General features: G+C 69.4%; 38 protein-coding genes and 2 pseudogenes. 18 read left to right on the top strand and 22 right to left on the bottom strand.

All coding sequences use genetic code 11. The features are described 5' to 3' along the window. The 5 genes from JHD82_RS18305 to JHD82_RS18285 all read right to left on the bottom strand — a co-directional run. On the bottom strand, window positions 1-600 hold a 600-nt coding region (locus JHD82_RS18305; RefSeq protein ID WP_269848150.1), incomplete at its 3' end, for a tripartite tricarboxylate transporter substrate-binding protein. Between the two features lie 103 nt (window positions 601-703). After that, complete coding sequence (locus JHD82_RS18300; protein WP_199137952.1) at window positions 704-2,068, bottom strand: MmgE/PrpD family protein; 1,365 nt, start codon at window positions 2,066-2,068, stop codon at window positions 704-706. 41 nt (window positions 2,069-2,109) lie between these two features. After that, window positions 2,110-3,324, bottom strand: coding sequence for a CaiB/BaiF CoA-transferase family protein (locus JHD82_RS18295; RefSeq protein WP_133072642.1), 1,215 nt, complete (start codon window positions 3,322-3,324; stop codon window positions 2,110-2,112). Between the two features lie 11 nt (window positions 3,325-3,335). Then, the gene (locus JHD82_RS18290) at window positions 3,336-4,502 is read right to left on the bottom strand and encodes an acyl-CoA dehydrogenase family protein (protein WP_034397680.1); all 1,167 of its coding nucleotides are present in this window, start codon (window positions 4,500-4,502) and stop codon (window positions 3,336-3,338) included. 30 nt (window positions 4,503-4,532) lie between these two features. Beyond that, window positions 4,533-5,438 (bottom strand): MaoC family dehydratase N-terminal domain-containing protein, encoded by a 906-nt coding sequence (locus JHD82_RS18285; RefSeq protein WP_012202136.1) that lies wholly within the window; start codon window positions 5,436-5,438, stop codon window positions 4,533-4,535. Window positions 5,439-5,645: 207 nt separating this feature from the next. Between JHD82_RS18285 and JHD82_RS18280 the strand changes: the two genes are divergently transcribed. The 6 genes from JHD82_RS18280 to JHD82_RS18255 all read left to right on the top strand — a co-directional run bounded on the left by JHD82_RS18280 (window position 5,646) and on the right by JHD82_RS18255 (window position 11,430). Beyond that, window positions 5,646-6,563, top strand: coding sequence for an SDR family NAD(P)-dependent oxidoreductase (locus JHD82_RS18280; RefSeq protein ID WP_017406887.1), 918 nt, complete (start codon window positions 5,646-5,648; stop codon window positions 6,561-6,563). A gap of 167 nt (window positions 6,564-6,730) precedes the next feature. Continuing rightward, the gene (locus JHD82_RS18275; protein WP_197944559.1) at window positions 6,731-7,624 is read left to right on the top strand and encodes a MaoC family dehydratase; all 894 of its coding nucleotides are present in this window, start codon (window positions 6,731-6,733) and stop codon (window positions 7,622-7,624) included. A gap of 212 nt (window positions 7,625-7,836) precedes the next feature. Continuing rightward, entirely contained in the window at window positions 7,837-8,646 is an 810-nt protein-coding gene (locus JHD82_RS18270) for an enoyl-CoA hydratase/isomerase family protein (protein WP_199137950.1), read from the top strand. Further along, entirely contained in the window at window positions 8,643-9,968 is a 1,326-nt protein-coding gene (locus tag JHD82_RS18265) for an acetyl-CoA hydrolase/transferase family protein (RefSeq protein WP_199137947.1), read from the top strand. The genes JHD82_RS18270 and JHD82_RS18265 overlap by 4 nt, the downstream gene beginning before the upstream one ends. Window positions 9,969-9,995: 27 nt before the next feature. Next, window positions 9,996-11,204 (top strand): acetyl-CoA C-acetyltransferase, encoded by a 1,209-nt coding sequence (locus JHD82_RS18260; RefSeq protein ID WP_012202131.1) that lies wholly within the window; start codon window positions 9,996-9,998, stop codon window positions 11,202-11,204. Window positions 11,205-11,214: 10 nt separating this feature from the next. Further along, window positions 11,215-11,430, top strand: coding sequence for a hypothetical protein (locus tag JHD82_RS18255; RefSeq protein ID WP_199137954.1), 216 nt, complete (start codon window positions 11,215-11,217; stop codon window positions 11,428-11,430). An 11-nt stretch (window positions 11,431-11,441) separates the two neighbouring features. Here JHD82_RS18255 and JHD82_RS18250 read toward each other — a convergent pair whose 3' ends face one another. Genes JHD82_RS18250 through JHD82_RS18240 form a run of 3 tightly spaced genes read right to left on the bottom strand, consistent with a single transcriptional unit; the run spans window position 11,442 to window position 14,736 of the window. Next, entirely contained in the window at window positions 11,442-12,449 is a 1,008-nt protein-coding gene (locus JHD82_RS18250) for a tripartite tricarboxylate transporter substrate binding protein (protein ID WP_034397674.1), read from the bottom strand. Beyond that, on the bottom strand, window positions 12,446-13,465 hold the full coding sequence (locus JHD82_RS18245) for an NADPH:quinone oxidoreductase family protein (protein ID WP_198819887.1): 1,020 nt from the start codon (window positions 13,463-13,465) through the stop codon (window positions 12,446-12,448). The genes JHD82_RS18250 and JHD82_RS18245 overlap by 4 nt, the downstream gene beginning before the upstream one ends. Window positions 13,466-13,521: 56 nt before the next feature. After that, the gene (locus JHD82_RS18240) at window positions 13,522-14,736 is read right to left on the bottom strand and encodes a CaiB/BaiF CoA-transferase family protein (RefSeq protein WP_199137945.1); all 1,215 of its coding nucleotides are present in this window, start codon (window positions 14,734-14,736) and stop codon (window positions 13,522-13,524) included. Between the two features lie 99 nt (window positions 14,737-14,835). On the opposite strand from JHD82_RS18240, the gene JHD82_RS18235 reads away from it, so the two are divergent. The 6 genes from JHD82_RS18235 to JHD82_RS18210 all read left to right on the top strand — a co-directional run bounded on the left by JHD82_RS18235 (window position 14,836) and on the right by JHD82_RS18210 (window position 21,451). Continuing rightward, window positions 14,836-15,831 carry a LysR family transcriptional regulator gene (locus JHD82_RS18235; protein WP_199137943.1) on the top strand — a complete coding sequence of 332 codons (996 nt, stop codon included), beginning with the start codon at window positions 14,836-14,838 and terminating at the stop codon, window positions 15,829-15,831. Between the two features lie 155 nt (window positions 15,832-15,986). Next, a complete protein-coding gene (locus JHD82_RS18230; RefSeq protein WP_012202126.1) occupies window positions 15,987-16,985 on the top strand; it encodes a tripartite tricarboxylate transporter substrate binding protein in 999 nt (332 codons plus the stop codon). A gap of 14 nt (window positions 16,986-16,999) precedes the next feature. Then, the gene (locus tag JHD82_RS18225) at window positions 17,000-18,511 is read left to right on the top strand and encodes a class I adenylate-forming enzyme family protein (protein WP_199137941.1); all 1,512 of its coding nucleotides are present in this window, start codon (window positions 17,000-17,002) and stop codon (window positions 18,509-18,511) included. Window positions 18,512-18,866: 355 nt separating this feature from the next. Continuing rightward, entirely contained in the window at window positions 18,867-19,838 is a 972-nt protein-coding gene (locus JHD82_RS18220; protein ID WP_199137939.1) for a tripartite tricarboxylate transporter substrate binding protein, read from the top strand. Continuing rightward, window positions 19,816-20,076 carry a hypothetical protein gene (locus tag JHD82_RS18215; RefSeq protein ID WP_013800077.1) on the top strand — a complete coding sequence of 87 codons (261 nt, stop codon included), beginning with the start codon at window positions 19,816-19,818 and terminating at the stop codon, window positions 20,074-20,076. The genes JHD82_RS18220 and JHD82_RS18215 overlap by 23 nt, the downstream gene beginning before the upstream one ends. Continuing rightward, entirely contained in the window at window positions 20,060-21,451 is a 1,392-nt protein-coding gene (locus JHD82_RS18210) for an amidase (protein WP_097204699.1), read from the top strand. Before JHD82_RS18215 ends, JHD82_RS18210 begins: the two co-directional genes overlap by 17 nt. 68 nt (window positions 21,452-21,519) lie before the next feature. Here the strand turns inward: JHD82_RS18210 and JHD82_RS18205 are convergent. From JHD82_RS18205 to fmdA, 5 genes and pseudogenes are all read right to left on the bottom strand, one after another. Continuing rightward, window positions 21,520-21,747, bottom strand: a pseudogene (locus JHD82_RS18205) (alcohol dehydrogenase); the annotation flags it as partial. A gap of 39 nt (window positions 21,748-21,786) precedes the next feature. After that, window positions 21,787-21,996: pseudogene (locus JHD82_RS18200) on the bottom strand (ABC transporter permease); the annotation flags it as partial. Between the two features lie 39 nt (window positions 21,997-22,035). Then, window positions 22,036-23,061, bottom strand: a complete 1,026-nt coding sequence (locus tag JHD82_RS18195; protein ID WP_199137937.1) for a tripartite tricarboxylate transporter substrate binding protein — start codon at window positions 23,059-23,061, stop codon at window positions 22,036-22,038. A 146-nt stretch (window positions 23,062-23,207) separates the two neighbouring features. Continuing rightward, the gene (locus JHD82_RS18190) at window positions 23,208-23,561 is read right to left on the bottom strand and encodes a zinc ribbon domain-containing protein (protein WP_012202119.1); all 354 of its coding nucleotides are present in this window, start codon (window positions 23,559-23,561) and stop codon (window positions 23,208-23,210) included. Between the two features lie 17 nt (window positions 23,562-23,578). Beyond that, the gene (gene fmdA / locus JHD82_RS18185) at window positions 23,579-24,811 is read right to left on the bottom strand and encodes a formamidase (protein ID WP_012202118.1); all 1,233 of its coding nucleotides are present in this window, start codon (window positions 24,809-24,811) and stop codon (window positions 23,579-23,581) included. A 365-nt stretch (window positions 24,812-25,176) separates the two neighbouring features. On the opposite strand from fmdA, the gene JHD82_RS18180 reads away from it, so the two are divergent. From JHD82_RS18180 to JHD82_RS18165, 4 genes are read left to right on the top strand one after another with little or no spacing between them, the layout of a single operon-like run. After that, a complete protein-coding gene (locus tag JHD82_RS18180) occupies window positions 25,177-25,581 on the top strand; it encodes a Zn-ribbon domain-containing OB-fold protein (RefSeq protein ID WP_199137935.1) in 405 nt (134 codons plus the stop codon). Next, window positions 25,578-26,789: a thiolase gene (locus JHD82_RS18175; RefSeq protein WP_013800069.1), complete on the top strand. Its 1,212-nt coding sequence runs from the start codon at window positions 25,578-25,580 to the stop codon at window positions 26,787-26,789. The genes JHD82_RS18180 and JHD82_RS18175 overlap by 4 nt, the downstream gene beginning before the upstream one ends. 25 nt (window positions 26,790-26,814) lie before the next feature. Next, the gene (locus tag JHD82_RS18170; RefSeq protein WP_199137928.1) at window positions 26,815-27,972 is read left to right on the top strand and encodes an acyl-CoA dehydrogenase family protein; all 1,158 of its coding nucleotides are present in this window, start codon (window positions 26,815-26,817) and stop codon (window positions 27,970-27,972) included. Between the two features lie 14 nt (window positions 27,973-27,986). Next, window positions 27,987-28,415: a PaaI family thioesterase gene (locus tag JHD82_RS18165; protein ID WP_017406618.1), complete on the top strand. Its 429-nt coding sequence runs from the start codon at window positions 27,987-27,989 to the stop codon at window positions 28,413-28,415. A gap of 36 nt (window positions 28,416-28,451) precedes the next feature. Here JHD82_RS18165 and JHD82_RS18160 read toward each other — a convergent pair whose 3' ends face one another. Beyond that, window positions 28,452-29,366, bottom strand: a complete 915-nt coding sequence (locus tag JHD82_RS18160) for a LysR family transcriptional regulator (RefSeq protein WP_012202113.1) — start codon at window positions 29,364-29,366, stop codon at window positions 28,452-28,454. Window positions 29,367-29,528: 162 nt separating this feature from the next. Here JHD82_RS18160 and JHD82_RS18155 point away from each other — a divergent pair, with 162 nt between their 5' ends. Then, entirely contained in the window at window positions 29,529-30,830 is a 1,302-nt protein-coding gene (locus JHD82_RS18155) for a CaiB/BaiF CoA-transferase family protein (protein ID WP_199137926.1), read from the top strand. Window positions 30,831-31,425: 595 nt separating this feature from the next. After that, window positions 31,426-33,078, top strand: coding sequence for a methyl-accepting chemotaxis protein (locus JHD82_RS18150; RefSeq protein ID WP_199137924.1), 1,653 nt, complete (start codon window positions 31,426-31,428; stop codon window positions 33,076-33,078). On the opposite strand, the gene JHD82_RS18145 is transcribed toward JHD82_RS18150, so the two are convergent. The 8 genes from JHD82_RS18145 to JHD82_RS18110 all read right to left on the bottom strand — a co-directional run. After that, on the bottom strand, window positions 33,079-34,077 hold the full coding sequence (locus tag JHD82_RS18145; protein WP_012202110.1) for a porin: 999 nt from the start codon (window positions 34,075-34,077) through the stop codon (window positions 33,079-33,081). A 319-nt stretch (window positions 34,078-34,396) separates the two neighbouring features. Next, on the bottom strand, window positions 34,397-35,821 hold the full coding sequence (locus JHD82_RS18140) for a Fe-S oxidoreductase (protein ID WP_199137922.1): 1,425 nt from the start codon (window positions 35,819-35,821) through the stop codon (window positions 34,397-34,399). Window positions 35,822-35,843: 22 nt separating this feature from the next. Continuing rightward, on the bottom strand, window positions 35,844-36,908 hold the full coding sequence (locus JHD82_RS18135; protein WP_043780244.1) for a homocysteine S-methyltransferase family protein: 1,065 nt from the start codon (window positions 36,906-36,908) through the stop codon (window positions 35,844-35,846). Window positions 36,909-37,141: 233 nt separating this feature from the next. Continuing rightward, window positions 37,142-37,825, bottom strand: a complete 684-nt coding sequence (locus tag JHD82_RS18130) for a helix-turn-helix domain-containing protein (RefSeq protein WP_012202107.1) — start codon at window positions 37,823-37,825, stop codon at window positions 37,142-37,144. A gap of 53 nt (window positions 37,826-37,878) precedes the next feature. Next, a complete protein-coding gene (locus JHD82_RS18125; protein ID WP_199137920.1) occupies window positions 37,879-38,964 on the bottom strand; it encodes a hypothetical protein in 1,086 nt (361 codons plus the stop codon). Window positions 38,965-39,025: 61 nt separating this feature from the next. After that, window positions 39,026-40,180: an FAD-binding oxidoreductase gene (locus tag JHD82_RS18120; RefSeq protein ID WP_269848149.1), complete on the bottom strand. Its 1,155-nt coding sequence runs from the start codon at window positions 40,178-40,180 to the stop codon at window positions 39,026-39,028. A 151-nt stretch (window positions 40,181-40,331) separates the two neighbouring features. Then, entirely contained in the window at window positions 40,332-41,765 is a 1,434-nt protein-coding gene (locus tag JHD82_RS18115; protein ID WP_096914380.1) for an efflux transporter outer membrane subunit, read from the bottom strand. Then, on the bottom strand, window positions 41,758-44,137 hold a 2,380-nt coding region (locus JHD82_RS18110), incomplete at its 5' end, for an efflux RND transporter permease subunit (protein ID WP_199137916.1). The genes JHD82_RS18115 and JHD82_RS18110, both read right to left, overlap by 8 nt.

Below are 44,137 nucleotides of genomic sequence, written 5' to 3'. Positions count from 1 at the left end.
GTTCATGGCCGGGCCTGCGCCCTTGTAGGGCACGGTGGTGAGCTTGACGCCCGCCTGGTGCATGAACAGCATGCCGCACAGCTGGGAGACGGCGCCGATGCCGGCATTGGCCAGCGAGACCTTCTCCTGGTTCTTCTTCACGTAGTCCAGCAGCTCGGCAAAGTTGTTGGCCGGGAAGTCCTTGCGCGACAGCAGGGTCATGGGCACGTCCAGCACCTGGCCGATGTACTCGAAGTCCTTGAGCGGGTCATAGGGCAGCTTCTTGTACAGCGCAGGCGCCGTGGCCATGCCCATGTGGTGGATGAGGATGGTGTAGCCGTCGGCCTTGGCCTTGGCCACGCGGTTGGGCGCAATGGTGCCGCCCGCACCCACGGTGTTCTCGACCAGCACGCTCTGGCCCAGCACCTGGCCCATGGGCACGGCCAGCAGGCGCGCCACCACATCGGTGGGGCCGCCAGCGCTGTAGGGCACGACGAGGACGACGGGCTTCTCAGGCCAGGCCGCAGCCAGGGCGCCGGTGGTCGTCCCGCCGGCGGCAAGGGCGCAGGCGGCGGCCGCTGCGTAAACGAGGCGGCGGCGGAAAGAAGTGGTGCGTTGCATGGTTTGTCTCCTGTGCACTTTGGTGGAAGCGGGAGGCGCTCTGTGGTGGCGCCTTTCCCATGGATTCGCCGGCCGGGGCCGGCGCGAAAACTCAGTCAAGAACTCAGTCAAGCAGGCGCTGCACGCGCGGCCAGTGCGCGATCTGCCACAGCCGCGCTAAGGCGGCCTGGGCGGGGTCGTCCTGCAGGGCACCGCCATAGGCGATCAGTCGCAGCGCCTTGGCCGTGATCTCCTCGCGCGACAGCGTATTGCCCGGATCGCCCTTGGGCTCTTCCACGCGGCCGTGCAGCGTGCGGCCATCGGTGGTGAGCACGGTGACCTTGCCTATCCAGCGCTGCGGGTAGGCGGCATCGACCTCGGGGTCCAGCACCATGCCCACCTTCTCGCGCAGGGCCACGGTGGTGGCGGCCAGGTATTCGTTGTCGAACTCGTCCAGGCCCGCATGGCCGTGGCGCGCGGCCAGCGCCAGCACCGTGCCCATGGAGAACTTGCTCTGGTGCACCGTGCCGGGATCGACCACGGGGCCCAGCACGTCGATGGCGCCCTGGTGCACGTGGCAGGTGACCTGCGCCAGGTCGGCGGGGGCCAGGCCGTGGTCCTGCATGACCTGCAGCAGCGCGTCGGCGGCCGGGTGCGTGTGGCGGCAGGAGGCATGCCATTTGAACGAGGTCTCGGCCGTGGCCCAGCGCGTGCCGATGCCGTCCGTGAGGCGCGTGGGATCGGCGTCCGTGGACATGCCTGCCGCCAGGCCCTGCGGCCCGGTGAAGATGTCCTGCGCACCGGTGAATCCGTCCCGGGCCAGGTAGGCCGACATCAGGCCCGCAGCGGCCGCATGCGCCGTGTGCAGCTGCTTGCTGTCGGCGCCCGTGCGCAGGAACTCCCACAGCCCTGCCGACTGCGTGCCGGCCGAGCCGAAGGCATGCTGCATCTGCGCGGGCGTGAGGCCCAGCAGCCGGCCCACGGCGGCCGCGGCGGCCAGGGTGCCGGCCGTGGCCGTGGTGTGGAAGATGCGGTAGTGGCTGCGGCCCAGGAACTCGCCCACGCGGATGCCGACCTCATAGCCGGCCACGCAGGCGGCCATGAGTTCGGCGCCGCTGGCGCCGATGCTCTGTGCCACGGCCAGCGCGGGCGGGAAGACCACGGCCGCGGGGTGGAAGACCGAGCCGTTGTGCACATCGTCCTGCTCGGCCACATGCGAGGCCGCGGCATTGGCCAGGGCCGCCATCATGGGCGAGGTGGTGTCGGCACTGCCCAGGATCTCGCTAGGCCCCTGCGCCGGTCCCTGGGACAGCGCAAAGCGCGTGATGCTCTGCACGGGGCGCGCGCCCTGGCCTGCGAGCACGGAGCCGAACCAGTCCACCCAGAGGTCTTCGGCGCGCTGCTGAACGGCGGCAGGAACGTCGTCCCAGCGCAGCGAGGCAGCGAATTGGGCCAGCGGATGGATGCTCACTTGGGTGTCGTTTTTCATGGGTTGGGTCTCCGGCGCATTCTTGGGCATGCGCCCTGGTTTCAGGGGGCGGTTTTTCCCGGGGTCGGGCACAGGGCACTGATGCGCTCGGCGCTCCAGCCCAGCTCGGCCAGGATGGCGGCGCTGTGCTCGCCCACGGCGGGCACGGCCTCCATGCGGTAGTCGAAGGCGCTGTTGGCACCGGGGGGCAGCAGCGCCTGCACGGGTCCGGCCGGCGTGTCCACGCTGCACCAGCGCTGGCGTGCGGCCAGCTGGGGATGGGCCCACAGGCCGGCCATGTCGTTGACGCGCGCATTGGCGATGCCCGCCGCATCCAGCCGCTGCACCACCTGTGCGGCATCGAGCGCGTTGAACACGCCCAGGATCAGCGCACGCAGCTCCTCGCGGTTGGCGTTGCGGCGCGCATTGCTGTCAAAGCGCGCATCCGTGGCCAGCTCGGGCTGCAGCAGCACCTGTTCGCAAAAGAGCTTCCACTCGCGTTCGTTTTGCAGGCCCAGCATCACCGTGCCCCCGTCACCCACGTCCTTGCCGGCCTCGAAAGGCCCGTAGGGATAGATGCTGGCGTGCGAGGCGCCGGTGCGCGGCGGCGGCGGCGCGCCGTCGAAGGCGTAGTACATGGGGTAACCCATCCACTCGCCCAGCGCCTCCAGCATGGACACGTCGATGTGGCTGCCCTCGCCCGTGCGCCCGCGCAGCAGCAGGGCCGACAGGATGTTGGTGTACGCATACATGCCGGCCGCGATGTCGGCCACCGAGATACCGGCCTTGGACGGCACCTCGGGCGTGCCCGTGACCGAGAGAAAGCCCGCCTCGCTCTGGATCAGCAGGTCGTAGGCCTTCTTGTCGCGGTAGGGGCCGTCAGCGCCGTAGCCGCTGATGTCGCAGACGATGAGGCGCGGAAAGCGCTCGCGCAGCGCCGCATAGGACAGGCCCATGCGCGCGGCCGCGCCGGGCGCCAGGTTCTGCACCAGCACGTCGGCACCCTCCAGCAGCTGCAGCAGCGCCTGCATGGCCTCGTCCTGCTTGAGGTCCAGAGCCAGGCTCTGCTTGCTGCGGTTGATCCAGGTGAAGTGCGAGGACTGGCCCTGCACGCGCTGGTCATAGCCGCGCGCAAAGTCGCCGCTGCCGGGCCGCTCGACCTTGATCACGCGCGCGCCCAGGTCGGCCAGCTGGCGCGTGCAAAACGGTGCGGCCACCGCATGTTCCAGCGAGACGACGGTGGTGCCGTCCAGGGGCCTCAGGCGTTGCTGTGTCATGCGCAGTGCCTTCAGAACGAGCGGGGGAGACCGAGGATGTGCTCGGCCACGTAGGAGTAAATGAGATTGGTCGAGATCGGCGCCACCTGGTACAGGCGCGTCTCGCGGAACTTGCGCTCCACGTCGTATTCGCAGGCAAAGCCGAAGCCGCCGTGGAACTGGATGCAGGCATTGGCCGCCTCCCAGCTGGCCTTGGCCGCCAGGTACTTGGCCATGTTGGCCTGGGCGCCCATGGCCTGGTTGGCGTCGAACATCTCGCAGGCCTTCCAGCGCATGAGGTTGGCGGCCTCGACCTCGATGAAGGCATCGGCAATGGGGAACTGCACGCCCTGGTTCTGGCCGATGGGGCGGCCGAACACGTTGCGGTCGCGCACGTAGTTGGTCACGCGGTCCAGGAACCAGTAGCCGTCGCCAATGCATTCGGCCGCAATCAGCGTGCGCTCGGCATTGAGGCCGTCGAGGATGTACTTGAAGCCCTTGCCTTCCTCGCCGATCAGGTTCTCCTCGGGGATTTCCAGGTTCTCGAAGAACAGCTCGTTGGTCTCGTGGTTGACCATGTTGGGGATGGGGCGCACGGTCAGGCCGCTCTTTTGCGCCTCGGCCAGATCCACCATGAAGATGGACATGCCCTCGCTCTTTTTCTTCACGTCGGCCAGCGGCGTGGTGCGCGCCAGCAGGATCATCCAGTCGCTGTGCTGCACGCGGCTGATCCAGACCTTCTGGCCGTTGACCACGTATCGGCCATCCTTCTTGACGGCGCTGGTCTTGATCTTGGTGGTGTCCGTGCCCGTGGTGGGCTCGGTCACGCCCATGGACTGCAGGCGCCATTCGCCCGAGGCGATGCGCGGCAGGTACTTCTCCTTTTGCGCCTGCGAGCCGTGGCGCAGCAGCGTGCCCATGTTGTACATCTGCCCGTGGCAGGCGCCCGAGTTGCCGCCGCAGCGGTTGATCTCTTCCATGATCACGCTGGCCTCGGTCAGGCCCAGGCCCGAGCCGCCGTACTCCTGCGGGATCAGCGCGGCCAGCCAGCCGGCCTTGGTCAGCGCGTCCACGAAGGTCTCGGGATAGGCGCGCTGCTCGTCGATCTTGCGGAAATACTCGTCGGGGAACTCGGCGCACAGCGCACGGATGGCGTCGCGGATTTCGGGGAAATTGTTGGAAAGCGTGTGTTCGATCATGGTGGTCTCAAGGCTCGGTGTTCAGGGGTCTCAGGCCAGGGTGGCTTTTCCGGTCATGGTCAGCCAGCCTTCGTGGTCTTGCGCCCAGAGTTCAATGGTCTTGCCGTCCGCAGAAGGCTTGCCGTGCACGCTGAAGGCATGCAGGTCGAAGGTGGGGCGCACGGCCTTGAACTCGAAGGACAGCACCTGCGCCTGGGGCAGCTCGCGGCGCAGCAGGTCCAGCAGCAGCGTGGCGATCAGCGGGCCGTGCACGATCAGGCCCGGATAGCCTTCGACACCCGTTACATAGCGGCGGTCGTAGTGGATGCGGTGGCCGTTGAAGGTCAGGGCCGAGTAGCGGAACAGCAGCACGTCGTCGGGAACGATGGTGCGCGACCAGGTTTGCTGGCCGTCCAGCGGCGGCTTCTGCGGCGTGGGCGCGGGATCGCCGGGCTGGGCAGCGGCGCGGTAGACGATGTCGTGCTCCTCGGTCAGCGCCAGGCCCTGGTCGTTGCTGTAGGCATGCTCGACCAGCACGAACAGCAGCTCGCCCGAGCGGCCGCTCTTGTGGCTGACCGAGCCGATGGTGGAGCGGCGCTGCACCTTCTGGCCCACCTGCAGCGCGTTGCCTGCCTCCCAGCGCAGGCGCCCGCCGGCCCACATGCGGCGCGGCAGCGGCACGGGCGGCAGAAAGCCGCCACGGCGCGGGTGGCCGTCGGGGCCGAGCTCGCTTTGGCGTGCATGGGGCAGGAAGTACATCCAGTGCCACAGCGGCGGCAGCGCCGTGCCGTCGGCGGGCTCAGGGTCTTCCCGGTCCAGCGTGGCCGACAGCGCGGCCACGGGCGCGGCCGTGATGCTGTCTGCCAGGGTTTCGCTGCGGCCCTGCCAGGACTGAAGGTGCGCCAGCGCGGCGGCGTCGAGGGTGTCGGTAGCTTGCTTGTCTGTCATGGCCGCCATGGTCGGTGCAAGCGCGGCGGCCCGCAATCCGCGTTTTCTTAAGCAAGCCTTTGGCCGCGCTGAAGGCTGGGCCGGCGCGGCCTGTCCGCCGCTGCTTTCATTCCCGCGAAGTCCGCCCTTGTGATTGGCGAATGGCGCGGTGCGGCGTTTGCCGGCATCCTTGGTCCCGACTTCTTTCCAACGAACACTGAACGGGGACGACAGGCCATGGCGCAGAAAATGATGCAGGACAAGGTAGTGGTGGTGACGGGTGCCGGCGGCGGCATCGGGCGCGACATGGCGCTGGCCATGGCGGCCGAGGGCGCCAAGGTGGTGGTCAACGACATCGGCACCTCCACCACGGGCGAGGGCACGGACGCCGGCCCGGCCCAGAAGGTGGTCGATGAGATCAAGGCCGCAGGCGGCCAGGCCGTGGCCAACACCGACAGCGTGGCCGAGGCCGCCAGCGCGGCCCGCATCGTGCAGTGCGCCGTGGACAGCTTCGGCCGCATCGACGGCGTGGTCAACAACGCCGGCATCCTGCGCGACCGGTTCTTCCACAAGATGAGCCTGGACGAGTGGGACGCCGTCATCAAGGTCCACCTGTACGGCAGCTACTACATGAGCCGCGCGGCCGCCAACCATTTCAAGGAGCAGGAAAGCGGCGCCTTCGTGCACATGACCTCGACCTCGGGCCTGATCGGCAACCTGGGCCAGGCCAACTACAGCGCGGCCAAGCTGGGGCTGACGGCCCTGTCCAAGTCCATTGCGCTGGACATGCAGAAGTTCAACGTGCGCTCCAACTGCATCGCGCCGTTCGCCTGGAGCCGCATGATCGGCTCCATCCCCACCGACACGCCCGAGCAGCAGGCGCGCGTGGCCAAGATCCAGCAGATGACGCCCAACAAGATCGCCCCGCTGGCCGTCTACCTGCTGTCCGACGCGGCCCGCGACGTGAACGCCCAGGTCTTCGCCGTGCGCAACAACGAGATCTTCGTCATGAGCCAGCCGCGCCCGCTGCGCTCGGTGCACCGCAGCGAGGGCTGGTCGCCCCAGTTCATTGCCGAGCACGGCATGCCTGCGCTCAAGGCGTCGTTCGTGCCGCTGGACCGGTCCGCCGACGTGTTCAGCTGGGATCCTGTTTGAACGACACCCCCTGAGGCGCTACGCGCCTTCCCCCTCTCTACTCGCTTCGCGAGGGAGGGGGACGACACCCTCGGTGCGGGGCGGCCCTTCCTCGGTGTCCCTGAGTCGGGCCGCGCCAGTTGCGAGGGTTGAAGCGCCAGCGCAATCAAACACTGAGAGGAACCGTGATGGCCATCAGCTATCAGCACCTGAAACAGCGCCCCTTCGAGCCCGTGCGCCAGCACTATGGCGAGCGCGACACCATGCTCTATGCCTTGAGCCTGGGCCTGGGCAGCGATCCGCTGTGCGCCGACGCCCTGCCCTTTTTCTACGAAGGGGCGCCGGGCGGGCTGCGCGCCCTGCCCTCGCAGGCCGTGGTGCTGGGCTACCCGGGCTTCTGGGCGCGCGAGGCCGACACGGGCATCGATTGGGTGAAGCTGCTGCATGGCGAGCAGCGCATGCGGCTGCACCGCCCGCTGCCGGCCAGCGCCGACGTGGTGGGCCACAACCGCATCACGCACCTGACGGACAAGGGTGAGGGCAAGGGCGCCATCATGGTCACCGAGCGGCGCCTGGAGACCACTGGCGGCGAGCTGCTGGCCACCGTGCAGCAGGTCAGCTTTCTGCGCGGCGATGGCGGCTACAGCCTGCTGGACGGCGGCCAGCCCAGCGACGCGCCCCTGGCGCCGCTTCGCCCCACGCCGGAGGACCGCGCGCCCGACTTCACCGACACCCAGGCCATACGCCCCGAGGCCGCGCTGCTGTACCGCCTGATGGGCGACTACAACCCGCTGCATGCCGACCCGGCCGTGGCGCGCAAGGCCGGTTTCGAGCGGCCCATCCTGCATGGCCTGGCCAGCTACGGCCTGGTGGCCCATGCCGTGCTGCGCCAATGCGGCGACCGCAATCCCGCGCGCCTGAAGGCGCTGGATGTGCGCTTCACCGCGCCCGTCTATCCCGGCGAAACCCTGGTCACCGAGATCTGGCGTACGCCCGATCAGCCCTGCCAGCTGCAGTTGCGCGCCCGCGTGCTCGAACGTGACAAGGTCGTTCTGAGCCACGGCTACGCCGAACTCGCTTGAATGGATCACCCCCTGAGTCGCTGTGCGCCTTCCCCCTCTCTCGCTTCGCGGGAGGAGGACGACACCCTCGCTGCGGGGCGGCGCGGCCGGCCCAGGCCCTTGCTCGGTGTCCCTGGCTTGGGACATGCCGATTTGGACGTCTCGTCAAAGGTGCGCATAGGAGCAAGCAAGACATTCCAGCTTTTGATCTCAAAGAATCCAACCTCGGCACCATGACTACATCACCTGAAACCTCCCCCGTATTGATCTCCGTCCAGGACGGCATAGGCACGATCACGCTGAACCGGCCCGAGGCCCGCAACGCGCTCAACCAGGCCATGCGCCCGGCCCTGGCCGCCGCCGTGGCGCAGATGCGTGACGATGCGCAGGTGCACACCGTCATCCTCACGGGCGCGGGCGGCGCCTTCTGCTCGGGCGGCGACATCAGCCAGATGATGGATGCCAGCCAGGCCGGCCTGCCCTGGCGCCAGCGCATGCGCAGCCTGCACCAGTGGTTTCCCGAGCTGGTCAACCTCGAAAAGCCCGTGATCGCCGCCGTGGACGGCCCGGCCTTCGGCGCGGGCCTGAGCCTGGCGCTGGCCGCCGACTTCGTGCTGTGCACGCGGCGCGCGAAGTTCTGTGCCGTGTTCGGCCGCATCGGCCTGGTGCCCGACCTGGGCGCCATGCACATGCTGCCGCGCATCGTGGGCCTGCAAAAGGCCAAGGAGCTGGTCTTCACCGCGCGCACCGTGCAGGCCGACGAAGCCAGGTCGCTGGGCATGGTCTACGAGATCGTGGAAGACGGCGAGGCCCTGCAGGCCGCCGCCGTGGCGCTGGCGCGGCGCTTCGGCGAGGCATCCACGGCCGCCATCGGCATGGCCAAGACGGCCATGAACCAGGCCTTCGAGCTGGACGCACGCGCCATGGCCGAGCTGGAAGCCTATGCCCAGACGATGTGCCGTGGCTCCGACTACCACCAGGAGGCGGTGCAGCGCTTCAAGGACAAGCAGCCCACGCGCTTCGACTGGGACCGCGCGCCATGAGCGTGCTGTCGCCGGACGCCCTGCAAGAAAGGCTGCAGGCCCTGATCCGCCCCGGCGACACCCTGTGGTGGGGCCAGGCCACGGCCGAGCCGCTGACGCTCACGCGCGCCGTGGTCGCGCAGCGCCATGCACTGGCCCGGCACGGTGGCCAGGGCCGGCTGCGCGTCTTCGTGGGCATGGGCGCATCGGACACGCTGCAACCGGCGCATGCCGACGCCATCGACTTCTTCGGCTACGCGGCCGGCGGTCCCCACCGCGCGCTGGCCCAGGCGGGCGTGCTGGACATCCTGCCCAGCCACTACTCCCACCTGCCCGGCCTGATCGACGAGGGCCTGCTGCCTGCCGACGTGGTGCTGCTCCAGGTCTCGCCACCCGATGCACAAGGCCGCTACAGCCTCGGCCTGGTCCATGAATACCTGCCGGCCGCCATACGCAAGGCGCGCGTGCTGATCGGCGAGGTCAACCCCGCCATTCCGTGGACGCACGGCAGCCTGCACCTGCAGGCCGGCGACTTCGCCCTGCTGGTCGATGCCGAACACCCTCCGCTGGACCAGGCGCGCAGCGCCCCCGGCCCTGCCGAGCAGACCATTGCCGGCCATGTGGCCGCCCTCATCGAAGACGGTGCCACGCTGCAGGTGGGCGTGGGCAACCTGCCCGAGGCCGTGCTCGCCGCCCTGCACGGCCACCGCGACCTGGGCCTGCACAGCGGCGCCGTGGGCGACGGCATTGCAGCCCTGGCCGAAGCCGGCGTGCTGACCCACGCGCGCAAGAGCCAGGACCGCGGCGTGGGCATCGGCGGCATCCTCATGGGCGGCGAATCGCTCAGGCGCTGGGCACACCGCAACCCCGCCCTGCAACTGCGCGAGACGCGCTACACGCACGATCCCGAGGTGCTGGCCGCCAGCCACAGGCTGGCCGCCATCAATTCGGCGGTGGAGGTGGACCTCACGGGCCAGATCAACTCCGAGGTGGCGGGCGGCGTCTACGTGGGCGCCGTGGGGGGCGCCGTGGACTTTCTGCGCGGCGCGGCACGCAGCCGCGGCGGCCTGCCCATCATCGCCCTGCCCGCCACGGCCAGGGGCGCCACGCGCATCGTCGCGCGGCTGTCCGGCCCCGTCAGCACGCCGCGCAGCGATGCCGGCCTCATCGTCACCGAACACGGCGTGGCCGACCTGCGCGGCCAGACGCTGTCGCGCCGCGTGAAACGGCTGATCGACATCGCGGCGCCGGAGCACCGCGCCGACCTGGAACAACAGGCGCATACCCTGCTGCGCCAATGCGGCGCAGCCTTTTCCCGATCCACTGATCCACTGATCCACTGATCCACTGATTCCCAAGGAGACAACACCATGCGCAGAGCCGCCATCGTCACCCCCCTTCGCACGCCCGTGGGCACCTTCGGCGGCAGCCTGCGGCCGGTATCGGTCGAGGAGCTGGCCGCCACCACGGTGCGCGCCGTGGTCGAGAAAAGCGGCATCGACCCCGCACGCATCGACGACGTGGTCTTCGCCCAGTCCTACGCCAGCAGCGAGACGCCCTGCGTGGGCCGCTGGGCCGCGCTGCAGGCCGGCCTGCCGGTGACGGTGCCGGGCATGCAGCTGGACCGGCGCTGCGGCGGCGGCCTGCAGGCCGTGGCCACGGCGGCCATGATGGTGCAAAGCGGCGCCGCCGACGTGGTGATCGCAGGCGGCGTGGAGAGCATGAGCAACATCGAGTACTACAGCACCGACATGCGCTGGGGCGCGCGCTCGGGCAATGTGCGCTTCTACGATCGGCTGGACCGCGGCCGCGAGCGCTCCCAGCCCGTGGAGCGCTTCGGAAAGATTTCGGGAATGATCGAGACCGCCGAGAACCTGGCGCGTGACTACGGCATCAGCCGCGAGGCAGCCGACGCCTATGCCGTGCGCAGCCACCAGCGCGCCGCCGCCGCCTGGGAGGCGGGCCGCTTCGCCGACGAGATCGTCCCCGTCAAGGTGCCCCAGCGCAAGGGCGACCCCGTGCTGTTCACGCGCGACGAGGGCTTTCGCGCCGACGCCACCACCGACAGCATGGGCAAGCTGCGCGTGCTCATGCCCAATGGAACGGTCACGGCCGGCAACGCCAGCCAGCAGAACGACGCCAGCGCCGCCTGCCTGATCGTGGCCGAGGACAAGCTGGCCGAACTGGGCCTCACCCCCATGGCCACCCTGGTGGGCTGGGCCGCCGCAGGCTGCGAGCCCTCGCACATGGGCATAGGCCCCGTGCCCGCCGTCAAGAAACTGCTGGCACGCCTGAACCTCACGCTGGACCAGATGGACCTGGTCGAACTCAACGAAGCCTTTGCCTGCCAGGTGCTGTCCGTGCTCAAGGGCTGGGAGTGGAACGACCAGGGCGCCATCGACCACAAGCTCAACGTCAACGGCTCTGGCATCTCCCTGGGCCACCCCATCGGCGCCACCGGCGTGCGCATCCTGGCCACCCTGCTGCACGAACTGGAGCGCCGCAAGGGCCGCTATGGGCTGGAGACCATGTGCATAGGCGGCGGCCAGGGGATTGCGGCGGTGTTCGAGCGGGTGTGAGGAACCCGTCATGTCGACACGTCCAGTGAATCTGAGCCAGCAACAACATCGAATCGTTGAAGCTCAGACCCACGCGACCAAGCTGGAAGCGCTACGGCAAGCGGCTATGCGGGGGTGGGCGGATGTCGCCTCGGGTCACTACATTGACGTGCCGGATGAAGACTTTGACCTCTTTATCGCGGATCTGGGAAGGCAGGCAGCCAGCCGAATGAAGGCTGGTGCCTGACGGCGGCCTCCTCAATCCGCCCGCGCCCCCGACGCCTTCACGATCTCTTCCCACTTGCGGGCTTCGGCCTGGATGTAGCGCGCGAACTCGGCGGGCGTGGAGCCCACGGGCTCGGCGCCCAGGCGGCGGTATTGCGCAGCGATCTGGGGTTCGGCAAGCACGCGGCGGGACTCGGTCCACAGTTTCTGCACCACGTCCTGGGGCGTGTTCTTCGGCGCCCACAGTCCGTACCAGGTGCTGGTGCGAAAGCCGGGCATGCCGGCCTCTTCCATGGTGGGCACATCGGGCAGGGAGGGCGAGCGACTGGCGGAGGTGACGGCCAGCGCACGCAGCCGGCCCGAGGCGATGAAGGGCATGGCCGAGGGCATGGAGTCGAACATGAGCTGGATCTGCCCGCCCATCAGGTCGGTCAGGGCCGGCGAGCTGCCCTTGTAGGGCACATGCTGCATCTGCGCGCCGGTCTTCAAGCGGAACAGCTCGCCCGACAGGTGCTGTGACGACGCATTGCCGGCCGAGCCGAAGTTCACCTGCCCGGGATGGGCCTTGGCCCAGGCGATCAGCTCCTGCACATTGCGCACCGGAAGCTGGCTGCCCACGACCAGCACCAGCGGGACATCGACCAGCTGCGTGACCGGCTCGAAATCGCGGAAGGCGTCATAGGGCGCGCTGGCATAGACGTAGGGGTTGATGACGTGGATGGAGGCGTTGACCAGCAGCGTGTAGCCGTCGGCCGGCGCCTTGGCCACCAGGGCCGCGCCGACCATGCCGCTGGCGCCGGCCTTGTTGTCCACCACCAGCGGCTGGCCCAGCGCCTCGCCCAGCCGCGTGGTGACCACGCGCCCGACCACATCGGTAGGCCCGCCCGGTGGATAGGGCACGACGACGCGGATGGGCGCCTTGGGATAGCCCTGGGCCCCGGCGGATGGCTGCGCGCCTGCCGTTCTCCATGCGGCCAGCGCCGCAGCGGCGCCCAGCAGGGTGCGGCGGGAAAGCGCGGGGCCTGTGCGTTGCGTTGTCATACCTTGTCTCCTTGAATGGCGAGTGCGAGCTTGCCGGTCACGTTGCGGCCGTGCAGCGCATCCAGCGCAGCCGGCAGTTCATGCATGGCGAAGACCTGGCTGACCTGGGGATGGATGCATCCCCGGGCCGCCCAGTCGAGCAGCGTGGCAATGACGGGCTGCAGCTGCGCCGCGAAGGCCTGGCGCTCATCGGCCGGCGTCCAGCCGATATAGCGGCCGTAGAAGAAGCCGTGCAGCGTGAGGTTCTTGACCAGGGCCAGGTTCATGGGCACGGCGGGAATGGCGCCGCTGGCGAAGCCCACGCTCAGCAGTTGCGCGTTCTGCGCAGCGGCGCGCAGCGCCTGCAGCAGCAGATCGCCGCCCACGGGGTCGAAGACGACGGATGCGCCCCGGCCCTGCGTGGCCTGCTTGACCTGGGCGGCCAGGTCCTGCGGGGTGACTGCCTGGTGGGCCCCACGGCGCAGCGCATCGGCGCGCTTGGCCTCGGTGCTGGCGCAGGCGATGACCTGCACGCCGGGCGTCTGCCTGGCAACTTCCACCGCTGCGGCGCCCACGCCCGAACCGGCGCCCAGCACCAGCACCACATCGCCTTCCTGCAGGCGCGCGCGCCAGTGCAGGGCCGTGTAGGCCGTGCCGTAGGACAGGGGAATGGGCAGGGCCTGCAGCCAGGGCATGCCCGCAGGCAGGCGGTAGACGGTGGACGCATGCACCACCGTTTCCTGCGCAAAGGCGCCCCAGTCGGCAATGAAGGCCACGGCATCGCCGGGCTGCAGGTGCTGCACCGCGCTGCCGCATTCCAGCACGCGCCCCACGCCTTCGGTGCCGGGCACGAAGGGCAGCGGCGGGCGCCGCTGGTAGCGGCCCTCGATCAGCAGGCCCGTGGCGTGGCTGACGTTGGCGTAGGCCACGGCAATCCGCGCCTGGTGCGCGCCCAGGGGCTGGCCAGGCCGGTCCATGGACTGCAGGCTGACCACCTCGTGCGGCGCGCCGAATTGATGGCAGACCAGGGCCTGCATGGAGGTGTCCGGGGAGGTGTCCGGAGAGGTGGGTGTGAACGTGGATGTGGAAGCGCTCATGCCATGACCTCCTGCGCGCACTGGTGCACCACGCCGCTGGCCATCCATTGCTCCATCTCCTGCGGCGTGCAGCCGGCGTCGGCCAGGATCTGGCGCGTGTGCTCGCCCGTGCGCGGCGCGGCGCCAAGGGATGCACCGCAGGCTGCTGCGTCTGCCGGCCAGGGTGATGCCGCATACAGCAGCGGCCCGAACCCGGGCTGCGCCAGCGTGGCGAACGATGCGCGGTGCACGGCCTGGGGATGCGCCACCACATCGGCCAGCGTGCGCACGCCCGCATGCAGGGCGCCCTGCGCCGCCAGGCGCTGCTCCCAGTGGGCGCGCGGCTGCTGCGCCAGCAAGGCCTGCAGCCCGGCATGCAGGACATGGCGGTGGGCCATGCGGCCCGCATTGGAGGCAAAGCGCGCGTCCTGCAGCCAGTGCGGCAGGTCCAGCGCGCGGCACAGCCGCTCGAACTGGTCGTTGTTCAGGGCCAGCACGGTGATGAAGCCATCGGCCGTGGCGAACACGCCGTTGGGGGCGCTCACGCCTTCGGCGGGCAGGCCGCCGCGCAGCCTGTCTTCGGCCAGCACCGTGGATTGCAGGGCGCAGCAGACCTCGAACAGGTTCAGTTCCACATGGCGCCCGCGCCCGCTGCGCGCCTTGCCCAGCAGGGCCGCCGTGCAGGCCTGTGCGGCGTAGACACCGGCCGCGATGTCGGCCAGCAGCAGGCCCACGCGCTGGGGCTGGCCCTGCGCGTCGCGGTTGCTGATCATCAGTCCCGTGTCGGCCTGCATGACGGAGTCGGTGGCGGGCCGGTCGGCATACGGCCCCGTGGGTCCGTAGCCGCTGATGGAGACGTACACCGGGTCCAGGCCGGCCGCGCGCAGGCTGTCGTAGTCCACGCCCATGCGCTGCACGACCTGGGGGCGGAAGTTCTGCACCACGATGTCGGCCTCGCGCGCCAGCCGCAGCAGCAGCGCGCGCCCCTGGTCCTGGCGCGCATCGACGGCAATGCTGCGCTTGCCCGCGTTGTAGGTGGCCGACAGGCTGCTGTGCCCGTTGCGCGAGATGCCCACGTGGCGCGCCCAGTCGCCTTCGGGCGGATCGACCTTGATCACCTCGGCGCCCTGGCGCGACAGCAGGTGGGTGCAGTAGGGGCCGGCCACGCCCTGGCTCAGATCGAGCACACGGTAGTGCGCCAGGGGCGCGGTTTGCAAAGCTTCTTGGTTCACGGTCTGCGGCCTTTCGCCATGGTTTCCTCCATGCTAGGGAGGCAGGGCAGGCGCCACAATCCTCGCCAGCAGGCCAGGCCTGGTGACTCCCGATCAACAATGGCCGGCCCCGGCCCTGCAAAGAATGCCGAGATGGACCTGAACCTGTGCCGCGTCTTCATCGACATCGCCGAGGCCAAGAGCCTCACGCGGGCGGCCGAGCGCGGCGGCATGACGCGCTCCAACGTCTCGCGCCGGCTGCGTGCGCTGGAGACCGAGATGGGCACGCAGCTGCTGCGCCGCACCACGCGCAATGTGGAGCTCACCCAGGCCGGCCAGCTGCTGTACCGGCGCTGCCTGGCCATGATGGAGGAGCTGCAGCGCGCCCGCGATGCCATCCACCAGCTGCGCTCCACCGTGAGCGGCGAGGTGGGCGTGCGCGTGCCCACCGGCTTCGGGCATTTCTATCTCAAGCCCCTGATCCTGGGCTTTTGCCGCGAGCATCCCGACATCCGCCTGCGCCTGCTGATCAACGACCAGATGGCCGACCTCGTGGCCTCCAAGGTCGATCTGGCGGTGCAGATCACCTCCGCGCCGCTGGACGATCTGGTGGCCACGCGGCTGTGCGATGTGCGCTGGAACTTCGTGGCCACGCCCGCCTGCCTGCAGGCGCTGGAGCAGTCGCTGGGCCGGCCCCTGCGCGCGCCTGCCGACCTGCTGCAGGCCCGCCTCATCCTGCCGCTGGCCATGGGCGGCAGGCTGGCCTGGCTGGCCGGCAGCGGCGACGATGGCTTCTCCGCTGCCCTCGATGTGCTGCCCTCGCTGCAATCGGGCGACTACCGCCTGCTGTACGACGCCGTGCTGGACGGCCTGGGCCTGGCCCTGCTCCCGGACTACGTGACCTCGGCCGCGCTGGCCGGCGGCACGCTGGTGGCCGTGCTGGACCAGGTGGTGTTCTCCGGCCTGGGCAATGCCATGTACCTGGTGCGCATGCCCGACCGCCAGCCCACCATGGCGGCCCGCGCCTTCCAGCAGTTCCTGCGCGAGGCCATCGTCACCGCCGCGCCCAGCTGGCAGGCGGGCGCCGAGGAGGCGGGTGCGGACCTGTCTTCCTAGGACGTCCTAACAGCCGGCAAACCCCGGCTTAGGCAAAAGCAGATTCCCAAGAAGCGCCGGCGTGCGCACCATTGCCTGCATGTCCGGCGCAGACCGGGCGCGCCGCCGTGCAGGCCACGGCAGCGCCTCATTCATTTTTTGCAGGAGACATGCACATGCCCGCCCAACACCGCCGCAAGGCCCTGGCCACCCTGGCCCATGCCCCGCTTCTGGCGTCCCTGGTGGCCGCCCTAGCCACCCTCCCCGCCGCCGCGCAGGACGCGCAGCCCGTGCGCCTCATCGTGGGCTACTCGGCCGGCGGCCCCGTGGACCAGGGCGCCCGCCTGCTCAGCGTGGCGCTGACCAAGGAGCTGGGCGCCTCGGTGGTGGTGGAGAACAAGCCCGGCGCCAACGCCACCATGGCCGGCAGCGAGGTCGTGCGCGCCAGGCCCGATGGCCTCACGCTGTGGTTCGCGGCCAGCCCCACCATCACCATCAGCCCCAACGTGATGAGCAAGATGTCCTTCGACCCGGCCCGTGACCTCACGCCCGTGGCGCCCGTGCTCAGCTACTACAACGTGCTGGTGGTCAACAACAACGAGCCCTACAAGACCACGGCCGAGCTCGTGGCCTATGCCAAGGCCCATCCGCAAAAGCTCAACTACGGCTCGGCCGGCGTGGGCGGCTCCAACCATCTGGGCGCGCTGCTGTTCGCGCGGCGCAGCGGCATCGAGATGAACCACATCCCCTACAAGGGCAACGCACCGGCCATGACCGACGTGATCGGCGGCCAGCTGAGCATGATGCTGGACATCATCAGCACCGCCAGCACCTACATCCAGAGCGGCAAGGTGCGCGCCGTGGCCGTGACCTCGCCGCAGCGCAATGCCTCGCTGCCCGATGTGCCCACCTTTGCCGAGTCCGGCATCGAAGGCCTCAAGGGCTTCGACGTGGGCGGCTGGTATGGCGTCTACGGCCCCAAGGGCATGTCGCCCGAACTCGTGGCCCGCCTGAACAAGTCCATCAACGCCGCCCTGGCCCAGCCGGAGCTGCGCAAGCGCCTCAAGGAACTGGGCTACGAAGAGTGGACCGGCGCCCCCCAGAAACTGGCCGAGCGCGGTGCCAAGGAGCGCGCGATGTGGGCCACCGTCACCCAAGGCATTGTGGTGGACTGAGGGATACGCGGAGCATGAGTCAACGAATACACCATCTGCTGGACCGCTGGCTGGCCGAAGCGCCGCAGCGTCCCTTCATCCACCTGCCCGACGGCAGCAGCCTGAGCTTTGCCGACCTGGGCGCGCTGGCGGACACGGCCGAGGCCGAGTTGCGCGCGCTGCAGGTGCGGCCCGGCGACCGCGTGCTGGTCGTGGCCGAGAACTGCCCCGAGCATGCGGCGCTGATCCTGGCCTGCAGCCGCGTGGGCGCCTGGTCCTGCGGCGTGAACGCACGCATGGCGCCCGGCGAGATCGATGCCTTTGCGGCCAAGGCCGATGCGCGCGTGGTGTATTTCACCTCGGCCGCATCGGACAGCGCCAGCGGCCACGCGCGGCGCTTTGGCGCAGGCGACTCGGCCCTGGCCGGCATGCAGCACAGCCCCGTGCGCGCGCAGGCCGTGGCCGAATCCGGCGCGCTGCAGGACGAGGTGGCGGCGCTGATCTTCACCTCGGGCACCACGGGCACGCCCAAGGGCGTGATGGTGGGGCATGACGCGCTGACGCTGTTCGCGCGCGTCTCGGCCGCATCGCGCGGCCTGGGTCCGCAGGACCGCAGCTACGCCTTCGTGCCCATGACCCACATCTTCGGGCTGGGCACGGTGCTGCTGGCCTCGCTGCATGCGGGCGCGCAGATGGTGATGCGCCCGCAGTTCGACCCCGCCGACCTGCTGGATGCGCTGGCCCGCCACGGCATCTCCCAGCTGCAGGGGCCGCCTGCGCTGTACGCGCGCCTGCTGGCCTATCTGCAGGAACAGGGCATTGCCCACCCGCAGGCGCCAGCGCTGCGCTATGTCTATACCGGCGCCGGCCCGCTGGACCTGACGCTGAAAAAGCGCGTGGAGGCCGCCTTCGGCCAGGCGCTGCACCATGGCTACGGCCTGTCGGAATACGCAGGGTCGGTCCACCTCACGCGCCAGGGCGAGCAGCGGCCCGACACCAGCGCGGGCTACGTGGTGGAAGGCGCGGAAGTGCGAGCCGTGGACCCGGCCACGGGCCGCAGCCTGCCGGTGGGCGAGCGCGGCGAGCTGTGGATACGCGGGCGCGGCCTGATGCACGGCTACTTCCGCGATGAGCAGGCCACGGCCGCCGTGATGCGCGAGGGCGGCTGGTACGCCAGCGGCGACCTGGGCGAGCTGCATGCCGACGGCGCGCTCTTCGTGGTGGGGCGGCTCAAGGAAATGATCATCCGCTCGGGCTTCAACGTCTATCCGGCCGAGGTGGAACTGGCGCTCAACGAGCTGCCCGGCGTGCAGCGCAGCGCCGTGGTCGGGCGGCCCGAGGGCGATGGCAACGAGGAGGTCATCGCCTTTGTCGAGCTGCAGCCCGGCGCCACGCTGGACAGCGCCGCAGCACGCTCCCACCTGCGCGAACGGCTGGCGCCCTACAAGCTGCCCGCCCGCATCGTGCCCCTGTCCGAGCTGCCCACCAGCCCCAACGGCAAGGTGCTCAAGCGCCTGCTGCAGGAACAGGCGCTGCGCGTTTCCTGAGCCCGGGCCGCCCAGCAGTTGCGCCGGCCACCGCTGCCGGTGCAACCTTTGCCTTGCCCTGCCCCTTCCCTGCCCCAAGCCCGGATGTGCGCACGCGCCACTGCCTTCCGGAACCGGCCTCTGCAGCATGGATGCAACACCCCTACATTGCGCATCCGCAGGCCTTGCACCCCATTCATCATGATGTAAAACTATGGCACTCAATGTTTCAATAGTTTTGACAAATTCCGTATTTTTTCGCCTGCCTTGGCCTTGGCTGCAGTTACCGGATCCATCGTGAGATGCATCCCGGCGTGTCGGCCCGGATCTGCACAGGGCATGCATCCTCTCCCCCGCAACCCTATGAATCAAGCCCATGAAAAGAATCCTCAGCCTGTTTTTCGGAGGTATTTTCCTGGTCGCTGCCAGCCTGGTTCATGCGGCCTGGCCAGACCGGCAGATCACGCTGGTTGTACCTTTCCCGGCAGGCGGTGGCACTGATGTCGTGGGGCGCATCATCGCCAAGGAGCTTGCACAACGCCTGCGCGTCAACGTAGTGGTGGAAAACCGCCCTGGCGCCTCGGGCAACATCGGCGCGCGCCAGGTCTCCAAGGCCCGTCCCGATGGATATACGCTGCTGATCTGCACCACGGCCCAGACCATCTCGGGCGCGCTGTACACGCAGGCCGGGTATGACGTGGTCAACGACCTGGAAGCCATCTCCACCATCAACGACAGTCCCCTGGTGCTCATCACACGCCCGGGCCTGCAGCTGTCGTCGGTGCAGGACCTGATCGAGCTGGCGCGGCGCAGCCCCGGCAAGCTGACCTATGCCACGCCGGGCTATGGCAGCGCGGGCCACATGGCGGCCGAGGCCCTGAGCCTGGCCGCCGACATACGCATGCTGCACATCCCCTACCAGGGCGCCGCGCCCATGATGGCCGACCTGGTCAGCGGCCAGGTCGATATCGCCTTCGACCTGCTGATCACGGCCAAGCAGTACGTGAGCCAGGGCAAGGTCAATCGCGTGGGCGTGGCCACGCGCGAGCGCTCGCCCCTCATGCCCGACTGGCAGACGCTCAGCGAGCAAAGCCCGGCCCGGCTCGGCAATTTCAACGAGACCGCATGGAATGTGCTCATGGCACCCAAGGGCACGCCGGCCGCGATAGTGAACGCCATCAATGCACAGATGAAAAATATCCTGGCCGATGAAAAGGTGCAGCGCAAATTCATGGAGCTTGGCAGCATTCCCCTTTGGAAATCCGTGGGCGGCACCAAGGCATTCGTATCCGACGACGCCAGAAAATGGAGAAAGGTGGTCAGTGATGCCGGCATCGCGAAAATCTGAAATACCCCCTTCGCCGCAGAAACTGGCAGGGCCCGATGTCAATGCGCTGCACGAATTGCTCAATGCGCTGAAAAAGCACGGCATCGACATCCCCTTCGAGCGGCTGGGACCCATCCTGGCGGAGCACCAGCTGCTGATGGAGCACCGCGGCCTCGTCAACGAACTGGCGCATGAGGCGGGTCCCTCGCACATCCACACCACCATTTCCCGTCAGAGCAACCATGCGCGGCAGTCCTGAACTTTCCATACGGCAGATGGCCAGCGCGCTGCGCGCCGGCAAGACCACCTCGGAGATGCTGACCAGGGCGGCGCTGGGACGCATCCGCGCCATGGACATCGACATCCATGCCTTCACCAATCTCGATGCCAGCGGTGCCATGGAGGCTGCGCGCAGCGCAGACATGGCACGCGCCGAAAGCGCCGACCTGCCGCTGCTCCACGGCATTGCCGTGGCCATCAAGGACGTCTACGACGTGGCCGGCCTGCCGACCACCTGCCAGTCCTGGCTGAGCCTGGACTATGTGCCCGAGGAGGATTCCACGCCGGTGCGGCGCCTGCGCGATGCCGGTGCCATCATCCTGGGCAAGCTGGCCACGCACGAGTTCGCCATCGGCGCGCCCAGCCCCGACCTGCCCTTTCCCGCGGCCCGCAACCCCTGGGACCTGGCCCATATCCCGGGCGGCTCTTCCTCGGGCTCGGGCGCCGCCATTGCGGCAGGCTTCACGCGGCTGGCCCTGGGCACCTGCACGGGCGGCTCCATCCTCATACCGGCCGCCTGGTGCGGTGCCGTGGGGCTGAAACCCACCTACGGCCGCGTCTCCAAGCACGGCGTGTTTCCGCTGGCCTGGACGCTGGACCACTGCGGCCCGCTGTCGCGCAGCGTGGAGGATGCGGCCATTGCGCTGCAGGTGCTGGCCGGTCACGACCCGCTGGACCCGGCCAGCTCCACCGAACCCGTGGACGACTACTGCACGGGGCTTGAGCAGGGCGTGAAGGGCCTGACCATCGGCGTGCCGCAGGACCACTTCCAGTCGTCGCCCCAGGCGTCGCCCACGTTCCTGTCGGCCTTCGACCGCACGGCCGCGCTGCTGGCCGAGGCCGGCGCCCGTCCCATCCACGTGAGCCTGCCCCACAGCCAGCAGTTCCTGGCCGCCGGCCGCGTCATCCTCAGTGCCGAGATGTTCACCATCCATGCGCAGGACCTGCGCTCGCGCCCGCTGGACTATGGCGAGCTCACGGCGGCGCGGCTGCTGCTGGGCGCCACCGTGTCCTCGGAGGACTACCTGAACGCCCTGCGCGTGCGCCGCATGCTGGCGGCCCGCGTGGACGCGGCACTGGACCGCTGCGACGTGCTGCTGACCGCCATCACCCTGGATACGGCGCCGCGCTTCGATCCCATGCCGCATTTCCGCCACTGGCCGGTGCAGACCCATGCCTTCAACGTGACCGGGCACCCGGCCATCAGCGTGCCGGTCGGCCTGTCGCCGCAAGGCCTGCCGCTGGCCGTGCAGGTGGTGGGTCGCTACTTCGACGAGGCCCGCATCCTGCAGGTGGCCCGTGCCATCGAGCGGCTGACCGGCTGGGAAAACCAGCTGCTGCCCGACGGCACCTGACCGCCGTGCTTGGCTTGGACACAGCCGCAGCAGCAGCCCCGGTCCTCGCTGATCAGCCTGACTTCCTATCAGGCCTCCATGCGGATGATCTGGCGTATGGCCTCGCCACGCGCCAGGCGGTCGAAGCCCTCGTTGATCTGGTCCAGCGTCAGGTGGCCGGTGACCAGGCGGTCCACCGGCAGCCTGCCGGCCGCATGCAGGGCCAGGTAGCGGTCGATGTCGCGGCGCGGCACGCAGCTGCCCATGTAGCAGCCCCTGAGCGTGCGCTCCTCGGCCACCAGGTGCCAGAGAGGGCGCGGCTGCGCCCGTTCTCGTGAGTACGGCGGCGCGTGTCTTCATGATGTCTTCACCAGCTTGCAGCTGCTCCTGGACAGCGGGCGGAAGGCCTCGTCACCGGGGATGGTGGAGAGCACCTTGTAGTAGTCCCAGGGGTATCTGGATTCCTCGGGCTTCTTGATCTGCACCAGGTACATGTCGTGCACCATGCGGCCGTCCTCGCGCACCTTGCCGTTCTGGGCGAAGAAGTCCTCGATGGGCCTGCGCCGCCGCCGTCCACAGCAGGCCATAGCGGCCCGCCGCCGCGCTCAGTCCGCCTGGATGCCGGCCACCTTGACCACCTGGGCCCATTTGCGCAGCTCGCTGCTCAGGCGCTCGCGCATCTGCTGCTGGGTGCCGGGGTCGGCCTCGGCGCCCGCCGTCAGCAGGCGCTGGCGCACGGCGGCATCGCGCAGCGCGGTGTTGAAGTCGGCGTTGATGCGCGCCAGCACGGCGGGCGGCGTGCGGGCCGGCGCAAACAGCGCGGCCCAGGAATAGGCCTCGTACTCGGGCAGGCCCGACTCGGCAATGGTGGGCACCTCGGGCAGCATGGCCGAGCGCTGGCGGCTGGCCACGCCCAGCACCTTGATGCGGCCGGACTTGATGTGCTGCAGCGCGCTGGGCGCATCGGCAAACATCAGCTGCACCTGGCCGCCCAGCAGGTCGTTCATGGCCGGCGCGCTGCCCTTGTAGGGAATGTGCTGCAGCTTGATGCCTGCATGCATGTTGAACAGCTCGCCGGCCAGGTGCGTGCCGCCGCCATTGCCCGAGGAGCCGAAGCTCAGGCCGTTGCCGGACTTGGCCAGCGCGATCAGCTCGCGCACATTGCTGGCGGGCACCGAGGGATGGGCCACCAGGAAGACCGGGAACATGGCCGCAAAGCTCACGGGCGCAAAGTCGCGCTCTATGTCGTAGGTCATCTTCGGCTGCAGCGCCGGGTTCACCGCATGGTGGATGGAGCCCACGAACAGCGTATAGCCGTCAGCAGGCTCCTTGGCCGCAAGGGCCGCACCCACCATGCCGCCGGCGCCCGCGCGGTTGTCCACCAGGTTGGGCTGCTGCCAGATCTCGCCCAGCTTCTGGGTGAAGGCGCGCGCCGTGGTGTCCACGGGACCGCCGGGCGGAAAGGGCACGATGAAGCGCACGGGCCGCGTGGGCCAGGCATCGGCCGCATGGGCCACCCGGGCTGCGGGAAGCAGGCTGCTGGCAGCCAGCGCGCCGCCGGCGGACAGCAGGCGGCGGCGCTGCGACGAAAAGGAAGACGGGCAAGAGGATGGAAAGGAAGACGGGGGCATGGCGAAACTCCGGGCAACGGGCGGCGGCTTGCCGCGCGGCCCATTCTGGGCAAGCCGACCTGCGCCGTGTTTCGCGAATGTGGAAGGCGCGCTTCCAGGGCTCCCAAGCGGTGGAAACCCTGGGAAGCGGTCCACTCCGATGCCGCCTAGTGGCTGATCATCCAGGGCCGCCGCGAGGGCGCGGACTTTGCGCCGTTGGGTGCCGTCACCGTGGCGCTGCGCCGGCCCGATCCGCAGCAGCCGCAGCCTGCCGGGTGCTTGAAGCGCGCATAGCCATGGTCATAGTCGCGCGAGCTGGCGGGCTCGTGGCGCGCGCGCTCGTTGGTGTCCATGGCGCGGCGCGTGCCGTCGGCCATCAGCGCCAGCCGGGGCGCGGCGGCCAGCACGCGCGCGGACGCCGTGCCGCAGCCGGGGCAGGCCGCGGGCTCGTCGCGCAGGCGCAGCGGCCGCAGGGCCTCGAAGCCGCCGCATTGCACGCAGTCATAGTCGTAGGTGGGCATGGGCGGACTCCTTGGCGTCAGCGCAGGTCGGGGGACAGGGGCATGTCGATGCTGCCGTCGAACTGGACGACCGGCCCTGCGGCGTTGGGGTTGATGTCGAAGTCGAAGATGCCCGTGGGCAGCCACAGCGTGGCGCAGGAGTTGGGCACGTCCACCACGCCGCTGATATGGCCCTGCACGGGCGCCGTGCCCAGGATGGAATACGCCTGGGCGCCGCTGTAGCCGAATTTCTTCAGGTATTCGATGGCGTTCAGGCAGGCCTGGCGGTAGGCCACGTTGACATCCAGGTAGTGCTGCCTGCCGCTCTCGTCCACCGAGATGCCCTCGAAGATCAGGTAGTCGTCATAGCGCGGCGTGATGGGGCTGGGCTTGAAGATGGGGTTCTTGATGCCGTACTTGGCCATGCCGCCCTTGATCAGCGAGACCTTCATGTGCACCCAGCCCGCCATCTCGATGGCGCCGCAGAAGGTGATCTCGCCATCGCCCTGGCTGAAGTGCAGGTCGCCCACGCTCAGGCCGGCGCCATCCACATAGACGGGGAAGAACACCTTGGCGCCGCGCGACAGATCCTTGATGTCGCAGTTGCCGCCGTGCTCGCGCGGCGGCACGGTGCGCGCGCCTTCGGCAGCGGCCTTGTCGCGCGCTTCGCCGCGCATCTGGCCCATGTGGGCCGTGCCGGCCGACGGCGGGTTGGCCAGGCCGGGCACGCGGTCGGGGTCGGTGGCGATCAGGGCGCGCTCGCGCTCGTTCCACATCTCCAGCATGGGCCGGTCAGGCAGGCAGCCGATGAGGCCGGGATGGATGAGGCCGGGGAAGTTCACGCCCGGGATATGGCGGGAGCTGGTGAACATGCCCTTGAAGTCCCAGATTGATTTCTGGGCCGAGGGGAAATGGTCGGTCAGGAAGCCGCCGCCATTGTTTTTGGAGAAAAAGCCGTTGAAGCCCCAGAGGCTGTCGGGCTTGGCGCCTATGTCCAGCAGGTCCACCACCAGCAGGTCGCCGGGCTGGGCGCCCTTCACGCCCACGGGGCCGGACAGGTAGTGCACCGTGGTCAGGTCGATGTCGCGCACATCGTCGGCGCTGTCGTTGTTCTTGATGAAGCCGCCGGTCCAGTCGTAGGTCTCCAGGATGAAGTCGTCGCCGGGCTGGACCCAGCAGGCCATGGGAATGTCCGGGTGCCAGCGGTTGTGGACTCTTTCGTTGTCGGTGGGCGGGCGGTTCAGGTCCACCTTGATCAGCGTATCCGTCATGTGCAAAAACCTCCTGGGTGGGTGGGGATCGACAGCGGAGAACGGGCCGGGGTGCGGCGCGCCATTGCCGGCCTTCCTGTGGCGCCACGCTAATGCCAAAGCAGCGGCGCGCCCTCGGTGCGCCGGCAGGCGGCGCAGGGCGGGTATGAAGAAAAGGCCGGGAATGCATAAACACCATAGCAGCCGTGCCCGCCGGCCCGCCTAGGCAGCAACCCTGGGTTGACAGCCGGGCGCCGGCACTGGTGAAGCCACCCTTCCAGATTGGCGAATTGAAGCGGCCCCGCGATGCGGGCATGCTGGCGGACAGCCGCTGCGCCCGCGTGCCGGGTGCAGCGCCAAGAACACCGAGAACGGAGACACCGCCCATGCACCTGAGCGCACAGACCCACTACCAGGCCGAACTCGATGCCGGCCGCTTCTGCATACAGCAGTGCACGCAATGCACGCGCCATGTCTTCACCCCGCGCGAGCTGTGCCCGCACTGCGGTGCCAGCCCGCTGCGCTGGGTGCGCGCCAGCGGCCAGGGCACGGTCTACTCCACCAGCACCGTCGCGCGCAAGAGCGATGCCGGTGGCGACTACAACGTGGCCCTGATCGACCTGGACGAAGGCGTGCGCATGATGGCCCGCGTCGAAGGCATTGCGCCGGCCGACGTGCGCATAGGCCAGCGCGTGAGCGCCCATGTGGCGAGCAAGGACGGACGCGGCCTGGTGCTGTTCCAGCCCGCGCTCGGACAGGCGGCACAGGGATCGCAGGGAGGTGCAGCATGAACACCCGCATCCCCCAATCCACCCTGGACGCCGCCGCCGTGAACCGCCCGCTGCGCGGGCGCGTGGCCATTGCCGGCGCCGCCACCTATGGCTGCGGCGAGGCACCCGGCATGGACGACATGACCCTGCTGGTGCGCGCCGCCCATGCGGCCGTGGCCGATGCGGGCCTGACCATGCAGGACATCGACGGCCTGGCCACCTGCAGCGTCAACGCCAGCATGTGGACCATGCCCGTGATCGAGCACCTGGGCATCAACCCGACCTATGTGGACGGCACGATGATCGGCGGCAGCAGCTTCATCGCCCACCTGCTGCCCGCCATCCGCGCGCTGGAGGCCGGCCAGTGCAAGGCCGTGCTGGTGTGCTACGGCAGCGCCCAGCGCTCGGCCACCTTCGGCCGCAAGGAAGGCCAGGCGGCGCGCCGATTCCTGGACCCGCAGCCCTACGAGTTCCCCTACGAGCCCGTGCTGCCCGTGACCGCCTATGCGCTGGCGGCCGCGCGCCACATGCACGAGTTCGGCACCACGCGCGAGCAACTGGCCGAGGTGGCCGTGGCCGCGCGTGCCTGGGCCCAGCTCAACCCCGAAGCCTTCATGCGCGACCCGCTGACCATCGAGGACGTGCTCTCGGCCCGCCCCATCGCCAGCCCCTTGAGCGTGCGCGACTGCTGCCTGGTGACGGACGGCGCGGGCGCCATCGTGCTGGTGCGCGGCGAGCGCGCCCGCGACCTGCCGCGCCCCCCCGTCTACGTGCTGGGCAATGCCACGGCCATCTGGAACCGCCAGATCTCCTGCATGCCCGACCTCACCACCACGGCCGCTGCGCAGTCCGGCGCCCAGGCCTTCGCCATGGCCGGGCTCACCGCGGCCGACATGGACATGGCCCAGGTCTACGACGCCTTCACCATCAACACCCTGCTGTTCCTGGAGGACCTGGGCTTTTGCGCCAAGGGCGAGGGCGGCGCCTTCGTGTCCAAGGGCGGCATCGCGCCCGGCGGGCGGCTGGCCGTCAACACCAACGGCGGCGGCCTGTCCTGCGTGCACCCGGGCATGTACGGCATCTTTGCGCTGATCGAGGCCGTGCGCCAGCTGCGCGGCGAGGCCGGCCAGCGCCAGCTGGGACGCCACCGCACGGCCGTGGTCCATGGCAATGGCGGCACCCTTTCCAGCCAGTCCACGGCTGTGCTGGGTACGGCCGAAGCGCTTTGATTCCGTAGAGAGAAAGAACACCGCAATGATCCGCGACCAAGAAACCCTCGAAGCCCTGCTGGACAGCGTGCGCCGCTTTGTGCGCGAGCGCCTGGTGCCCGCCGAGAACGAAGTGGCCGAGACCGACGAGATTCCCGAGTCCATCGTGCAGGAGATGCGCAACCTGGGCCTGTTCGGCATGACCATCCCCGAGCAGTTCGGCGGGCTGGAGCTGACCATGGAGGAAGAGGTGCGCGTGCTCTTCGAGCTGTGCCAGACCGCGCCGGCCTTCCGCTCGGTGATCGGCACGACCGTGGGCATAGGCTCGCAGGGCATCCTCATCGACGGCACGCCCGAGCAGCAGGCGGCCTGGCTGCCCAAGCTGGCCACGGGCGAGATCATGGCCTCGTTCGCGCTGACCGAGCCCGAGGCGGGCTCGGACGCGGCCTCGCTGCGCACCACCGCCATCAGGGACGGGGACCACTACGTGGTCAACGGCAACAAGCGCTTCATCACCAATGCGCCGCATGCGGGCATGTTCACGCTGATGGCACGCACCGACCCGGCCAACAAGGGCGCGGGCGGCGTCTCGGCCTTCATCGTCGATGCGAAGTCGCCGGGCATCAGCTTCGGCAAGAACGACGTGAAGATGGGCCAGAAGGGCGCGCACACCTGCGACGTGTTCTTCGACAACGTGCGCGTGCCGGCGACCAACCTCATCGGCCTGAAGGAAGGCCAGGGCTTCAAGACCGCCATGAAGGTGCTGGACAAGGGCCGCATCCACATCGCGGCCGTGAGCGTGGGCGTGGCGCAGCGCATCCTGCGCGACGCGCTGAAATATGCGCTGGAGCGCAAGCAGTTCGGCCAGCCCATCTGCGAGTTCCAGCTGGTGCAGGCCATGCTGGCCGACAGCCAGGCCGAGCTGTATGCGGCCGAGTGCATGGTGATCGACGCCGCGCGCCGCCGCGACGAGGGCCGCAACGTCTCCACCGAGGCCTCGTGCTGCAAGATGTTCGCCACCGAGATGGTGGGCCGCGTGGCCGACCGCGCCGTGCAGATCCTGGGCGGCTCGGGCTACCTGGCCGAGTTCGGCATCGAGCGCTTCTACCGCGACGTGCGGCTGTTCCGCCTGTACGAAGGCACGACCCAGATCCAGCAGGTCATCATCGCGCGCAACATGGTGCGCGAGGCGCGCGCCGCATGAGCCGCATGAGCCGTATGAGTGCACCGCCCCCCGACCGCAATGCCTTCATGCGGCTGATCGGCGCCTCGCAGGTGCCCGCGCCGCCCGGCAAGGTCCATGTGCGCCTGCCCCACATGCGCGAGGAACTGCTCAACCAGCTGCCCGCCGCGCACGGCGGTGTGCTCATGACGCTGCTGGACTCCGTGATGTCGCGCGCCGCGGGCGAGCTGCCCGGTGCGCCATCGCAGACCGCCGTGACGGTGGAGATGAGCAGCCGCTTCCACCGCCCGGGCAAGGGCGCGCTGCTGGCCGAAGGCTGGGTGGTGCATGCCAGCCGCAGCCTGTGCAGCTGCGCGGCGCAGTTGCTCGATGAAGACGGAAAGCTGGTGGCCACGGCCACCGGCACTTTCAAGTACTGGCTGGCACCGACCACGCTGGACCGGGGCACGGCCCAGGCCGACTGAACGGGCAGCGGTCGGCGGGCTGCTGTTGGCCGGCGGCTACTCCAGCGTGAGCCGGCCCTGTGCGTCGGCCACCAGCAGCTCCACCAGCTCCTGGGCGAAGGACGGCAGGGCCTCCAGGCTGCGCACGCAGATCTGCATCTCGCGCACCGACCAGGCATCGGACAGCGGCACGATGGCGATGTCCATGGAATGCGCATGGCGGCTGGCGGCCGACTCGGGCAGCACGCCCACGCCCACGCCGGACTCGATCATGCGGCAGGCCGTCTCGAAGTTGCCCACCTGGATGCGCTGCTTGATGGGCCGGTGCAGCTGGTCGCTGGCCTGGCGCAGGAAGGCATGGATGGCGCTGGATTCGTGCAGGCCCACATGGTCCAGGTCCAGCGTGTCGGCAAAGGCCATCTGCATCTCGCCGTCGAGCGCATGGCCGCGCGGCACCACCAGCACCAGGCGGTCGCGGCGGTAGGGCAGGGTCTCCAGGTTCTCGGTGCGCACCAGGCCGGCGACGATGCCGATGTCGGTCTGCCCCTCGGTCACGGCACGCACGATGTCATGCGACAGGCGCTCGCGCAGGTCGATGTTCACGTCGGGATTGCGGCGCAGGTAATGGCGCAGCACGGGCGGCAGGAACTCGCCCAGCGAGGTGGTGTTGGCAAACACCCGCACATGGCCCTTGATGCCGCGCACGTACTCCTGCATGTCGCCGCGCAGGTGCTCGATCTGGCCCAGCACCATGCGCGCATGGGTGACGAAGGCCTGGCCCGGCGGCGTCAGCGTCACGCCCTGGCTGGTGCGGTACAGCAGCTTGGTGCCGATGCTCTCTTCCAGGTTCTTGATGCGGGTGCTGGCCGCCGGCAGGGAGATGAAGGAAAGTTCCGCGCCACGCGTCATGCTGTTGGCGTCGGCGATGTGCACCATAAGGCGCAGATCCACAAGATCGAAATGCATGGCCATCCGGCATTGTAGAAAGCCGCAGGCTGCGGCACTGAGCCGCGCGCGTCAGTACAAACCGCAGTGCCGGCCCGTGCGCGAACGCGCGCTTTCACAAATGCGAAGCCGCAGCAGGCCCGCGCGCCGTAGCATGGGCCCATCTGCCCGGGATAGCCGCCTCAGCCCATGAACCACACAGAAACCCCCTCCCCCAGCCCCATCAACAACACGGCCACCCAGACCGCAGGAGCGCTGGGCCATCTGCGCGTGCTCGACCTCTCGCGCGTGCTGGCCGGCCCCTGGTGCACCCAGAACCTGGCCGACATGGGGGCCGACGTGATCAAGATCGAAAAGCCCGGCGAGGGCGACGACACGCGCCACTGGGGCCCGCCCTTCTTTCCCGATGCGCAAGGCAATCCCTCGGACAACGCCGTGTACTTCGCGGCCTGCAACCGCAACAAGCGATCGGTCACCGTGGACATGGCCACGGCCGAGGGCCAGCAGCTGATCCGCGAGCTGGCCATGCAAAGCGATGTGGTGGTGGAGAACTTCAAGACCGGAGGCCTCAAGCGCTACGGCCTGGACTACGCCTCGCTGAGCGCGCTGAACCCGCGCCTGATCTACTGCTCGGTCACGGGCTTCGGACAGACCGGGCCCTATGCGCCGCGCGCCGGCTACGACCTGCTGGTGCAGGCCATGAGCGGCCTCATGAGCATCACGGGCCGCGCCGACAGCGAGCCCGGCGGCGGCCCGCTGCGCGTGGGCGTGGCCGTGATCGACCTGTTCACCGGCATGTATGCGACCACGGCCATCCTGGGCGCCGTGGAGGCGCGCCACCACACGGGGCGGGGCCAGCACATCGACATGGCCTTGCTGGACGTGGCGATGGCCGTGCTGGCCAACCAGGGCGCGGGCTTCCTGAACACCGGCCATGTGCCGGGCCGCCAGGGCAACACCCACCCCAGCGTCGTGCCCTACCAGGACTTCCCCACGGCCGACGGCCGCATGCTGCTGGCCATCGGCAACGACGGCCAGTTCGCGCGCTTTTGCGGGGCGGCCGGCGTGGACTGGGCGCGCGACGAGCGCTTTGCCACCAATGCCGGCCGCGTCATCCACCGCGACGCGCTGATCCCGCTGATGTCCGATCTCACGCGCGGCCGGCCCACGGCCGAGTGGATCGCGCTGCTGGAGGACAAGGCCGTGCCCTGCGGCCCCATCAACCACATCGGCCAGGCCTTCGACGATGCGCAGGTGCGCGCGCGCGGCCTGCGCGTGGAGCAGGAGCGCTATCCGGGCGCCACGCCGCCTGCGGGCGAGACCATCAACCGCGTGGTGACCACGGCCAGCCCGCTGCGCCTGTCGGACACGCCCACCACGCTGCGCCATGCGCCGCCCGCCCTGGGCCAGCACACGGACGAGGTGCTGCGCGAGCGCCTGGGCCTGGATGCGCAGCAGCTGCAGGCCCTGCGCGTCAAGGGCGTGGTCTGAGCGACTGGCGACAGGCCCAGGGCGCCTTGGTGCGCTGAAGTTTCCGATGCCTTGAAACCGGCCGTCCGCAGACGCGGATGGCTGGGCTGCGGGCCTGCAAACGGCTTTTAGGACACGTCCTATCCAAAATCAGATGGCGGGCATCCTCATCCTCAGACGGTGCGGAAATAATTCCCACCACAGATGCAGATAGCCACTTTTTCCCTGTCCGAAGTCCCTAGGACAACTACCCGCAATGCCCGCCCCCAGCGCGCGGCAGCCGCCGCCGAACGCCTGGCTGCAGCGGGTATCCGCTTGCCAAACGGTGCAGGCGGATGGTTCGCAATCCCCTGCATCTTCCCCGCCGCTGCGGCATGCCCGCGAAGCGCCCGCCGCAGCGCAGGCGCACGGACAGGGCCTGCGCCATGAGGCCCCGCATCAAGGGCCGCATCTGCCGGACCTCGGGCTGGTTCCCCCCCTGAGCGGGCACTGCGGCCCTCGTTTTCTCTTTCGCTGATACCCGTTCCACCTTGCTCTGCACGGCAGGCAAGGTGCGCCCTGCTGCACGCCTTTTTTCCCCCTTGCCGTTCAAGGGACACGCCTACAGGACTTCGCCATGCAAGCCTTTCGCAATCTCAAGATCTCCTCCAAGCTGCTGCTGGCCTTCGTGGCCGTCCTGGCGCTGACCACCTTCGTGGGCCTCTATGCCGTGCTGCAACTCAGCCGGATCAACCAGGCGTCCATCGATATCGCCACCCGCTGGATGCCTTCATCACGCATGTTGCTCGACATCCGCGCCACCACGGCCCGCTACCGCGTCAACGAGCTGCAGTACCTGATATCCACCAGCGAGCAGGACATCGGTGCCTTCGACAGGATCATGGGCGAGCTGTGGAAGAAGACCCAGACCAGCTACGACAACTACGCCAGCTTCATCGGCTCCGCGCCGGAGAAGGCCGCCTACGACGAACTGGGCCGGCTGCGCAACGAGTACGCCAAGGAGCACGCCATGGTCATGGCCCTGGCGCGCAATGGCCGCAAGGACGAAGCCCTGGTGCTGGCCCAGGGCGAATCGCTGGAGCTGAGCCGACGCCTGTATGACCAGATCGACCGCATGGTGCAGATCGACCACGAAGGCGGACAGCTGGCCAACGACCACGCCAATGCCCTCTACCGCAGCGCACGCATCTGGGTGGTCGGCCTGCTGGGAGCCAGCATTTTGCTGGGGCTGGCCCTGGCGCTCACGCTGGCGCGCATCGTGGCGCGTCCGCTGAACGAGGCCCTGGGCGTGGCCCAGGCCGTGGCCGAAGGCGACCTGACGCGCCGCATCCAGGCCACCACCACCGACGAAACAGGCCAGCTGCTGCACGCACTGCACCGCATGGACCAGAGCCTCATCCACATCGTCCGGCAGGTGCGCAATGGCACGGACTCGATCGCCACGGCCTCCTGCCAGATCGCCTCGGGCAACAACGATCTATCGGTGCGCACCGAGCACCAGGCCAGCTCGCTGGAAGAAACCGCTGCCTCCATGGAGCAGCTCACCGTCACGGTGCGTCAGAACACCGACAACGCGCGCCAGGCCAACCAGCTGGCGGCCTCGGCCTCGGCCGTCGCCCAGCAAGGCGGCGAGGTGGTCTCCCAGGTGGTGGACACCATGGGCGCCATCCATGCCTCCTCGCGCAAGATCGCCGACATCATCGGCGTGATCGACGCCATCGCCTTTCAGACCAACATCCTCGCGCTCAACGCGGCTGTGGAAGCGGCCCGCGCGGGCGAGCAGGGCCGTGGGTTTGCCGTGGTTGCTGCCGAAGTGCGCGCCCTGGCGCGGCGCTGCGCCGATGCGGCCAAGGAGATCAAGCTGCTCATCGAGGACTCCAACGGCAAGGTCAGCACCGGATCGGCCCTGGTGGCGCAGGCCGGCCAGACCATGCAGAACATCGTCAGCAGCGTGCGCAACGTGACCGACATCATGGGAGAGATCACGGCCGCCAGCGTCGAGCAGACGGCGGGCCTGGAGCAGATCAACCAGGCCATCTCGCAGATGGACCAAGTCACCCAGCAGAACGCCGCCCTGGTCGAGGAAGCCGCCGCCGCCGCCCAGTCCCTGCAGGAGCAGGCCTATGGCCTGCAGCAGGCGGTGAGCGTCTTCAAGCTGGAGCAAGGCCTGGAACTCACCGCCCTGCCCGCCACCCCTCAGCCCATGCCGGCTCCAGGCCTGGCCAGGATCACCAGCGCTGCCCAGTCAGGCCGCTGGGAAGCGCATTGATCAGAAGGAATGGGCCATGCCCACGCCGAAAGCGGTGCGCGAGCTCTGGTTCTCGTAGCGCTGGTGTCCCAGGCTGGTGTAGAGCATGGTGCGCTTGGACAGCGCGTACTCGGCGCCCAGCGACAGCATGTTGTTGGTATCGCGGTCCAGGCGCTGGCGTGCATAGCTGGCCTTGAGCGTGGTCGCCCCGATGCCGTAGGTGGCGCCCAGCGAGACCATGCGCGACTTGTCGGGCCCCGTGCCGGGCGTGCCCGACTTGCTGCGGTCATAGGCCAGCATCACCGCTGCCGTGCCGATGCGGTACTTGCCGCCCATGTACAGGTCGGTGTCGCCGCTGCCGTTGCGCTCGTGCGCCAGCATGGCCGCCACCGCGCCCTGGTCGTAGTTGACCGACACCGAGCGCGCACGGCCCTGGCGGCCCGGCGCCTCGGTGCGCTCGGGCGAGGCGCTCAGGTGCAGCGAAAAGCCGCCGAACTTGGGCGAGTCGTAGAACACGCCGTTGGACATGCGGCCGTACTCGGGCGAGCCGTTGTTGCTGGCGCGGTCGGTCGGCGTCAGGTAGTGGGCCATGTGCCAGGCCGGCGAGGCGATGCGGTTGAAGTTGCCCCAGGGATCAAACTGCCACTCCTGGCTCCACATGGCGCTGAGCGCGCGGCCCAGGCGCAGATGGCCCCAGCTGCCCTGCAGGCCCACGGTGGACTCGTCATGCCAGAAGGGCTTCTTCGGATAGTCCTCGGTCAGGCCCGTGTCCAGGTCGAAACGCGTGCTCAGCCGGAAGGTGGCCTTCAGGCCACCGCCCAGGTCCTCGAAACCGGCAATCGCCAGGTTGCTGCGCTGAATCGTGCCCAGCTTGCTGGTCTTGTCGAAATCCCGGAACACGCCAGCGTCGAGATAACCGCTGATGGTGACGTTGGAGCCTGTGGCAGATGACTGGGCAGCCACCGGCAGGGCAGCCGCAACGGCGAGAGAAGCAAGGGTCAAGCGGGAGGTACAACGCATCCTGAACGGGTTCCTGGAAATGAAAGATGGCACAACACCGGCGCGGCCCGGGGGCATGCGCAAACGGCGACGGGGGTTGCCACGACAGAGGTGGCTGGAAGGTGCGCGGCGGGCTGGTGGCTTGCAGCGACTTGGAGGCAGCCAGGATGCAGATCGCAGCATGATCGCTGCACATTCATTGCACATCCCGGCCAAAGACGTCATCCGCGCAGATGGCGAACGACAGCCGGCATTATGAAAGCTGGGGCCGGCGATGACCACGCCACCGTCAGGCCCGGTCAGTTTCGTAGCGTGGCGGCCCCGGGCCGGGGCCAGGTCGTCAGCGGCTGCGCTCGGTGCGCGACACGTCCCAGAGACGGTTCATCTCGCTGCAAAAAGGCTGGGCGCAGGGCGCGCGGCCCTCGTACTGGCAGCCTTCGGTGGTGCAGAAATGCGACTGGTGCTCGAAGGCGCGGCGCTCGCGCGGCAAGGCGCCCGAGGCCTGGGCCGCCGCCATGTGCAGCCAGGGATCGTTGCGCTGCTGCAGCATCTGCTGCACCTCCTGCGCAAGCGCAGGCGACAGCGAAGCCACCGAGGCCAGGCCGGCCGGCGACGCCATGGCGCCGCCCGGCTGGCGCAGCGGCTGCAGCTCCAGCAGCAGCAGGGCGCTGGTGCGCAGCGCATCGGCGCCACGCGGCTGCACCACCACGGCCACCGGCCCCGAGGCCAGGGACTGCAGCGAGGCATCCAGCGGCAGGCGCAGGCCCGGCTCCGTGGCCTGGGCACCCGCCAAGGGCAGCGCAGCGCCCGCAGGCAGGGCCGCCGCCGCCGTGAAAGGGGCCGCACCCGGCGCGGAAGCCGATGCGGCCGCCAGCGCCATGGCCGCGCCCTGCGCCTGGGCCCAGGCCTGGGGCACCTGCAGGCTCAGCGTGAAGCCGCGCTCGCCCTGGGGCGTCAGCAGCGTGCCCTGCTGCACCCACCAGCTTTGCAGCGCGGGCAGGGTCTGGGTTGGGCCGCCTGCAACACCTCCAGGCGCGCTGGCACCGGCCTGCGGCGCCAGCCCCGATCCGGCCAGCAGCGCATCCACCACCTTGGCCTTGGCGGCTGCCACGGCCAGCGTCACTGCGGCAGCAGAGGGCTGCAGGGAGGCTGCGGCCTGCAGTGCAGACGAGGAAGACGCCGCCTGCGGCGCAGCGCCGGCCTGGGCAGAGGCCGATGTCCCCGTCTGCGGACTCTGGGATGGCTGCGCTTGCCCTCCGGCCGGCGCTGTACCTGCCGCTGCACCAGCTGTCGTGCCGGCGGCCAGCGCCTGCAGCAAGGCCGCCGAACCCGGCTGGGCTGCCAGCAGCTGCAGGGCCTGGCCCTGCTGGGCACCTACCTGGGCCAGCAAGGCCTCCAGCAGCCGGCCCAGCGCCTCGGACACGCCGCTGGCCGGCCACTGCGGCGCGGGCGCGCCGGGGCTGGACTGGACCTGGCGCGCCAGCTGGGCCACCAATTGCTCGAAGGCCTGCAGGCGCAGGCTTTGCAGCATCTCGGGCGACCAGCGCACGGCCGTGGCCGATGGCGGCGTGACGGGAATGGCGGGTGAGGCGGGTGAGGCGGATGACGCGGGGGAAGCGGATGACGCGGGCGAAGCCGGCGCCACCGCAGCGGACGGAGCCTGTGGCCCCACCGGCGCGCCAGCGGCCGGGCCAGGCACAGGCGCCGCCACTGGCAGCGGCAGCCCTGCGGCTGGGGACGGAACGGGCGGCAGCGGCGAACTCATGTCAGAGGCTCCGCCCGGGCCATCAGGCCGATTCCGGGTAGAACAGGCGGCGCGTGGGCGTGCTGCCCACGGCCTTGGCGATGGCACCGATGTGGTCCGGCGTGGTGCCGCAGCAGCCGCCCACGATGTTGACCAGGCCTTCGGACGCGAATTCGTGCACCAGGCGGCTGGTGACTTCGGGCGTTTCGTCGAAGCCCGTGTCGCTCATGGGATTGGGCAGGCCGGCGTTGGGGTAGCAGCTGATGAAGGTCTCGGGCGCGGCCTTGTTCAGTTCCTGGACGTAGGGGCGCATCAGCGCCGCGCCCAGCGCGCAGTTCAGGCCGATGGACAGCGGGTTGGCATGGCGCACGCTGTGCCAGAAGGCCGTCACCGTCTGGCCCGACAGGATGCGGCCCGAGGCATCGGTCACCGTGCCGCTGATCATGATGGGCAGGCATTCGCCGCTTTGCTCGAAGGCCTCGTCCACCGCGAACAGCGCGGCCTTGGCGTTGAGCGTGTCGAAGATGGTCTCGACCAGGATGACGTCGGCGCCGCCCTCGATCAGCGCCAGCGTCTGCTCCAGGTAGGCCTGGCGCAGCTGCTCGAAATTCACGTTGCGCGCGCCCGGATCGTTCACGTCGGGGCTGATGCTGGCCGTCTTGGGCGTGGGGCCCAGGGCACCGGCTACGTAGCGCGGATGGCCGGGCGTGCTGTACTTGTCGCAGGCCGCGCGGGCCAGCTGGGCGCTCTTGAGATTCATCTCGCGCGCCAGATCGGCCATGTGGTAGTCGTCCTGCGCAATCGTGGTCGCGCCGAAGGTATTGGTCTCGATCAGGTCGGCGCCGGCGGCCAGGTACTTGTCGTGGATGTCGCGGATCACGTCGGGGCGGGTGAGCGACAGCAGCTCGTTGTTGCCCTTGACGTCATGCGGGAAGTCCTTGAAGCGGTCGCCCACGCTGCCGGGGCCCGTGTAGCCCTGGCCCCGGTACTGGGCCTCTCCCAGCTTGAAGCGCTGGATCATGGTGCCCATGGCGCCGTCAAGAATGACGAGGCGCTTGGCAAGGATGGCGGGAAGCTCTTTGGCGCGGGTGTACTGGGGCAGGCTCATGGGCAGCGATTGTAGGAACTCCGGGGCGGCCGTGCCGGGCACGAGGATTCCCCCAGAAAAACTGTCTGCGCCCCAAACAAGAGGCGCGACCTATGAAACTAGCGCACCCCCACGCCAGAGACACCGAGGAAGGGCCTATGCCGGCCGCGCCGCCCCGCACCGAGGGTGTCGTCCCCCTCCCGCGTAGCGAGAGAGGGGGAAGCGGCGCAGCCGCTCAGGGGGTGCTAACCATTTCAGGTGCAGACAGAGACGACTTGCGCCGGCTGGCGGCTCAGGCTCACATACACATGGCCCACGCCGCTGTCGAAATATGCGGCCTCGTGGCGGCCCAGTTCCACCGATTCGCCGTTCTCGAACAGGATGCGCACCCGGCCCGAGAGCACCATCACGAACTCCTGGCCCGCATGGCGGATGGTTTCGGAGAATTCGCCGGCCTCGCGCGCATTGATCACGGCCACCAGGGGCTGCATCTTCTTGCCCGGGAAGGCGCCGCACAGCACGCTGTAGAGGTACTGGTCGGTCTCGTAGCGCTGCACGTCCTCGAAGCAGTCCTTGACCACGGTGGGCGTGTCGCCGGCCGCCTGCTGGGCGTCCCCGACCATGAACAGCCGTGTCATGTCGATGTCCAGCGCGTTGCCCAGCATGAGCACCTTCTCGTAACTCAGCGCGATCTGGCCGCGCTCGGCCTTGGAGATGGTGGACACGGCCAGCCCGCTGCTTTCGGCCACCTGCTGCAGCGTCAGGCCGCGCTCCTTGCGCGCCTTGCGCAGCTTGGCGCCCACTTCGTGCTTGCCCGCAGGCATGGCGGCGGCCGTGCGGGCGCCCGGCAGCACGGCGGCGAGGACCTGGTCCGGCGTGGGGAGAGTGCTGGACCTGGGGCTGGACCTGGGGCTGGATCTGGTGCGGGGGCTGGGCATGAAGCGGGCGATCGGGGCTGGCGACCGCCCGATTCTAGGGTCAGGCCCGGCCGTCAGGCGCCGCGCAGGCCGGCCCCGGGCGCCTGCCTGCGGCCCATGCGCAGCCAGCCCACCAGCGCGCAGGCCATGAGGGCGAAGCCGATGTAGCCATAGACCGGGTAGACCATGCCCACCAGCGTGATGAAGCCCGCGAAGCTGCCGCCCAGGGCCAGCACGCCCGCCACGCCCGTGCCCCAGCGAAAACGCGGCGTGCCGGCCGGCAGGATGCGGGCCACGAAGGCATAGAGCATGCCCACGGCCGTGTTGAGGATCATGCCGAAGATGACCAGCGACATCAGGTGCCCCAGCCAGGGCGAGATCTGCGTGGCCAGCGACAGCATGGGCATGGACAGGCCGCCCAGCGTGTCCATGCGCCAGTACATCGCGGCCGCGATCATCAGCATCAGCAGGCCCAGCAGCAGCCCGCCCGCCACGCCGCCCCACAGCGCCACGCGGCGCGAGCTGGCCTGCCCGTCCATGATCACCAGGAAGGGCATGCCCGCCACCACGTTGTAGGAGACATAGAGCAGCGCCGCCACCAGCCAGTGGCCGGCGCCCCGGGGCTGGGAGGCGGCGGCGGCTTCCAGCGCGGCCATGTCGCCGTGGGGGGTCAGCAGCACGTAGCCGGCGACCACCACGGTCATGAACACCAGCAGCGGCGTGACGGCGCCGATGAAGGCGATCACCCGGCCCACGTCCAGGCAGACGATGAGCACCGTGGCGACGGTGGCCAGCACGCTGCCCCAGACCTCGGGCAGGCCCAGCCACTGGTGCAGCAGCGAGCCCGCGCCCGCCAGCATGACCACGGTGATGGCAAACAGGAAGAAGGTGATCAGCACATCGAACACCATGCCCACATGCCGGCCCAGCAGGGCCTGCACCACCTCCTTGTGCGAGCCGGCCTGCAGGCGCTGGCCCATGGTGGAGAACGCCATGGACAGGAAGACGAAGGCCAGGGCCGCCACCAGGCAGCCCGCCAGGCCGATGGCGCCAAAGCCCGCGAAGAACTGCAATATCTCCTGCCCCGAGGCGAAGCCCGCCCCGACGATGACGCCGACGAAGGCGCCGGCAATCCTGCTCACTTCCTTGAATGCACCCATGCCTGTCTCCTTGGATTGTTGTGTGTTGCGGGGGCTGAAAAGGTGAAAAAGCGATGACGGGTCAGGCCGCGAAGCGCGCCGGACTCAGCCGCAGGGCATCGACGCCTTGGGCCAGCAGCTCGGCGGGCAGCGGCTCGCGCATCAGCAGCGCGGCCGCGGCGGCCGAGGCGCCGGCCGCCGTCTGTATGCCGTAGCCGCCCTGCCCGGCCAGCCAGAAAAAGCCCTCGCGCTGCGCATCCCAGCCGATCACGAAGTCGTCGTCGGGCGCAAAGCTGCGCAGCCCGGCCCAGACATGGCGCGGCCGGCGTATGCGCAGGCGGGTCAGTGTCTCGATGCGGTCTATGCCCATGGCCACGTCCAGTTCCTCGGCCACCACGTCGTGCGGCGGCACGGGATCGGCATTGGCGGGCGAGCCCAGCAGCTGGCCCGCATCGGGCTTGAAGTAGAAGCTCTCGTCCACGCCGATCACGGCAGGCCAGCCGTGGATGTCCTCGCCCTCGGGTGCGGCAAACGTGAAGGCCGAGCGGCGCCGGGGCTCGATGCCCAGCGGCCGCGCGCCGCACAGCCGGGCCACGGCATCGGCCCAGGCGCCTGCGGCATTGACCACGGCGCGGGCGCGGACCTGTGACCCGTCCTGCAGCACCAGGGTCCACAGGCCCTGGCCATCACCATCCACCTCACGCTCGGCGCCTGACAATTCGGCGCCGCAGCGCAGCCGCGCACCGGCACGCGCCATGCCGCGCAGAAAGCCCTGGTGCAGTTCGGCCACGTCGATGTCCATGGCGTCCAGGTCATGCACGGCGCCCACGAGCAGGCTCTCCTGCAGGCAGGGCACCAGGGCGCAGGCCTGGCGCGCGTCGATGCGCTCGGCGCGCAGGCCGTCGCGGCGGTACATGGCCAGGGCCTCGTCCAGCTGGGGTTCCTGGCCGGCCGTTCCTATGTAGAGCACGCTGCGCGGCTGCAGCAGCGCGTGCTCGCAAAAACCTTCGGGCGGCGCGCTGTAGAAGCCACGGCTGGCGCGTGTCAGCGCGCGTATCTGCGCGGTGCCGTAGCTCTCCATGAACATGGCGGCAGAGCGGCCCGTGGCGTGGTATCCGGGCTGCGGCTCGCGTTCCAGCACCACCACCGAGGCGCCCGCACCGGCCAGCCGCCAGGCCACCGAGGCACCGGCCATGCCGCCGCCGATCACGGCGAAATCCAGAACCTGGCTTTCCATCATCCATCGCTCCATTTTTTTCCAATGAGAAAATTATCCGATAAGAAAAAAATGAAGCAAGCCCCTGGTCCTCGTGGTTTTCACCGGGGGCGCCGGACAAGAAAAAAGGGACGGCGCCTGGCCGTCCCTTGTGGCAATGCGCGCCGCACGCTCAGGCCGGCGGCAGCTTTCCGTCCCAGCCACCGGCCAGGGCCTGGTACAGCGCCACGGCGGCGCGCAGGCCGCGCGCACGGCTGTCGGCGGCCGCGTCCTGGGCCGCATACAGGTCGCGCTGCGCATCCAGCACTTCGTACAGGCCCACGCTGCCCAGCTGGTAGCGGCGCTGCGCCAGTTGCTCGGCACGCTGGCGCTGCTCGGCGGCCTGCGCCAGGTGGGCGTCTTCGCTGCGCGTGCGCTGCAGGCGCACCAGGGCGTTCTCCGTGTCCTCCAGCGCCAGCAGCACGGTCTGCTGGTACTGGGCCAGCGCGGCCTGGGCGCCGGCCTCGCTGGCCGCGATGCGCGCCCGCACGCGGCCCACGTCGAGAAAGGACCAGTCCACGCCCAGGAACACGCTGCTGCGGGCGCTGGCGCCCTCGAACAGCGCGCCGCCATGCAGCGCCGTGCTGCCCAGCAGGCCGCCCAGCGACAGGCGCGGGAACAGGTCGGCCGTGGCCACGCCGATGCGTGCCGTGGCCGCATGCAGCCGCGCCTCGGCCACGGCCACGTCCGGGCGCCGGCGCAGCAGGCCGGCCGGCGTGCCGGGGTCGATGGCCGGCGGCAGCTGCGGCAGGGCGGCAGGCGCATCCAGCGCGGCAATCAGCGCCTCGGGCACCTGGCCCGTGAGCACGGCCAGCCGGTGCTGCGCCATGGCGATCTGCGCCTGCAGCGCGGGAATGCGCGAGCGCGTGGCCTCCAGCTGGGCCTGGGCGCGCGCCAGGTCGAACTCGGTGCCGCTGCCGTGCGCCAGGCGCAGCTGCACCAGGCGCAGCGTGTCCTGCTGGTTGGCCGCATTGGCCTGCGCCAAGGCCAGGCGCTGCTGCCAGCCGCGCAGGTCGGCGTAGCTGCCCGCCACCTGGGCCGCAATGGCCACCTGCAGGGCCGCCAGGTCGGCCGCATCGGCGCGCAGGTCGGCATGCCGCGCCTCGATGCTGCGCCGCACGCGGCCGAACACGTCGATCTCCCAGCTGGCGGCCAATCCGGCCGTGTAGCTGCGCTGGCTGCGCGGGCCATAGAAGGCCTCGCTCTCGCTGAGCTTTTGCTGCGTGGCCCGGCCCGACATCGTGACCGTGGGCAGCTGGTCGAAGCGGCTTTCGCGCAGCAGCGCCTGGGCACCGTCCAGCCGCGCCAGCGCCACCTGCAGGTCCTGGTTGTCGCCCAGCGCGCGCTCCACCAGCTGCGTCAGCTGCGGGTCCTGGAACTGGCGCCAGAAGGCGGCATCGGGCTCGGCCTGGGGGGTGGCCGGTGCAGGCTCGGCCCGCGCGAACTGCGCTGCGGCCCGCGGCGCCGCAGGCGCCTTGAAGTCGGGGCCGACCGCGCAGCCGCCCACCAGGGCGGCGGATGCCAGCGCCAGCGCGTGGCGGCTCAGGGACTTGCGTATCTCAGGCATGTGGGGACTCCAGGGAGGCGGGCTGGGCAGGCCCGGTGGAATGCGCAGGCGCATGCCCCGTCAGCGCGCGGCCCGAAAGCCGGCGCAGCGTGACGTAGAACACCGGCGTGAGGAACAGGCCGAACAGGGTCACGCCCAGCATTCCCGAGAACACGGTCACGCCCGTGGCCGCGCGCACCTCGCTGCCCGCGCCGCCACCGATGAGCAAAGGCACGGCCCCCGCGATGAAGGCGATCGAGGTCATGACGATGGGCCGCAGCCGCAGGCGGCAGGCCTGCAGCGCGGCATCGACGATGCCCACGCCGCGCAGCTCCAGCTCGCGTGCGAATTCCACGATCAGGATGGCGTTCTTGCAGGCCAGCCCCATCAGCACAACCAGGCCCACCTGCACGAAGACGTTGTTGTCCCCCCCGGCCAGCCAGACGCCGAACAGCGCCGCGCAGATGCACACGGGCACGATGAGGATCACGGCCAGCGGCAGCGTCCAGCTTTCGTAGAGCGCGGCCAGCACCAGGAAGACCAGCATCACGGCAATGGCGAAGACCACGGCCGCGGCGTTGCTCTGCTCCACCTGCTGGTAGCTCAGGTCGGTCCAGGCCAGCTCGATGCCGCGCGGCAGCGTGCGCTGCGCGATCTCCTGGAGCTTGGCCAGCACCTCGCCCGAGGACAGCACGCGCGGGTCGGAGTCGCCGATCAGATCGGCCGCCGGGAAGCCGTTGTAGCGCAGCACCGGGTCGGGGCCGAAGCTGGGCACCACGGTGACCATGGAGCCTATGGGCACCATCTCGCCGCGCGCATTGCGCGTGCGCAGACTGGCGATGTCCTCCACGGTCTGGCGGTGGTCCGCGTCGGCCTGCAGCATCACGCGCCAGACACGGCCGAAGGCGTTGAAGTCGTTGACGTAGACCGATCCCAGGTAGGCCTGCAGCGTCTGGAACAGGTCGGTCAGCGCCACGCCCTGGGCCTTGGCCTTGGTGCGGTCCACCTTGACTTCCAGCTGCGGGATGTTGGACTGGTAGCTGCTGACCGGGTAGGTCATGCCCGGCGTTTTGGCGATCTCGGCCTGGAAGGCCTGCAGCGCCTGCTGCAGCGCCGCGTAGCCCAGGCCCGCGCGGTCCTGCAGGAACAGCGAGTAGCCCGAGCCGTTGCCCAGGCCCTGGATGGGCGGGGGCATCAGCGCATAGGCGAAGCCGCCCTCGATCTGGGAGAACTTGGCGCCCAGCTCGGCATTGATGGCCTCGGCGCTGCGCGTGCGCTCGCCGAAGGGCTTGAGCATGATGTAGGCGCTGGTCAGGTTGGGCGTGGTCGTGGACTGCAGCGCGTTGAAGCCCGCGAAGGCGGCGACCATGTCCACGCCTTCCACGCTTTTGGCGGCATCGACCATCTGGCGCGTGACCGTATCCGTGCGGTTCAGCGAAGCCCCCTCGGGCAGCTTGGCGCCGCCGAACAGGTACAGCTTGTCCTGCAGCGGGATGAAGCCGCCCGGCACGGCCTGGAACAGCACGGCCGTGCCCGCCAGCAGCGCCGCATAGACCGCGAACACCAGGCCCCGGCGGCGCAGCGAATGCCCCACCGAGTTCTGGTAGCCGTGGGCGCTGCGGTCGAAGAAGCGGTTGAAGGGCCGGAAGAGCCAGCCCAGGCTGCGGTCCAGCCCGCGCGCCAGCGGATCGCGCGGCGCGCCGCGCGGCTGCAGCAGCTTGGCCGCCAGCGCGGGCGACAGCGTCAGCGAGTTGATGGCCGAGATCACCGTGGAGATGGCAATCGTCACGGCGAACTGCTTGTAGAACTGACCCGTCACGCCGCTGAGAAAGGCCATGGGCACGAAGACCGCGCACAGCACCAGGGCGATGGCGATGATGGGGCCCGAGACCTCCTTCATCGCCAGGTGGGCCGCCTCCAGGGGCGTGTGCCCTTCCTCGATATAGCGCTCCACGTTCTCCACCACGACGATGGCGTCGTCCACCACGATGCCGATGGCCAGCACCAGGCCGAACAGGGTCAGCGTGTTGATGGAGTAACCCAGCAGGTACAGCCCCGCGAAGGTGCCGACGATGGACACGGGCACGGCCAGCAGCGGAATGATGGAGGCGCGCCAGGTCTGCAGGAAGACGATGACCACCAGCACCACGAGGATGACGGCCTCGATCAGCGTGCTCTGCACCGCCTTGATGGAGTCGCGCACGAAGACCGTGGGGTCCCAGACCGTCTCGAAGGCCACGCCCTCGGGCAGGTCCTGCGAGAGCTTGTCCATGGCCGCGTAGACCTGCTCGGCCACGCCCAGCGCATTGGCGCCGGGCGACAGGAAGATGCCCACGGCCGCCATGTTCTTCTTGTCGCTCCACGAGCGCAGCGTGTAGTCGCTGGCGCCCAGC

Origin of the sequence: Delftia sp. ASV31 (genome assembly GCF_016428765.1) — a bacterium.
Taxonomy (GTDB): domain Bacteria; phylum Pseudomonadota; class Gammaproteobacteria; order Burkholderiales; family Burkholderiaceae_C; genus Comamonas; species Comamonas acidovorans.
This window is presented reverse-complemented; position numbering and strand designations above follow the sequence as displayed.

Bases quoted from the DNA above. Each gene is read 5' to 3' on its own strand.
- JHD82_RS18300 (WP_199137952.1), bottom strand. From the start codon at position 2,068: ATGAAAAACGACACCCAAGTGAGCATCCATCCGCTGGCCCAATTCGCT.
- JHD82_RS18295 (WP_133072642.1), bottom strand. From the start codon at position 3,324: ATGACACAGCAACGCCTGAGGCCCCTGGACGGCACCACCGTCGTCTCG.
- JHD82_RS18290 (WP_034397680.1), bottom strand. From the start codon at position 4,502: ATGATCGAACACACGCTTTCCAACAATTTCCCCGAAATCCGCGACGCC.
- JHD82_RS18285 (WP_012202136.1), bottom strand. From the start codon at position 5,438: ATGGCGGCCATGACAGACAAGCAAGCTACCGACACCCTCGACGCCGCC.
- JHD82_RS18280 (WP_017406887.1), top strand. From the start codon at position 5,646: ATGGCGCAGAAAATGATGCAGGACAAGGTAGTGGTGGTGACGGGTGCC.
- JHD82_RS18275 (WP_197944559.1), top strand. From the start codon at position 6,731: ATGGCCATCAGCTATCAGCACCTGAAACAGCGCCCCTTCGAGCCCGTG.
- JHD82_RS18270 (WP_199137950.1), top strand. From the start codon at position 7,837: ATGACTACATCACCTGAAACCTCCCCCGTATTGATCTCCGTCCAGGAC.
- JHD82_RS18265 (WP_199137947.1), top strand. From the start codon at position 8,643: ATGAGCGTGCTGTCGCCGGACGCCCTGCAAGAAAGGCTGCAGGCCCTG.
- JHD82_RS18260 (WP_012202131.1), top strand. From the start codon at position 9,996: ATGCGCAGAGCCGCCATCGTCACCCCCCTTCGCACGCCCGTGGGCACC.
- JHD82_RS18255 (WP_199137954.1), top strand. From the start codon at position 11,215: ATGTCGACACGTCCAGTGAATCTGAGCCAGCAACAACATCGAATCGTT.
- JHD82_RS18250 (WP_034397674.1), bottom strand. From the start codon at position 12,449: ATGACAACGCAACGCACAGGCCCCGCGCTTTCCCGCCGCACCCTGCTG.
- JHD82_RS18245 (WP_198819887.1), bottom strand. From the start codon at position 13,465: ATGCAGGCCCTGGTCTGCCATCAATTCGGCGCGCCGCACGAGGTGGTC.
- JHD82_RS18235 (WP_199137943.1), top strand. From the start codon at position 14,836: ATGGCCGGCCCCGGCCCTGCAAAGAATGCCGAGATGGACCTGAACCTG.
- JHD82_RS18230 (WP_012202126.1), top strand. From the start codon at position 15,987: ATGCCCGCCCAACACCGCCGCAAGGCCCTGGCCACCCTGGCCCATGCC.
- JHD82_RS18225 (WP_199137941.1), top strand. From the start codon at position 17,000: ATGAGTCAACGAATACACCATCTGCTGGACCGCTGGCTGGCCGAAGCG.
- JHD82_RS18220 (WP_199137939.1), top strand. From the start codon at position 18,867: ATGAAAAGAATCCTCAGCCTGTTTTTCGGAGGTATTTTCCTGGTCGCT.
- JHD82_RS18215 (WP_013800077.1), top strand. From the start codon at position 19,816: ATGCCGGCATCGCGAAAATCTGAAATACCCCCTTCGCCGCAGAAACTG.
- JHD82_RS18210 (WP_097204699.1), top strand. From the start codon at position 20,060: ATGCGCGGCAGTCCTGAACTTTCCATACGGCAGATGGCCAGCGCGCTG.
- JHD82_RS18195 (WP_199137937.1), bottom strand. From the start codon at position 23,061: ATGCCCCCGTCTTCCTTTCCATCCTCTTGCCCGTCTTCCTTTTCGTCG.
- JHD82_RS18190 (WP_012202119.1), bottom strand. From the start codon at position 23,561: ATGCCCACCTACGACTATGACTGCGTGCAATGCGGCGGCTTCGAGGCC.
- fmdA (WP_012202118.1), bottom strand. From the start codon at position 24,811: ATGACGGATACGCTGATCAAGGTGGACCTGAACCGCCCGCCCACCGAC.
- JHD82_RS18180 (WP_199137935.1), top strand. From the start codon at position 25,177: ATGCACCTGAGCGCACAGACCCACTACCAGGCCGAACTCGATGCCGGC.
- JHD82_RS18175 (WP_013800069.1), top strand. From the start codon at position 25,578: ATGAACACCCGCATCCCCCAATCCACCCTGGACGCCGCCGCCGTGAAC.
- JHD82_RS18170 (WP_199137928.1), top strand. From the start codon at position 26,815: ATGATCCGCGACCAAGAAACCCTCGAAGCCCTGCTGGACAGCGTGCGC.
- JHD82_RS18165 (WP_017406618.1), top strand. From the start codon at position 27,987: ATGAGTGCACCGCCCCCCGACCGCAATGCCTTCATGCGGCTGATCGGC.
- JHD82_RS18160 (WP_012202113.1), bottom strand. From the start codon at position 29,366: ATGGCCATGCATTTCGATCTTGTGGATCTGCGCCTTATGGTGCACATC.
- JHD82_RS18155 (WP_199137926.1), top strand. From the start codon at position 29,529: ATGAACCACACAGAAACCCCCTCCCCCAGCCCCATCAACAACACGGCC.
- JHD82_RS18150 (WP_199137924.1), top strand. From the start codon at position 31,426: ATGCAAGCCTTTCGCAATCTCAAGATCTCCTCCAAGCTGCTGCTGGCC.
- JHD82_RS18145 (WP_012202110.1), bottom strand. From the start codon at position 34,077: ATGCGTTGTACCTCCCGCTTGACCCTTGCTTCTCTCGCCGTTGCGGCT.
- JHD82_RS18140 (WP_199137922.1), bottom strand. From the start codon at position 35,821: ATGAGTTCGCCGCTGCCGCCCGTTCCGTCCCCAGCCGCAGGGCTGCCG.
- JHD82_RS18135 (WP_043780244.1), bottom strand. From the start codon at position 36,908: ATGAGCCTGCCCCAGTACACCCGCGCCAAAGAGCTTCCCGCCATCCTT.
- JHD82_RS18130 (WP_012202107.1), bottom strand. From the start codon at position 37,825: ATGCCCAGCCCCCGCACCAGATCCAGCCCCAGGTCCAGCCCCAGGTCC.
- JHD82_RS18125 (WP_199137920.1), bottom strand. From the start codon at position 38,964: ATGGGTGCATTCAAGGAAGTGAGCAGGATTGCCGGCGCCTTCGTCGGC.
- JHD82_RS18120 (WP_269848149.1), bottom strand. From the start codon at position 40,180: ATGGAAAGCCAGGTTCTGGATTTCGCCGTGATCGGCGGCGGCATGGCC.
- JHD82_RS18115 (WP_096914380.1), bottom strand. From the start codon at position 41,765: ATGCCTGAGATACGCAAGTCCCTGAGCCGCCACGCGCTGGCGCTGGCA.